Here is a 57,008-nt window from a genome sequence, read left to right on the forward strand (position 1 = left end):
GGAGCAGGGAGACCATGGGCGCATGCTGCTCGGGGGTGACGTGATCGGCCTTGCTCGCCACAAACAGCAGCTTGTCGATACGGGGCGAGAAGAGTCGCCGCCACCAGTTGCTCTTGCCGTAGGCAAAGCTCTCCATGATGCGAGCGATAGCCTGCTGCATATCGCCAAAGCTGGCCGCGCCGGCGTTGAGGGGCTGCAGGCAATCCACCAGCACGATCTGACGATCAAAACCGGCAAAGTGCTGCTGATAAAAACCCTGCACCAGATGCTGTTTGTACTGCTCGAAGCGCTGCTTGAGGGTGGCGTAGAGGGTGCCATCGGCGGGTTCGCTGGCAGGCATCTCCCACACCCAGGGGACAAATTGCAGCATGGGGGCACCGGCATACTCCCCCGGCAAGACGAAGCGGCCGGGCTGAATGAGGTGCAATCCCAGCTCCTGTTTGCAGGCATGAAGATAGGCGGTGTAACGCTCGGCCAGCTCAGCCACCGGCCGCTCTTCGAAGCGCTGATCGGCCTGCCACCCGGGTGTCAGCCAGCTAGCGGCGAGTGCTTGCAGCTCTGGGCGACGCAGCTGCTCACGCACCTGTTCACTCCACTGCTCGTAGTTCATCTCAAGGAGCGGCAAGTCGAGCAGCCACTCCCCGGGGTAGTCCACCAGATCCACATAGAGGGTGGAGATCTCCCCCAAATGTTTGCGCAGGGGGTGGCGAGTGCGATAGCGGATTTCGAGGCGCACCTCGGCCACGCCGCGGGTGGGCTCGGGCCAGGCCGGTGGATCGCCAAACAGGGAGTCGAGGCCACGCTCGTAGGCAAAGGTGGGAATATGGGCATTGAGCTGCGGCACCCGGCGGGCACCGAGGATGCGCCCCTGACGCAGGGCATCCCACAACGGCAAACGGCCATCGATGGCCGCGTGTTCCAGCTGGTTGACCAGCGCCGTGATAAAGGCGGTCTTGCCGCTGCGAGAGAGGCCGGTCACCGCCAGCCGGATATGGCGATCCCGCACCCGGTTCACCACGTCGTTCGCCTTGTGTTGCAGGCGAGTCAACTTCTGTTCCAGTTTATTGAGTATCAAGGCTTGATCCGTTCTCCCTTGGTGGTTGCATCTGGCGTGATCGGTCTTGCGAGAGGTCGACCCTTATCCACGTCTGGATAGTTGGCGTCGATGGTGGCGCATCACAGAAGACTCCACCATCGACATTGAGTGCTTGAGCAAGAACTACAGCTTGCGAAATTCCCGCTGCAGGGTGAACTCCCTGGAGGTCACCAGCTTCTCGATCCGCTGAACTCTCGGCTCCAGCGCGTCAAGTTCCTGCGCGATACGGCCCAGCGCCTGATGAGGGGTGACACCTGCCTGCCAGCTGCGCGCCTTCATCCGCACCTCGGCAAAGTCGGCATCCTCTTGCGAATAGAGGGTGACCGGCTTTTTATCGAGCAAGAACCAGGCGGCGATATAGGCGGTGAAGGTGATGAAACCGGCGAAGATAAGGCCACTGATGGCGAGCAGCCGCACGATCCAGGTCTCTACCCCGAAGTACTCTGCCAAACCGGCACAGATCCCGGCTATCTTGCCGCGCTGGGGATCGCGATAGAGGTTACGCCCTTCACGACTGACACTGCTCATACCTTGTTCCTCCAACCGGGTACTTCCGCATCCAGAATCGACTCCAGCGCCCCTACTCGCTCCTGCATCTTCTCGGCACGACCGAGTAACCCTTGCAGTTGTTCGCGCTCGCTATCGGCGAGACCGGCGCCAATCCGCCCCTTGGCACGATAGTGCAGCACCAGCCAGATGGGAGCCACCACCACCATGAAGACCACCATGGGAACCATCAATACGCCCAGCAGATCTTCCATCTGTTACTCCCCCTGTTTGCCTTCGCTCTTGCTGTCGCCCTGGCCCAGCTTCTGGCGCATTGCTTCCAGCTCTTTGCTTATCTGATCGTCCACTTCCAGCTCGGCAAACTGCTGCGCCAGCGCCTTGTCGGACTGTCCCAGATCGGCGCGTGCTTCCATTTCGTCGATACGACGCTCCATCCGCTCGAACTTGCTCACCACCGCCTGACTGTCACCACGGGCTACCTGGCTCTGCACGTTGAGACGGCTGCTGGCCGCTTCGGTGCGAATGGCCATCGCCTTTTGACGGGCGCGGGCATCTTCCAGTTTGGCTTCGAGCTGGCGGATCTCCTCACCCAGCTTCTCGATGCCGCTGTCGACCGCCTGCTGCTCGCGGTAGAGGGTCTCTGACAACTCGGTCTGCTTTTTCTTCTCGATAAGCGCAGCGCGGGCCAAGTCTTCACGTCCCTTGGTCAGGGCCAGCTCGGCCTTGGCTTGCCACTCGTCGACCCGCTCCTGATGACGGGCGACCTGACGGCCAATCTCTTTCTGGCTGGCGAGGAAGCGGGCCAGATTGGAGCGCTCCTTGACCAACTCATCTTCCATCTCCTGGATGATCAGGCGCACCATCTTCTGGGGATCTTCTGCCTTGTCGAGCAGGGCCGTCAGGTTGGAATTGATGATGTCGGCCAGACGGGAAAAAATACTCATGATTGCACTCCTGTTATTGGCATGGCGTTGTTTCTCCATTGACAATGGCAACTTGTGTGCCAATCTGGAACAAAATTTAACTTGTTGATTTATATGGGGCAGAATAACCGGATTGCAAGATGTCTCGCGCAAGTGATGATTAAATTCACCAACTTTTGGTAAGATTGACCAGCTTTTACAACTGACAGGGATCACTATGACCACGGCCACGGAAAGCCTGCTGGGGGAATCCAACGCATTTCTCGAGATCATTGAGCAGGCCTCACGGCTCGCCCCGCTGCGCAAACCCGTGCTGATCATCGGTGAGCGGGGGACGGGCAAGGAGCTGATCGCCCACCGCCTACATTATCTCTCGGCGCGCTGGGATCAAAGCTTTGTCACCATCAACTGCGCCACCTTAAGCGAGAGCCTGCTGGAGACCGAGCTGTTCGGTCACGAAGCGGGCTCCTTTACCGGCGCTGCCAAGCGCCATCAGGGCCGCTTCGAGCGGGCCGATGGCGGCACCCTGTTCCTTGACGAGCTGGCCACCACCAGCGCCCGGGTGCAGGAGAAGCTGCTGCGAGTCATCGAGTATGGCGAGTTCGAGCGGGTGGGTGGGGCCAAGCCCCTCAAGGTGGATGTGCGGCTGGTCTGCGCCACCAACGAGGATCTCCCTGCGCTGGCTGACAAGGGGCAGTTTCGCCACGATCTGCTCGATCGGCTCGCATTTGATGTGATCACCCTCCCCCCCTTGCGGGAGCGGCGGGAAGATATCCTGATGCTGGCGGAGCACTTCGCCCACAGCATGACCCGGGAGCTGGGCTATCCGCTGTTTGCCGGTTTCTCGCGCAAGGCGACCCAGTTGCTGCTGGATTACCACTGGCCGGGCAACGTGCGGGAGCTGAAGAACGTGGTGGAGCGCAGTATCTATCGTCAGGGCAATCCCCAGTTGCCGCTCTCGACGCTGGTGCTCAACCCGTTTGATTCCCCCTGGCGACCACTGGCTACGCAACCTGCGCAAGAGGCCCGAAGCGAGGTACAATCCGCATCCCCCCTCACCCTGCCGCTCGATCTCAAGCAGGCGGTGGCGGAATACGAGATTAATTTACTCAAGCAAGCGATGCAGCAATCCCAGTATAATCAGCGCAAAGCCGCTCAACTGCTGGCCTTAAGCTATCACCAGTTCCGTGGCATGCTACGCAAGTATCAGCTGCTGGATGGCGATAACGATGCAGAACAAGAGTGAAGGAGCGCGGTTGATGCCGACTCCAGCAACACGCCAGCCTTCGCGCTGGCACATTTGTATCAAAACGTGCGTACAAAATCCCTATAAGAACATGGTTCAACAATGAGAATGCTCACACCCTTGCTACTGGGTCTGCTGGTGCTGGTCACCGGCTGCCAGAAGCAACCCGAGGCCTCCAAAACCGGACTCATCTATTGTGCTGAGGGCTCCCCCCTCTCCTTCAATCCCCATGTTTCCAACTCCGGGGTTACGCTGGATGCCAGTGCCCGTCCGCTCTACGACCGCCTGCTGGAGGTGAACCCCAACACCCTGGCGCTGGAGCCGGCGCTCGCCACCCACTGGCAGATCAGCGAAGATGGCCTCACCTATACCCTGACCCTGCGCAAGGGGGTGACGTTTCACCATACCCCCTGGTTCAAGCCCACCCGCACCTTCAATGCCGATGACGTGGTCTTCACCTATGCCCGCCAGCTTGACGAGCAGCACCCCTATCACAATGTCTCCGGCGGGGATTACCCCTACTTCTACAGCCTGGGACAAGACCTGCTGATCAAGCGGGTGAGCAAGAAGGGGCCGCAAACGGTGGTATTCGAGCTGAACCAGCCGAACGCCTCCTTCCTCGCCACCCTGGCCAGCGACTATGCGGTGATCCTCTCCGCTGAATACGCCGAGCAGATGTTGCAGGCGGGCACGCCAGCCCTGCTGGATAGCCGCCCCATCGGCACCGGCCCGTTCAGCTTCAAGGAGTATCGCCACAACGAGTTCATCCGCTATCTGCGCCACCCCGGCTACTGGGGCGGCGATGCCAAGATTGAACAGCTGGTCTACGACATCACCCCCAAATCCGCCAAACGGCTGGCCAAGCTGCTGACCGGCGAGTGCGACGTGATGAGCACCCCTTCCGCCAGCCAGCTCTCGGTGATCAAGCAAAATCCGGAGCTGAGCCTCTCGGTCCAGTCGGGGATGAACGTCGCCTTTTTGGCCCTCAATACCCGCAAGCCGCCGTTCAACAACGTCAAGGTGCGGCAGGCCATTGCCAGCGCCATCAATATCGACAACCTGCTGCAGGCGGTCTATTTCGATACCGGTCTGCCCGCCAACAGCCTGCTGCCGCCCCTCTCATGGGGTTACAACCCCAGCCTGCCCGAGCGCAAACCCGATCTGAAACGGGCACGCCAGCTGCTCAAGGAGGCGGGACTGGAGAAAGGGTTCGAGATGCAGGTGCTGGTACAACCGGACGCCCGCCCCTACAACCCGGATGCGGTCAAGACTGCCCAGCTGATCCGCAGCGATCTGGCCAAGGTCGGGATCAAGCTCAAGATCGTGCAACGGGAGTGGCCGGTGATCGAAGGCCGTCTCACCAAGGGGCAGTACGACAGCCTGCTCTCCGGCTGGATTGCCGACAACGCCGACCCGGACAACTTCTTCCGCCAGCTGCTGAGCTGCTCGGCGGTGGAGCGGGGCAACAACTACAGCCGCTGGTGCAGCCCGGCCTTCGACCAGCTGCTGGATGATGCGGTCACCACGCCCCAGCTCTCATTCCGGCTGCGCAACTACTACTATGCCCAGACCCTGCTCAACGAACAGCTGCCGCTGATCCCTCTAGCGCACGCCTTGCGTACCCAGGTCAGCCGCAGTGACATCGAGGGGCTGACGCTGATGCCCTTTGGCGGCACCTCCTTCAACCAGGCTCACAGGGAGTAAGCATGCTTCTATACACCTTGCGCCGCATCAACCTGCTGCTCATCACCCTGCTGGCGCTGACCTTCGTCGCCTATCTGCTGGACTATCGGCTGATCGGCCATCAGATCAGCTTCTGGAGCGGTTATCCCGACTTCCTGCGCCGCATTTTCGCAGGTGATCTGGGGCTCTCCAGCGTCTCCGGGCTGCCGGTGCTGGACGAGATCCGCCACTACTTCCCGGCGACCCTGATCCTCTGTCTGGCGGCGTTTGCCATCTCGCTGCTGGTGGGTATTCCCCTCGGCACCTTGGCGGCCCTGTCACAGGGCAAGACGCTGGATCTCTCCATCATGACCGCCGGTCTGATCGGCTATGCGGTGCCAGTGTTCTGGCTGGCGCTGCTGGTGGTTATGCTCTTTTCGCTAGACCTTGGCTGGCTACCCGCATCGGGTCAGATCAGCCTGCTCTATGACGTGCCGCCCATCACGGGGATCGCGGTGATCGATGTGCTGCTCAGCCACGAGCCCTGGCGGCAAGCGGCGCTGCACGATGCCCTGCGCCACCTGATCCTCCCGTCACTGGTGCTGGCGGTGGTGCCCACCACCGAGGTGATCCGCCATGTGCGCAGCTCCCTCATCGACGTGATGAAGCAAAACTACATCAAGGCGGCGGCGAGCCGGGGTCTTTCCAAGGCGCAGATCGTCTGGCGCCATGGTCTCAAGAACGCCCTGCCGCCGGTACTGCCGCTGCTGGGTCTGCAACTGGGCAGCGTGCTCACCTCCGCCATGATCACCGAGGTGGTGTTCGAGTGGCACGGGATCGGCCGCTGGCTCATCAGCAGCATCGCCCTGCAGGATTACGCCGCCATTCGCGGCGCGACCCTGGTGGTCGCCAGTTTTGTGATCCTGACCAGCGTCAGCACCGAGTTGCTGACCACCCTTATCTATCCGGCACGGCGCAAAGAGTTGTATGCCAAACAAGATTGAACGCGCTCATGGCGTGACCAGGAGCCAGGTATCCTATGCAAGATAAATCGAACATCTATCCCGAGCTCAAGATCCTCTCGCCCCTTGAGCAGACGTGGGCCTCCTACAGTCGCAATCCGCTGGCCATGGCGGGGCTCTGGTGCTTTTTGCTGTTACTGCTCATCACCCTGGTAGGGCCGCTGGTCGTCCCCTACGGCATCGATGAACAGCATGCCGACAAGCTGCTGCTGGCCCCCTCCTGGGCGGCGACCGGCAATATCGACTACTTCCTCGGCACCGATGATCTGGGGCGCGACATGCTCTCCCGGCTGGTGGTGGGGGCGCGGCTCACCTTCGGTTACGCACTGGTGGTGGTGGTGATCGCCATGGTGGTGGGCTCCGCCATCGGCATCCTCGGCGGCATGAGCAAGGGGCTGAAATCGAGCGTGCTGCACCACCTGCTCGATACCCTGCTCTCCATCCCCTCCCTGCTGATGGCCATCATCATGGTCGCCATCATGGGGCCTGGTTTTGGCAATACCCTGATTGCCATTACACTCGCGTTGATCCCGCCCTTTATCCGGGCCACCTACAACGCGGTGCATGCCGAGATGCAAAAGGAGTACATCACCGCCAGCCGCCTCGATGGCTCGCCACCCTTCCGGATCATGCGTCTGGCTATTTTGCCCAACATCGTCGAAACCCTGGTGGCCCAGACCACCCGCACCTTGTCGGCAGCCATTCTCGATATCTCGGCAGTCGGGTTTCTTGGCCTCGGCGCCCAGTCTCCCCAACCGGAGTGGGGCACCATGCTGGCCGATTCGAGCGACCTTATCTATCTCGCCCCCTGGACCGTCACCCTGCCCGGCATCGCCATCCTGTTCAGCGTGCTGGTGACCAATTTAGTTGGTGAAGGCATTCGCGAAGCACTCAAAGAGGGGAACGACTGATGCCTCTGCTCGACATACGCAATCTCACCATCGAGATCGACACCCCGCAAGGCAAGGTCAAGGCGGTGGACAAGGTGAGCCTGACCCTGACCGAGGGGGAGATCCGCGGTCTGGTGGGTGAATCCGGCTCCGGCAAGAGTCTGGTGGCCAAGGTGATCGTCGGCATCGAGAAGGACAACTGGACGGTACGTGCCGACCGGATGCGCTTCAACGACATGGATCTGCTGACCATGGCCCCCAAGGAGCGCCGCCGCATCATGGGCCGCGAGATCGCCATGATCTTCCAGGACCCTATCAGCTGTCTCGACCCCTCCGAGGAGATCGGCACCCAGCTGGAAGAGGCGATCCCGACCGATTCGTTCGAGGGGCAATTCTGGCAGCGCTTCCAGTGGCGTAAGAAAAAAGCCATCGCTCTGCTGCACCGGGTCGGCGTCAAGGATCACCGCAAGGTGATGCGCGCCTATCCCCATGAGCTGTCGGATGGCATGTGCCAGAAGGTGATGATCGCCATGGCCATTGCCAACAAGCCGCGCCTGCTGGTGGCCGACGAGCCCACCAGCGCCATGGAATCCACCACCCACTCCCAGATCCTGCGGCTGCTGGACAAGATGAACAAGCTGGGCAACACCACCATCCTGATCATCAGTAACGACATCGCAGCCATCGCCAACCTGACTGACACCATCAACGTGATGTACTGCGGCCAGATGGTGGAGGTGGGCACCCGGGAGCAGATCCTCGAGACCCCGCATCACCCCTATACCGATGCACTGCTCAAATCGATCCCCGACTTTGACAAGCTGGTACGCCACAAGTCGCGCCTCGAAACCCTGCCCGGCGTCATCCCGCCGCTGCAACACCTGCCCATCGGCTGCCGTCTGGGGCCACGCTGCCCCTACGCCCAGAAGCAGTGCGTGCAGACCCCGCTGATGAACAAGATCAAGGGCCATCAGTTCAGCTGTCACTTCCCGCTGAACATGGAGGAGCCGAAAAAATGATGACCGTTAATGCCCCCATGAAGGAGCCCCGCTTGTGATCGAGCCATCCCTGTTGCAGGTCAGAGGCCTTAGCAAAACCTACCAGAACCGCACCGGTCTGTTCCGTCGTCAGGCGGTGGAGGCGATCAAGCCCCTCTCGTTCGACCTCGACGTGGGCCAGACCCTCGCCATCGTCGGCGAAGCGGGCTCCGGCAAGAGTACCCTCGCTCGCATTCTGGCCGGCATGATCGAGCCCACCAGCGGCGACATCGCCATCGACGGCCAGCTGATGGTGCATGGCGATTACCAGACTCGCTGCAAACTGCTGCGGATGATTTTTCAGGATCCCAACACTTCGCTGAACCGCAAGATCCGGGTCGGCCAGATCCTGGAAACCCCGCTGCGCCTCAACACCGAAATGAGTGAAGAGGAGCGCCGCGAGAAGGTGGTACAGACCCTGCGCATGGTGGGGATGCTGCCGGATCACGCCCTGTTCTATCCGCAGATGCTCTCCTCCGGACAGCAGCAGCGGGTGGCACTGGCGCGGGCGCTGATCCTCAACCCCAAGATCGTGGTAGCCGATGAGGCGCTCTCCACCCTGGATATCTCGGTGCGCTCCCAGATCATCAACCTGCTGCTGGAGATGCAGGAGACCATGGGGCTCAGCTATGTGCTGGTGGCCAACGATCTGGGCATCGTCAGCCATATCAGCGACGAGGTGCTGGTGATGCATGAAGGGCGGGTGGTGGAGCGCGGCAAGACCCTCAAGGTGTTTGCCGACCCCCAGCACGAGGTGACTCGGCGTCTCATCCAGAACTACAACAACGAATACCGCAAATAGAGAGGCGCTGGCCGCTTCCCTTGCCATTGTTCCCCACCGCTCTGACACGGCGGGATCAAAAAAGCCCACTGCATGCAGTGGGCTTTTTGTTATCGGAGTCGCCGCTTAGGCTTGCAGCAACAGACGGTTGATGCGGGAGACGAAGCTCGCCGGATCGTTCAGCCCGCCCTGCTCGGCCAGCTGGGCCTGTTCATGCAGCAGGGTGACCCACTCGCCGAACAGCGCCTCGTCTTCGATGGTGTCGAGTTTCTTCACCAGCGCGTGGTCAGGGTTCAGCTCCAGAATGTACTTCTGCTCCGGCACCGGCTGACCGGCGGCGCGCATCAGCTTGATCATCTGGGTGCTCATACCGTAAGCGTCGGTGACGATGCAAGAGGGTGAATCGGTCAGACGGTGGGTGACGCGCACCTCTTTTACCGCTTCACCGAGGCTCTTCTTGACCCGCACAACCAGACCGGCGTTGGCTTTTTCGGCCTCTTCTTGCGCCTGCTTGGAGGCTTCATCTTCCAGATCGCCGAGATCCAGTTCGCCACGGGTGACGGAGATGAGCTGCTTGCCGTCGAACTCGGTCAGGTGGCTCATCAGCCACTCATCGACACGCTCCCACATCAGCAGCACTTCGACGCCCTTCTTGCGGAAGATCTCGAGGTGCGGGCTGTTCTTGGCAGCGGCATAGGAGTCAGCAGTGATGTAGTAGATCTTCTGCTGACCTTCCTTCATGCGGCCAACGTAATCCTCGAGAGAGACGGTCTGGGCTTCGCCCTCGCCAGCGGTGCTGGCAAAGCGCAGCAGCTTGGCGATCTCTTCGCGGTTGGCGTAATCCTCGGCCGGGCCCTCTTTGAGCACATTGCCGAACTCGCTCCAGAACTTGGCGTACTTCTCGGCATCGTCTTTCGCCAGCTTGGAGAGCATGGTCAAGACGCGCTTGGAGCAAGCCTTGCGCAGGGAGGCTGTCACCTTGTTATCCTGCAGAATTTCACGGCTAACGTTGAGCGGCAGATCGTTGGAGTCCAGCACCCCTTTGACGAAGCGCAGGTAGGTCGGCATAAACTGCTCGGCGTCATCCATGATGAAGACGCGCTGCACGTAGAGCTTCAAACCGTGCTTCTGCTCGCGGTTGTAGAGGTCGAACGGTGCACGGGCCGGTACGTAGAGCAGGCTGGTATACTCCTGCGCCCCTTCCACCCGGTTGTGACCCCACAGCAGCGGATCTTCGAAGTCGTGAGCAACGTGCTTGTAGAACTCCTGATACTCCTCGTCCTTGATATCTTTCGGGTTACGGGTCCACAGTGCAGTCGCACGGTTGACCTGCTCCCACTCGCCCGGGGTGCCGACGATGGTTTCGCCATCCTCTTCCCGATCCGGCGTGCCCTCTTTGAACATCTCGACCGGCACGCTGATGTGATCGGAATATTTGCTCACCACGGAGCGCAGACGCCAGTCGTCGAGGAACTCTTCTTCCTCGGCACGCAGGTGCAGGATAACGTCGGTACCGCGACCCTCTTTGGTCACGTCAGCCACGGTGAAGGAGCCTTCCCCTTCCGATTCCCACTGCACGCCTTGGCCCGGCTCGGTACCGGCGGCGCGGGAGACCACTGTCACCTTGTCGGCAACGATAAAGGCGGAGTAGAAACCGACCCCGAACTGACCGATCAGCTGGGAATCACGCCCCTGATCACCGGAGAGGTTCTTGAAAAATTCGGCGGTGCCGGACTTGGCGATGGTACCTAGGTGCTCGATCACCTGATCACGGGTCATACCGATCCCGTTATCGGAGATGGTCAGGGTACGCTTCTCTTTGTCCACCACCAGACGCACACGCAACTGGCCGTCGTTTTCGAACAAAGAGGCATCGGAAAGCGCCTTGAAGCGCAGCTTGTCCGCCGCATCGGATGCGTTGGAGATCAGCTCGCGCAGGAATACTTCTTTGTTGGAGTAGAGGCTGTGAGCCATCAGGCTCAGCAGTTGTTTGACTTCAGTCTGAAAGCCGTGGGTTTCGGCATGAACACTTTGGGTCATGGACCAATCCTCAGAAACATCGGGTTGAACATATGCCCAACCTAGATGGGGACGGCCAGTCAAATATCAAGGGGCGAGTGTGCAATCCTGCTCACTCGCCCCTCTAAATCCGATCAAACGGCTATTTATTGCCCAGCTCATCCCCTGTTTATGCGGGGTAGCAGGCAGGCTCGCCTTGCTATTTCAAGCGCTGCCGCCCCATCAGGGAGTGGGAGAGCGTGGTGCCATCCACCAGCTCCAGCTCTCCCCCTACCGGCACGCCGTGGGCGATGCGGCTCACCTCCACCCCGGCATGACGGGCCATGTCGGCGATATACCAGGCGGTGGCATCCCCCTCGATAGTGGGATTGGTGGCGAGGATCAGCTCGCTGATGTGCTCATCCTTCAACCGGCGCTCGAGAATATCGAGCCCCAGCTCCTCCGGGCCGATGCCGTCGAGCGGCGACAGATGGCCCATCAGCACGAAGTAGCGGCCGGAGAACTGGCCGGTCTGCTCGATGGCAGCCACATCCGCCGGACTCTCCACCACACAAAGCAGGCCGTTCTCTTCCCGCTTGGGATTGGCGCAGATATCGCAGCGATCGTTCTCGGTAAAGGTGCGGCAGTGGCTGCAGTGACCAATCTCGGTCAGGGCCCGGGAGAGCAGCTGGGCCAATCGCAAGCCGCCGCTGCGCTCACGCTCGAGCAGGGTAAAGGCCATCCGCTGGGCAGACTTGGGCCCCACCCCCGGCAACACCTGCAGGGCTTTCATCATCTCATCGAGCAGGGGACTGAACTTCATAACACTCCTTACACAGGCCAGCCCCTCGCCACCACCAGGGCAACGACGGGTCAGCAAAACAGGATAACGCCATTGGCGCAGGACTATACCCGAGCCAGCCCCCCATCGCCATCGGCTTGCCCACCGCGCCCGCAAAAACGCGGATAGCAAAAAGCCCTGATGGAAACATCAGGGCTTTCAATCTGGCAGTGCATTGTGGTGCGGAACGTCAGATCCGCAGCGACAAACAACAGACTGTTCGCCATTGCCGCTTTTTAAGACGAGCCGCAACTTCGGACAAACCAAGCGAAGTTTTTCGCGCCGCACTGCCAGCTCCACGTCTGGATGGCGCCTAAAAACAAAAAACCGACCATCAGGTCGGTTTTTGCAATTTGGCGGTGAGGGAGGGATTCGAACCCTCGATACGTTGCCGTATACACACTTTCCAGGCGTGCTCCTTCAGCCACTCGGACACCTCACCAAATTTTTGCTCACTACTTTACTTTATGTGCTTGAGCTGCACATTCGCTGGCGGGCCATGCCGCGGCGACGGGGCGTAATGTAAGGGATACGATGGCTTTTGGTCAATGCAATTTTTTACTTTTTGCNCTCACTACTTTACTTTATGTGCTTGAGCTGCACATTCGCTGGCGGGCCATGCCGCGGCGACGGGGCGTAATGTAAGGGATACGATGGCTTTTGGTCAATGCAATTTTTTACTTTTTGCGTTCGTTTGCTCAATATCCGAACCAAGTGACCAAAAATATGCCGTTTCGTATCCCTTTCAATCAATTTACTGCCGCTTCGTGCAAATGTTCACCTTTGAGTGCCTCTTCCAGCGAGCCGTAAAACTCCAGCTTGCCGGGCTGTGGTCGCACCTTGGCGCGGGCCAGGGTCTTGAGCGGCTGGAACTGCAGTTCGGCCACTCGCAACTCGACACCGGCTTTGGCCATCAGCTTGCCAAACTGAAGGAAGGCTGACAGGCCGCCCGCATCGAGGATGGAGACCGCCTCCATCTGCAACACCAGCACCTTGTGTCCTTTCACTTGCGCTTCCAGCTCGGCAAAGACCCGTTCGGCCGCAGCAAAGAAGAGCGGGCCATTGATCTTGTAAAGCAGACCGTTGTCCGGCACCTCATGGGCATAGCGCTTGTGCTCGGCCAAATCGTGCAGCTTGGTCATCTTGGCGATTTCGCGCATAAAGAGCAGGGACGCCAGGATCACCCCGAAGGTGATGGCGATGACCATGTCGAAGATAACGGTGAGTGACAGGCAGACCAGCAGTACCAGCACATCGGATTTGGGGGCGCGGCGGATCAGCTCCACCACCTTGTGCGCTTCACTCATGTTCCAGGCCACGATCAGCAACAAGGCAGCCATGGCCGAGAGCGGCAACCAGGAGAGCCAAGGGGCCAGCACCAGAATGGCGGCTAGCACCACCAGCGCATGGACGACCCCCGAGATGGGTGACGTCGCCCCGGCGCGGACGTTGGCGGCAGAACGAGCGATGGCGGCGGTGGCAGTAATGCCGCCAAAGAACGGGGCGAAGATGTTGCCAAGCCCCTGCCCCACCAGCTCGGCGTTGGAGCTGTGTTTGCGACCGGTCATGCCATCGAGCACCACGGCGCAGAGCAGCGATTCGATCGCCCCCAGCATCGCCATGGAGAAAGCGGCAGGCAGCAACCGCTCAAGGGCGGCCAGCTCCCACGCCACAGGGGCGCCATCCGGCCCGGGCAAGGCCCAGGGCATCACCAGGGTCGGCGCGATGGGAGGGATCCCCATCCCCACGGTGCCATCGGCCAATGTGTAGCTGAACTTGCTGCCGATGGTGGCCACATCCACCCCGAAGTAATGGAGGCCAAAACCCAGCCCCACCCCGACCAGCACGGCGGGCAGGTGGCCGGGCACTGGCAGGCGCAGCCGCGGCCAGAGCAGCAGCACGGCCAGCGTTGCGACCCCCACCAGGGTATCGCCCCACTGCCAGCTTGGCAGGGCGGCGGCCAGCGCCTCAACCTTGCCCAGATAGGTTTCTGGCATCTCGGGCACGCTCAGACCAAAGAAGTCCTTGATCTGCAAGGTGGCGATCACGATGGCAATACCACCGGTAAAGCCCAGCGTCACTGACGGCGGAATGTACTCGATGAGGCGGCCAAGACGGGCCATCCCCATCGCCACCAGAAAGAGGCCGGAGATGAGCGTCGCCATCAACAGACCGCCAACCCCGAACTGCTGGGCGACCGGATAGAGGATCACCACAAAGGCGGCGGTCGGGCCGGAGATAGAGTAACGGGAGCCACCGGTCACGGCGATCACGATACCGGCGATGATGGCGGTATAGAGACCGTGTTGCGGCGGTACACCGCTGGCGATGGCCAGCGCCATGGCGAGCGGGATGGCGATGATGCCCACCGTCACACCGGCGATAAGATCACGGCCGAAGCGGGCCATGCTGTAAGGTTCATCAATACAGGACTGGCGTAAGGCGATGGCGAGCTTCACGCTATTTAAAGAGGCTTGCTTGTGCATGTATATCGTAATACCAGAAGAGGGAGATAAAGGCCGGAGAGATCCGGCGCCCGATCATCATCAAGGGCCGGCAGGGCTGTCGACGCGGCGATGGTATCCTGCGTAACCTTACTCCAGACGGGCCATTTTTTCGATGGGCAGGATCAATGAAAAGCATTCTGACCCATTATTTGGCCTATTTGCCGCCAAATCGCCGATCTTGACTCCTGCTCTCCCTCTTTTAGCCACAAAGATTACCATTTGAGCCTCCATTGATTGCCAGCACGTTCGCGACATCATGCTGGCATCATCAGGTTGATGCGAACCGAACAAATCCACTCTTCACCGATCGACCAAGGTAATGGCAAGGGACTGATTGTGCTGAAAATAAACCGCAAAGCGCAACTTTTGGGCAAACAGTCCGAAAATCCGGTTTTCGGGGAGTTCGCGGGTTGACACCCGCCTCCCTGGTCATTAATATTCGCCCCGTCTTAACGAGACAGGCAATTCCTCCTTAGTTCAGTCGGTAGAACGGCGGACTGTTAATCCGTATGTCACTGGTTCAAGTCCAGTAGGAGGAGCCAATTCCCTCGTAGTTCAGTCGGTAGAACGGCGGACTGTTAATCCGTATGTCACTGGTTCAAGTCCAGTAGGAGGAGCCAATTCCCTCGTAGTTCAGTCGGTAGAACGGCGGACTGTTAATCCGTATGTCACAGGTTCAAGTCCTGTCGAGGGAGCCACATTATAAAGCCCAGCCTTTTGGCTGGGCTTTTTCGTATCTGCTGTTCGCCCCCTTCCCTGCCACGCGCGCCCCTCAAATGTCCTCTGCCATAACGTCTCTTGTCGGCATGTGATGACCAACCAGCACACTGTTTGACATGCCAATTGCACGCCATCCCATCAACAAGTGGCTGGATTGACCAGCCCCTGTGTGTGCCCTCATCTCACTGCCGGATGCCGGGATCAGAAGCGGTAGAGCAGCCCCGTGGTCATGCTGGTGGAGCGAATGTCGTAAAAGTCGATCCCGGAGTTTGCCGTGGCGTAGCTGGCGCTCAGGAGTGCAGAGAGCGGCGCGATGCCAAACAGCTGGTGCCAGAAGAGGGTGGCATCGATGGCCATGTCGCGGCTGTCGGCACGCTGGCCAAACAGCGGGTCGGCCTCGTCATAGTAGCGTTTGCCCAGATAGAGGTTGCTGACAAACGACCAGCGGGGCGAGGTTTTGGCGTAGGTGAGCTGCAACCCCTTGCTCACATAAGACTCGGCACTGCCCGCCAGATCCGCCTTCTGGTAGCGCAATGCTGGCTCGAGGAACTGATCGTCTGCCAGCCGGAACTGGTAGGAGAGTTCGGCGGTGTTGACCCGGCCATTGCGATCCAGCATCCCCATCACCGCACGGCCATATTGCTCGCCACTGGACTCCTCATCCACCTTGACGTCGCGGCTGGTGACGCTGCCACTGAGCGCACTGTCCCAGATGTTGTCCCACGCCAGACGGGCACCGTGGGAGCGCACCTCGCTCTCCTGACGTACCACCCCCACCGCAAAGGGATCGCGCCACACCTTGACCGGGGTGGCGTTGAACACCAGCGAACCGGCCACGATCCCCTTGTCCCCCAGCTGCTGGCGCAGCCCGAACTGCTGGGTGCCGTCGCCGCGAATGGCATCCTGAATGAGGTTGCCCAGGAACAACTGACTGCCGGTGGAGGCAAAGGTGTAGCGCAGATCCCCGTTGATCGCCGGTGCAACATTGTGTTGCTTTACCGCAGCCCCCAGAGCGTCTATCCGCTCGCTACCTGCACTCCCCGTGGCAAAATTGGACTGGGTCTCGACAACGCTGGCCCCTGCCAGCACACTGCCGGAAAAGCCAGATTCCCCGGGAATGGCTCCCAGATCTTCAGCCTGAACCCCGCTTGCAACCAGTACACCCATACCCAACAGCAGACCAATACGCATCGCAACACTCCTGGCAAGCGGCCACAAGCGTGGACCGAGCCTGATAAATAGGAGGGAGGCTATCGCCCCCCGGAATCGAGAAGCGGCATGTTACGGCAGGGAAAAATCACAAATAAGACGGCGGGATGCGGTTTTATTTTTTATGATGGCTTTTTATTTTTTTATAGGCGCAAGCAGGGGACGACCCGGCATAATGAGCCCCCACAGTGGTACAACGCTGCGGGCGGCTCGCGTCATACTCACTCTATTTACCCCTGTTCCCAACATCGGAGTTTTCATGCGTCGATTCAATTTCATGCTCAATGGCAGCCGATTGATGATGTTCCCCTTCTACGTCTGCATTCTGGTGTGCGTGGCTCTGCTGATGGTGAAGTTTGCCATGCAGCTCTATCTGCTCTGCATCAACATCATCGAGATCCCCTACATGGACCTCATCACCGGCGTGCTGACCCTGGTGGACTTCGTGCTGGTGGCCCAGATGCTGATCCTGGTGGCGGTCTGCGGCTATGTGCAATTTATCCAGACCCAGGAGCAGCGCGAGGCTATCGGCGACAACTGGCTCAGCAAGATCAACTTTGCCTCCCTCAAGCTCATCGTCATCAACTCGCTGGTGACCATCGCCGGGGTGGAGGTGCTCAAGGCATTTCTCGAAGATGGCATCACCAATGAGGTGGAGATGAAGTGGTCCGTGGTGGTGTTTCTCGCCTTCTCGCTGGCCGCGCTCATCTATGCGGTGACCGAGCGGATGGCGGATCATAAATAGTCGGGCCTGATCACTGTGCTTGTTCAGCCTTGATTCACCAGCAATACAATTGATAACACTTTTCATTATTCTTACAGCGTTATAAACTTGCTCCCCCCGGGCTGCCCCGCCCGGGTGCTGGAGCCGTTATGACAAGCCTTTCTCTCTCCCCCCGACAATTCTGGCAGTGGCTGGCCTATCACCATCAGGCCGCCGAGGGCTCCCTCTACCTGATGTTCTTCTCCGGCCTGCTACTGTGGGAACCGCTGACCCCGATCTGGTCGCTGGCGCGCTGGAATCTGTTTCTCCACGTGATGCTCTCGCTCACCCTGTTTCCGCTGCTGTTTGGCGCCTTCTGGCTCTCCCATCGCAACCTGTTAAGCCGCAGCAACAAATCCTTTTTGCGCACCACGGGGCGGATTATCGAAGCCCTGCTGCTGGTCTGTCTGGCCAGCGGCCTGCTGCTGGTGCTGCACGGCACTCCGGGCGATGCCATGGGCAGCCTCGCCAGCTGGGCCCACTGGCTGAGCGCGTTGGCGTTAACTCCTCTGGTGCTGCGCCACGCCTGGCGCTGGACCATCTTGAAATGGCGCTCCTGATCCCATGTTGAAGTCATCTCTCTGTGCATGTTTGTCACCCCTGCTGGCCCTCGTCCTGCTGCTGGCTAGCCCCTTCGCGTTTGCCCAGCAGATGGGCGCCGGGATGCTCGCCTATGAGGAGGGGCAAAGCCCGCGCCTCGTCACCGCCAACCTGAGCGCAGGCTCGGTCACCCAGCTTGAGCGCGATAGCGGAAAGCGGCTCAAGGAGGTGCAGCTGGGCGGCGATCTGCGCCAGCTTGCCCGCGCCGATGACGGCACCCTGCTGGTCACCGACTACAGCGGCGATCGCCTGCTGCTGCTGGATGATGATCTCGATCTGGAAAAGGCGATTCCCACCGGCCATCGCCCCTACGGGGTCATCTTCGATGCCAAGCGGCAGTGGTTCTGGGTCACGCTGTTCGAATCAGCTCGCCTGCAGGCCTACGACACCGCGGGCAACCTCCAGCTGGATGCAGAAACCGCCGAGACTCCGCGTGGGCTGGCCCTGACCGACGATGATCGCCTGCTGCTCACCCACGCCATGACGGGCCAGCTCGCCATCTATGATCTCGCCAAGCTTGGCCACAGCGCCAAGGGCACTCCCCTGCCCAAGCCCAAGCTCATTACCCTGGCCGAGACCCACAGCAACACGCCGAGCGACTCTCAGGGATTGCCGCGTCTGCTCGATGGCATCGCCCTCTCCCCCGATGGCAGCGAAGCCTGGCTGCCCCACGTGCTGTGGAGCTTTGATCACCCCTTCCAGTTTCAAAGCACTGTCTTTCCGGCCGTCTCCATCATCGATCTCGATGAGGAGAAAGAGCGGGTCGATGAAAGAAAACAGCTCTTTTTGCAGATCAATCTGCCCAGCGTCGGCAACCGCAGCCAGATCGTCTCCAACCCGTTCGCCGCGCGCTTCGCCGCCGACGGCAAGCGGGTCTATCTGACGCTGGCGGGCTCGGAAGATCTGCTGGTGTTTGACCTGTCGCGCAGCGGCAAATCCAACAACAACCGTCACCGCCGCAAGAAGTTTCAGGGGGGCGCCAAGGCGACCCAGCTGTTGCGTCACCTGCCGGGCCAGAATCCGCGGGATCTGCTGATCGATGGCGACCATATTCTGGTGCACAACGCCATGGGGCAGGATCTCACCCGCCTCAATAGCGGCGGCAGCGGCCCGTTTGCTCGGGTCACCGTCGATGTGCCCCACTTCTCCAAACTGGTAGAGACGGATCCGCGCCCCGAACCGCTTCAGCGCGGCGAGCGGCTATTCAACCTTGGCAACACCGCCGCAAACTCACGCTTCCCCATGGCGGGGGACAACTGGATGAGCTGCAACTCCTGCCATCTGGACGGATTCAATTTCACCAACCGCTATCTGATGGCGGCCCATCGCCAGAAGAGCGGCGACAACGCCATCAACGGCCACGCCAACCTCACCAACATGGTGGCGGGGGATTTTGTCGGCGAATACCTGCGCATGACCCAGCAGACCCAGGGCGGCATGGGCCATGACACCCGCGATGGCGCCGAGCCGGTTGACCCCACGAGGCCCCAACCGGAAGTGAAAGCGATGATGGAGGATCTGCACGCCTTCGTCACCGCCGATGGCAACCTCCCCTATCTCGCCAACTGGCTGCGACTCGATGCCCCGCGCACGGATCCCGCCAAGGCGCCGACCACTCACCCGAAAGAGTGGCTCAACTCTGCCTCCTGCCAGAACTGCCACAGCCAAGCGTTCAAGGATTGGAGCGAGAGCAACCACCGGTTGATGGGCAACTCCCATCCCTACTACAAGGTGGTGCAGGCGTTGGCCCGCGAAACCGAAGGGGAAGCGTTCGGCCAGTGGTGCCAAGGCTGCCATATGCCCCAGCAGGTGATGACAGGCCAGCTGGATCTGCCCAAGGGCTCCCACATGTTCGAGCAGGGCGGCGCCTCGCTGATTGCTGCCCACAAGGCGGGCGAACCTGTGGTGGAGGAAGGGACCGGCTGCGTGCTCTGCCATCGCATCACCAAGGTAGAAGATGCGGGCGGCAACAGCGCCTTTACCGTGAATTTGAAAGACCGCGAGAGCTATGTGTTCGAGGATGCCGCGGGCGGCAGCCTTAAGCACTGGCTGGCCGAGCGGCAGATCAACGCCCGTCCGGCGGCCCACAAAGCCTCCTATCAAAAGGATTTCTACCGCGACGCAGCCCTTTGCAAGTCGTGCCACAACGAGTTTGCCCCGGGCACCGGCGCCAATATCGTCAACACCTGGGACGAGTGGGAAAAATCCAGCTTCGCGAACGCGGAGGATCCCGCCAAGCGGCGCACCTGTATCGACTGCCATATGAACCCGGAGCCGGGCAATGGCGGCGCGCCGGTGGCGGGCCAGTCCACCGAAAACGGCACCATGAAAGACCGGCTCTATCGCCACAACTTTACCGGCGCCCAGCACCAGCTGGTGGGGCTGCGCAATCCCGACCTTGAGCAGGAGAGTCTGGCCCTGCTGCGCTCCAGCGCTACCCTCTCCGCCCGTATCGAACAGGCTGCCGATAGTCAGCGGCTGGTGGTGCGGGTCGCCAATACCGGCGCAGGCCATGCCCTGCCCACCGGGGTGGCCGATTTTCGTGAACTCTGGCTGGAGCTGACCGTCACCGACGCCAGCGGCAAGCTGGTGCTTGCCAGCGGCCAGCCAGTGGATGGCGCCGTCCCAGAAGATGCGCGACTGTTCAGAAAAGTGTTCGGCGATGCCGAGGGCAAGCCGGTGGGGCTCAAGTTCTGGCGCTACGCCAAACTGCTGGAAGATACCCGCATTCCGGCCGATGGCTGGCGCGATGAAGTCTGGCCGCTGCCCGCAGAAGCCCAAGGGCCCTTCAAGGCCGATATCAAACTCAATTTCCGCACCTACCCCAAGTGGGTCAATGATGCGGTGCGCGCCGCCGAGCCGAGCTTGCCGGAGCCACCCATAGTGCAACTCAATCGGCTGCAACTGACCCTGCAGCCTCTCTCCATCACGCCCGCTACGGAGCCTCAATCCTGATGTTTGCAAGTTTTCTCATTACCCTGCGCGAGGGGCTGGAAGCCTTCCTGCTGGTCGGCATCTGCCTCTCCTACCTCGCCAAGCTGGGGGCGAGCCGCTACAACAAGTTCATCTATCTGGGGGTGGGGCTTGGCCTTATCGCCTCACTTGTCGTCGCCTTCCTGTTCCAGGTGGTGGTGAGCCAGTTCGAGAGCGAGCGTTACAACCACCTGTTGATGGCGGGGATCCTGATGTTTGCCACTCTGGTGCTCACCTATATGGCGATCTGGATGCAAAAGCAGGCCAAATCCCAGGTGGGAGCCATGACGGCGCGCATCGATGCGGCCATCGATGGCGGCAACCTGTTTGGTCTGGTGCTGCTCGCCTTCCTCGCTGTGATGCGTGAAGGGTTTGAAACCGTGCTCTTCTTCTCCGCCCTGCTCTACTCGGGCCAAGGGGTGGATCTGCAATCCGGCCTGATAGGCGCGCTGGCGGGGCTGCTGGTCTCCGTTGCGCTGGTGTGGGGGCTGCTGCGCTCCACCCGCAAGGTGGCGCTGGCCCCCTTCTTCCGCTGGACCGGCCTGCTTATCATCATCATCGCCGCAGGCCTGTTGTCGTCCGCCGTCAACATGTTGCAGGCAGCGGACGTCATCACCTTCTGGACGACGCCGGTGTTCGATATCAGCCACATTCTCGACGATCAGGGGGTATTTGGTACCTTCCTGCGCGCCCTGTTTGGCTACAATGCCTCACCCGCTGGCTTGCAGCTGCTGACCTGGGCCATCTATCTGGCGATCTTCGTTACCCTCTGGCAGCGCAGCTATCGTCCGCAGGTGAACGCCGCGTCCAACAAGGGCTGAGCCCGCCTTGTGGTAGCAAGGACAAGTGATAACAACACCATTCTGGAGCCGCGCCCTGGCACGGTTCCCTTATCTATCAAGCAGTTTCGGAATAGGTCATGAGCGATAACAACAAGAAAAGCATTGCGGTGCTGGGCGCTGGCCCCGCTGGTTTGATGGCGGCCTGGCGCCTGCGCCGCGCCGGTTTTGCGGTCACCCTGTTCGAGCAGGAGCCGGTGGTGGGCGGCATGTGTGCCACCCAGACCTTCAAGGGGCGCGATGGGGAGTATCGCTTTGACTACGGCGGTCACCGCTTTATCACCAAGAACCCCGAGCTGCTCGCCTTTATCGACGAGCTGATGGGGGATGACCTGCTCCACGCGATGCGCAAGAGCGTCATCCGCTTTGGCGGGCGCACCTATGACTACCCCTTGAACCTGCCCAACCTGCTCAAGACGGCGCCGCTGGCCCTGATGGCCGGTGCGGTGAAAGACTTGCTGCTGTTGCCCTTTAGCAAGAAGCCGGATGATTTCGCCAAGGCGAGCTTTGCCGAGTGGATCCAGAGTCACTTCGGTCGCACCCTCTACCGCCAGTTCTTCGAGGGTTACACCGGCAAACTATGGGGCATCAACCCGGACAAGCTCTCCGCCGACTGGGCCGGTCAGCGCATCAGCCTCATCGATTTGAAAGACGTGGCGCGTCGCCTGCTGCCAAGACGCAACGGGAGTATCTCGGTGCGCACCTATGCCCGCAAGTACCGCTACCCCAAATATGGCTTCGGCCAGATCTTCACCACCCTGGGGGAACGGCTGGTGGCAGAAAGGGTTGAGCTGAAAACCGGCGCCACCATCACCCGCCTTGAGCAGGCTGATGGCCGCATTGAACGGGTGTATTGGAAACAAGATGACGTTGAGCAGAGCGAGCGATTTGATCAGGTGATCTCCACCCTGCCGCTGCCGCTCACCTGCCAGCATCTGGGCTTGCCGTGCGATCTGCACTACCGATCCTTGCGCTTCGTCAATATGCCCCTCAAACAGGAGAACCTGTCGGACAACACCTGGCAGTACCTGTCCGATCCCCATATTCTGGCCACCCGCCTGCAGGAGCCGCGCCGCCGCAGCCCCTTTATGGCGCCCCAGGGTCAGACCTCGGTGATGCTGGAGATCCCCTGCAATCCGGGGGATGCCACCTGGCAGGCACCGCTGGCCGATCTGCGCGGTCGGGTTACCGCTGATCTGGCGAGCCTTGGCGTCGATACCACCAAGCTTGGTGATGAGACCTTCGAAGCCCGCAGCGAATACGCCTATCCGCTGATGGACCTTGGCTATCAGGCGCGCCGCAACGAAGCTATCAAGGCGCTGATGCCGATCACCAACCTCATCATGACCGGCCGTCAGGGGACATTCCGCTACATCTTCACCGACACCGCCATGGAGATGGGGATGATGGCCGCCGACATGGTGATCGACGGGGTGGACAGACGCCACGCCATCTTCAATCATCGCAACGAAAATACCGTGATTGAAACCCAGAGCGTGGCATGAGAAGCATTGTCGGTGTCCAACAGGTAGGCAGACGCCGCAACACCTTCAACCAGCGCAACGAAAATACCGTGATCGAGACCCAGAGCGTGGCCTGAGGGCCGCGCCATTGGCATAACCTCTTGGCATAAGTAAGGAGAACAGGATGACCATCCGCCCGGGTTTACTCGCCCTCACCCTGCTGCTGACCCTGAGCGGTCAGGCGCAGGCATACTCCTACGCCGCCGCCGGCAAGGAACCGCTGATCGACGCCCGCGAGGCACTGCTGACCGCCGCCACTGACGGCAAGGATGCCAGCGCCACCTTGAGCGAGATTGCCGACGAGCTGATCTATCTGGAACAGCACCACAAGGTAGAACTGCAAGCGCCGCTGGCCGCGGCCATCAAGACCAAAGATGCCGCCGCCACCGCCGCCCTGCTCAATCGGGCCTACAAGGCGGAGATCGAGCGCCGCCTCGAAGGGGCCAGCCAGAACCTTGGCGACTACCAGACCGCCAAGGTTCTGGTGGTCAAGAGCAAGCGCTTCCTCGATCTGATCCTCCCATCACTCAGTGAAGGGGATCGCAAGGCAGCCGAACAGGCGCTGGCCAAGGTGCTGGATGCCATCGGTAACCCGGGGGTATTCGGGGTGGGCGCCAAGCCCGCCGATGCCGCCGCCTTTAGCGATGCAGAAAAAGCGCTGATGGCCGTGCTGGCGCCGCTTTGATGGCCTCTCAATGATGACGACAGCCCCCCTCATCCCCGGCCCTTCTCCCGCAAGGGGAGAAGGGGGGCGTCACCACGGCCGATTACGCTTCGCTAATCGACCCTACTTGCTGATCCTGCTGCAACTGGCCTGGCTCGGCTGGCTGCTGGCCTTCCCGGTGGCGCTCGATTCCGACGATGCCCTCAATTTCGCCCACGGGGTGACGCGCTTTAGCGTGCTGGAGTTCTCCCCTCACTTTCCGGGCTACCCCGCCTTTATCTGGCTGGCGCGGCTGATCAATCTGGTGGTGGACGATCCGGCCCGCGCGGTGCAGTGGGCAAGCCTCTTGGGCAGCAGTTTGCTGGCGCCGCTCGCCGCCTGGCTGGCGGTGAAATTATGGCAACGGCCAAGCCTGCTGGCGCCGGTCTGGCTGCTGGTGCTGGCCCTGCCGCTCACCCCGACGCTGGCGCTCTCCGGCCTCTCGGACGGGCCCGCGCTCGCCGCCTGGCTGGGCGCGCTCTTGGCCTTGCAGCAGCGCAGAATTGCGCTGGCAGGTCTGTTACTCGGTCTGTTGCTGGCCCTGCGCCCCTCCTACTTCGTGCTGGCCCTGCTGCCTCTGTGGCTCGGGATGGCGCAAAAGGGAACGCGCGTCAGGTTTGTGCTCCCCATCGCGCTGGTTGGGCTAGCCTGCCTGCTGTTTGTCTGGCAAGCCGATGGCTGGGCCTATTTCAGCGAGGGACGGCGCTTTACCGACGGCCACTTTACCCTCTGGGGCAACACGGCGGCGGCCCACGGCGATCGGCTGCTGAGCTGGGCAAACACCTTCAACGATCAGCTCACCCCGCTCTGGCCCTTGGCTGTCGGAGCCTTGCTGGTGCTGCCGCTTTGGCAAAACTCAAAAGGCCAAGCCACTACCCTCTCGCCGCTCTGGTCGCTCTACTGGCTCGCCCTGCTGCTCTGGACCCTGTTTGGCCAGAATCCCGACAATCCCCGCCATCTGGCCCCCATCACCCTGCTCGGTATCGTGCTGCTGGCAGGCTGGCTGCCACGTCGTGGCGAGAAGCTGGCTGCAGTGGCCGGATTGCTGCTGCTCGGCACGACCTTCACCCTGCCCCGTCCGCCCGCCATGGTACAGGCGGCAAAATTGGCAGAAAAAGCGTGTCCGGCGCTGGTGACCCAGTGGGGCGTAAGATTGCTGCGGGAAACCACAGCCTTGGCCGTCACCGATGGTTGGTATAAGGGGGATGTAAGCCTCGCGCTGACCCAAGGGGCCTGCCGCCTCAGTCGCCGCCCCATCGGCGCGAGCGAGATGCCCACTGCGGTGCATCAGCACTGGTTTGCCTCACGCTTTGCCGCCGAGCCCGGACTCTGGCTCGCCATACCGGATCCATCGGCGCGACAAAACTGATAGACTGCTTTTTTCGCGCTTTTCAACCCGACGTTTCGCATCACTGGACACCCTATGCCCCAATCGCCCACTGCTCAGGCTGCCGCCCTCTCCCCCCGTTTTCTGTTTATCCTGCTGGGTGCCCTGGCGGGCCTGACCCCGCTAGCGGTGGATATGTATCTACCCGCCATTCCTGCCATTGCCCGGGATCTGGCCACCAGCATCGACGGCGCCCAGCTCACCATCAGCGCCTTTCTGGGCGGCTTTGCCATCGGTCAGCTCTTCTACGGCCCGCTGGCCGACAGCTATGGCCGCAAGCCGGTGATCCTGGCGGGGCTCACCATGTTTGCCATCGCCTCGGTCGGCTGCGCCATGGCGGACTCCCTGCCCGAATTGCTGGCCTATCGGATGTTGCAAGCCGCGGGCGGCGCGGCAGGCTCGGTGGTGGTCAATGCCCTGCTGCGCGACCTGTTCGAGAAGGATGCGTTTTCTCGCGCCATGTCGTTCGTCATTCTGGTGATGACCCTGGCGCCGCTGGTGGCCCCCGTGGTGGGCGGCTATATCAGTGCCCACACCAGCTGGCGGGTGATCTTCTGGCTGTTGGTGGGGATCAGCCTGCTGGTCTGTCTGGTGATGCAATGGAAAATTCAGGAGACCCTGAAACCCGAGCACCGCCAGCCTCTCAATCTCGGCCAGATCCTCAAGAACTACTGGGGCGTGCTCTCCCATCACGGCGCCATGGGCTATGTGCTGTGCGGCTCCCTCTCCAGCTCCGGCATGTTCGCCTTCTTAAGCGGCTCCCCTTACGTCTATATCGAGTACTTCAAGGTGCCGACCGAGCACTACGGCTGGCTGTTTGGCCTCAATATCCTGCTGATGATGGTGGTCACCTTCGTTAACAGCCGACTGGTGAAAGGGGTGGGCGCCGAGCGGATGCTGCAATACGGCCTGCTAGTGCTGCCCTGCGCGGGCGCCCTGCTGATCTACAACGCCTGGAGCCAGACCGGCGGCCTGTGGGGCATCGTCATTCCGGTGGTGCTCTTTATCGGCCATATCAGTCTGGTGGGCGCCAACGCCATGACCGGCCTGATGGGCCACTTCCCGCAATCTGCCGGCACCGCCTCGGCACTGGCGGGCACCCTGCGCTTTGGTATCGGCGCCGTGGTCGGCATTCTGGTCAACCTCAATCCGCCTCAATCGCCGCTGCCCATGGCCATCGCCATCGCCTGCTGCGGCGTGGGTTCCACCCTGAGTTACTGGCTGCTGACGGGCAAGCGAGGAGAGTAGCCCCCCTTCTCCTGCACCGACCACGATCCTTGCGTCTGGATCAACGAGGCCCCGCATCTACGGGGCCTCGCTGGTTATGACGTAATACCGGTTCAGAACATGGCGCGATTGAGCAATAGATGCGCCCCTATGCTCACCAGATAACCGAGCACGATGGCAGGCAGCCACTTCAGGTGGCCAAAAAAGGTATACATGCCGTGGGCCTGCCCCATCAGGGCCACCCCGGCCGCAGATCCGATGGAGAGCAGGCTGCCCCCCACCCCGGCGGTCAGGGTCACCAGCAGCCACTGCCCCAGCGCCATATCCGGGTTCATCGACAGCACGGCAAACATCACCGGAATGTTATCCACGATGGCCGACAACACCCCGATGAAGATGTTGGCCATGGTGGGATCCCCACCGGCATACAGCCAGTGTGACACCAGCTCCAGATACCCCATAAAACCCAGACCACCGACACACATCACCACCCCGTAGAAGAAGAGCAGGGTATCCCACTCCGCCTTGGCCACCTTGTTGAACACGTCAAATGGCACGACAGACCCCAGACTACGCAACCGCACATCATCGCCATTGCGTTCATATAGCGCCCGCTTGCGGGCAAGAGAGCGCGGCAGCGACTTGCGCAAATAGAAGCCGAAGAACTGCAGATAGCCCAACCCCAGCATCATGCCCAGTACGGGCGGCAGATGGAGGAAACTGTGGCATAGCACCGCCGTGATGATGGTCAGCAAGAACAGCACGACGATGCGGCGGGCACCACGCTTGAGATCGACCACCTCGTTATCAGCCTCCGGCACATGACGCGGCACCATCAGACTCATCAGGATGGCGGGCACCAGAAAGTTGAGCAGAGAGGGAATAAGCAGGGCAAAGAACTGGCCAAATTGCACCTTGCCCGCCTGCCACACCATCAGGGTGGTGATATCGCCAAAGGGACTGAACGCCCCACCGGCGTTGGCGGCGATCACGATATTGATGCAGGCAAGATTGACAAAACGCCGATCACCGTTGGCTACCTTCAACACCACGGCGCACATCAGCAGCGCAGTGGTCAGGTTGTCTGCCACTGGCGAAATACAAAAGGCAAGCCCCCCGGTCAACCAGAACATGGTGCGCAAGTGAAACCCCGAGCGTACCAGCCAGGCACGCAGGGCATCGAACAGCCGCCGATCCTCCATGGCATTGATGTAGGTCATCGCCACCAGCAGGAACAACATCAGCTCGGCATATTCCAGCAGGGTATGGCGAAATGCCTGCTCGGCGACAGGGCTCATCCCCTGCTGTGCATAGGCGATACCGATCAGGATCCAGATCACCCCGGCGGCCACCAGCACGGGTTTGGACTTGCGCAGTTGCAGATACTCTTCAGCCATCACCAGGGCATAGGCCAACACAAACAATCCGACACAAAAAAGTCCGATGGCGGAGGATGTCAACACAACAGGGCCACTACTGGCATGTGCGGGAGGGATAAACAGGGAAAGCAGCAAAATAATAGGGGTGAGCGCAGACATGGTCTCTTCCTTTTAGAACCATCTGGCAACGATGCTAGCACCTGGATGAAAAGAAAAATTCATCCAGGTCAATTAACGCTTAATTAGTGTGCTGTCGAGACGCCGGGTTATTTCTTGCCGAAACCCGACTGCTTGAGGGTATAGCCAGCGCTGTTTTGCCAGGCATCCAGACCGCTGCGGTTATTGCCCGCTACCAGACTGGCGGCCAGGCTCGGGCTGTTGAACAGCTGATCGGCGGTAAAGACAAAGCCGCCCTGACTGCGGGGCACAATGATCCCCTTTTGCAGCAACTCCAGCCGCAGTTCGATCACCGCTTCGCGCAAAGAGGCGGCATCCTCGCCATTGGCGGTGGAACCGGCCAGCACCATAAAGCCCGGATTTTGCCGCTTGCCCACCGGATAACCGTGGGCCTCGGCCCCTTTGCCGTTGAAGTGGTAGAGCTCGCGCTCCCCCGGCCGGTTGTCAGAGAGCGCCTTTTGCAGGGTCATCAGCTCGTTGTAGATCTCGATGGGGACGACGGCAGCCTGCTTGTTGCCCTTGCTATCGATGATAAAACTGACTTGCTTGTGTAACATCCTTGCTCATCCTGTGACCCATGGAAGCCCCTATTCTAACCACCTCGGGCAAGCGGGATCCAGCGAGGATCCACTGCTCTTTTGCCGCCTTGATCACTAACTGGCACTCTTGATCAACCGTAAGGGGTGTTGATCATTACCGGCCGTGCTAGCGTACCACGCATGATGAAAGCCATTGACCATCAAACGGTTACCCCATGCTGACCCTGCGCAACCTTTGCAAGAGCTTCGATAACGGCAGTGAACGACTGCCGTTGTTCCACCATCTCGATCTCGCCCTCCCCGCTGGCGAGATCACCCTGCTGCTGGGCCAAAGCGGCTGCGGCAAGTCGACCCTGCTCAATCTGATCGCCGGGCTGATTGCGCCGGACGAGGGGGAGATCTGGCTGGGGGAGACCCGAATCGACACCCGCTCACCCGACGAACGGGCGCGCCTGCGGGGCCGCCATTTCGGTATCGTCTATCAAGATTTCAACCTGCTGCCGACCCTGAACGTGGCCGAGAATCTGGCCCTGCCGCTGGCCATCAACGGCTTGCCCCCGGATGAAGCCAGGATTGACCAGTTGCTGCAACGGCTCGATATGAGCCACAAGCGCCATGCCTGGCCGGAGCAGCTCTCCGGCGGTCAGCGTCAGCGGGTGGCGCTGGCCCGCGCCCTCATCCATCAGCCCCAGTGGCTGCTCGCCGACGAACCCACCGGCAGCCTAGATGAACACAATGCCGAACAGGTGATGGAGTTAATGATCGCGGCGGTGCGGGGCACCGGCGCAGGCTTGCTGCTGGTGAGCCACAACCCCGCCTATGCCGCGCTGGCCGACAGGGTGCTGCGCCTCGAAGGGGGTCAACTTATCGAACTCAAGGGGCCCCGTCATGACTAAGCGGCGACTGCGTCTGTCGGAGGCTCGCTGATGCTGCCACTCAAAGCGCTGCTGCGCCTCTATCGCAGCCACCCCTGGTTGCTGCTGATGAGTCTGGCCGGGCTGGTATTGGGGGTGTCGCTGATGGTGGCCATCGAGCTGCTCAATCACAGTGCCCGCACCAACTTCGTCGCCGCCCGCAGCCAGCTGGCAGGGGAAGCCAACTACCGGCTGGCCCCCGCTGGCGGGCTGGATGAACAGCTTTACGTGCAACTGGTGACCAGCCAGCCCGCCCTCGATGCCATGCCCCAGCTCCATGGCTGGCTCAAGGATGAAGAGGGGCGCAGCTTTCAACTGCTGGGGATGGATCTCTTCAACCCCGGCCCCCTGCGCCAGCTGTTTGGCGCCCAACTCGCGAGCGAACCCGCCTTCTCCTTAAACCGTGCCGACAGCATCTGGCTGGCGGCCCCTGAGGCAGATCGCCTTGGCTGGCAAGCGGGCCAGAGCCGCCGCTTTGTATTGGGCGGCAGCGATGGCGCAAGCGCCCGCCCCCTGACCCTGACGCTGGCGGGCACCTTCGAACCCGGCGCCGTGCCCATGGAGCGGCTGCTGGTCACCGATATTGGCCTCGCCCAACCGCTGCTGGGCAAAGCGGGTCGGCTCGATCGCATCGTCTTCAAGCTAAGTGACGCCGAGGCTCGCACCCTGCAGGCAGCCCTGCAAACCCGTTACCCTAACCAGCCCCTGTGGCTTGAGCCCATCAGCCCGGCGCTCGATGCCAGCCAGCTTGGCGATGCGCTGGCCCTTAACCTGACGGCGCTGTCATTGCTCGCCATGGCGGTGGGATTGTTTCTGGTGTTCAACGCCCAGCGTTTCGTGCAGAGCGTGCGCCGCCCCCAACTGGCCCAGCTGATCATTCTGGGGATGGGGCCGAGCCGGGTGCTCCGCTGGCTCATCCTGGAGCTACTTATTCTCGCCACTATCGGCACCCTGCTCGGGGTGCTGCTCGGCAGCCTGTTGGCGCTGGCACTAATGGGGCAACTGACCCAGGCGCTGGCCGATCTCTATGGGCCCAACCCCATCGATCTGTTGCGCCTCTCCCCTGTGAGCCTGTTCAAGGCGCTGTTGATCGGGCTGCTCGGCACGCTGGCTGCCAACCTGCCCGGCTGGTGGCAACTGCTGCGCCAATCCCCCCTAGAACTGCGTGCCGGCAGCAGCCGCCCCCCCGCGCACCCGTGGCGACGGCGCGTGCTGGCCATCGCCATCTTGCTGCTGTGCGCCCTCTGCCTGTGGCTGCCGCAAACCGGTCTGACCGGCGCCCTCTTTATCGCCGGAGGCTGGCTGCTGGCCATGGCGCTCTGGCTGCCCGATGCCCTGCGCGGCCTGCTTGGCTGGCTGCGACGGCGCGCGGGCGGCCCCCTCACCGCCCGCCTCGGGGTGGCCGAGACCCTCTATCACCTCGATCGCACCGCCATCGCGGTGATGGCATTGCAGCTGGCCATCGCCGCTGCCATCGGCATCGGAGTCATGGTGTCGAGTTTTCGCTCAAGCGTGGAGATCTGGCTCGGCCAGCGTCTCGCCGCCGATCTCTATGTCACCGCCCCCAAGGGGGTGGCGGGCAACAAGGGCACCTTGAGCGACACGACCCTCGAGTCCCTGCTCGCCAATCCACTGGTGAGCGCCGCCTCGCGCCGCTCGGTTCACCCTGCCCGCTGGCAGGGGCAGCCCATCGAGTGGGCGCAGATGGACTTTATCCCCCAGCTTAAAGCGGCCTATCCGCTGCTGGCCGGACGCTGGCCGACCCGCCCTGACGAGGTGCTGGCGAGCGAACCGCTGACGGTGCGCCTCGGGGTCAAGGTGGGCCAGCAGCTGGCGATCAGCGGCGAGCAGGGGCCAAGGCAGTTCACCGTCACCGGCGTCTATCAGGACTACGGCAGCGACAAGGGGCAACTCCTGCACGCCTTCGAGGCGGGGGCGGTGCAATCCCTCGCCCTGTTTAGCGACGACCCCGAGCAGTTGGCCGACCGCCTGCGCGAGCGCTTTGGCGAGCGGCTCAATCTGCTCTCCGCCCCCGCCATTCACAGCGCGGCGCTCAAGGTGTTTGACCAGACCTTTGTGGTGACCGAGCTATTGAAACTGCTGATCCTCGGCATCGCCTTTGTCGGGATCGGCTCGGCTTTTATGGTGCTGGGGCTGGCGCGCCGTGGCGAGCTGCAAACCTTGCAGAGTCTGGGCTTGAGCCCCCGCCACTGCCGCCAGCTGCTGGTGTGGCAAGGGGCGGGATTGGGGCTACTCACCGCCCTGCTGGCTCTGCCGGTGGGGTATGGCCTCGCCTGGGTGCTGATCGAGGTGGTCAATCCCCGCGCCTTTGGTTGGCGCCTCGCCTTCGAAGCCGCCCCCCTGCATGCGGGCACGGCCCTGTTGCTAGCGCCGGTATGTGGCGCATTGGCCTCCTGGTATGCAGCAAGAAGAGTGGTATGAGCCAACAACCGCGAGATACGCCAGCATGCTGGCTCTCACACCTGATTCGTGGCGCACTGGCCTCCTGGTATGCGGCAAGGAGAGTGGTATGAAATATCGGTTAGCGCACTGGCTCAGCCATGGCTTGACGATCCCATTGACTACTTCCCTATCACCGCCCTTTTTTCAGTGCAGAGAAGAGTACAGTGCGACATTGAACCATCCCCTCTCCCTTCGGGAGAGGGCCAGGGTGAGGGGAAGCTTGTCCTCCTTACGGCTCCTGTGGCTCGCAGCCCTCTTGATCCCGCTTACTGTCATGATTGGCAGCGCGCAGGCCAGTGATCTGGGCGCCCTGCTCGGCGGCGGCAGCGACAGCTTTAAAAAGGTGCTGCCGGGGCAAACCATCCAATTGCCGGAGGATCACGCCGCCCACCCCGATTACCGCTCCGAGTGGTGGTATCTCACCGGCAACCTCAAGGATGAGCAGGGGCGCGAATATGGCATGCAGTGGACCCTGTTTCGCCAAGGGATCGAGCAAGAACTCCGCACCAGCAACCCCTGGCTCACTCCCCAGCTCTGGCTGGCCCAATTTGCCATCACGGATCTCGACCGTGGCAGCCACCAGCAAGATGAACGGGCCAGTCGGCAGGGACCGGGACTGGCGGGAGCCAACGGCGGCCAATATTGGCTCAGGGAGTGGCGACTTGCCTCGCAAGGGGCCGCGCTGTTCCCCGCCACCCTCAAGGTGCAGAGCAAGATTGGCGAGCTGAACCTCACCGTAAATGCCGCCAAGCCGCTGGTGCTGCAAGGCAAAGCCGGTTACAGCGAGAAGAGCCCGGGCAACGCCTCCTTTTACTACTCCTACCCGCGCCTCACTCTTCGCGGCACCCTGACTCGCGATGGCGAGACCCGCACCGTGACCGGACAAGGCTGGTTTGATCACGAATGGAGCAGCTCGGTATTGGCCGAGTGGCAATCAGGCTGGGACTGGTTTTCGCTGCAACTGGCCGATGGCCGCGAGCTGATGCTGTTTCGCCTGCGCACCAAGGCGGGCAGCACCGAGCCAGAAAACCGTTACGGCATTTTGATTGAGCGGAATGGCAGCAGCCGGGTGCTCGCCCCCGACACGATTCGCCTTACGCCGGGCAACACCTGGCGCGGCCCCAAGGGGCAGGATTACCCCATCGAGTGGCAGCTAAACGCCGCCGGGATGACCCTCACCATCAAGGCCCGTCAGCCCAATCAGGCCATGACAGGTCGCTTTGACTACTGGGAGGGGGCGGTAACGGTGGAGGGAGATGCCAAGGGGGTCGGCTATCTGGAGATGACCGGCTACTAAGGTATGGACCCGTATGTCTGCCTAGGTGGTCCACCAGCCCCTTGACACCCCTATTATCCGGTAGCGACCTGTGGTTGACACGATCGCAACAGAGCACTGGCCATTTTTCGCCAAACGGCGGTCAGGTAACACTCTGCTCTTGCACCATACGGTTGAGCAGTTCCATCACCTGCTTGCTCGCGTTCTCGGCACTTTCCATCTCGATCAGAATGGTATGAAGCAACTGGTCATCATGGAGCCAATCACCCCGCGCAGCCACCAGCGCCTTGTTGACTGCGCCATGGACCTGTTGATGTGGTATTTCGAGCTGTTTGAAGCTTGCCAGGGTGCCAAACAGGGCGGCGCCATCCCCCTCGTAATACCAACGGCCAAGGCGGCAATCGGTGTGGCTCACAGCTGAGCCATCAGCACCACGAGCCTCCAGCCCCCGATAGCCGCGCTGCATAAAGATGATGTGATCTAGCTTGAGCAACGAGGCAAAGGCCAAGCCTCTGGCATAGTGCAGATGGCCAATATTGGATTTAGCCCCCTCGGCTACGGCCTCGAAGCTATGCCGAAATCCATCCACGTTGTCACTGATCCGCTGGCTGCGATCCCCCAGCGAGAGCACACTGGAGACGATCTCCTCAATACTGGCTGTCAGCCCCTTGACCACCTCACGGATCTCGTTAGTTGACTGGCGGGTACGTTCAGCCAGCGCCCGCACCTCGTCGGCAACGACGGCAAAGCCACGGCCAACCTCGCCAGCGCGCGCAGCCTCGATAGCCGCATTGAGGGCCAGCAAGTTGGTCTGCGCGGTTATCTCGTTAATCAAATTGACCGTCTCGGTAATCCGGGCACTATCCCCCGCCAGGGTAGTGGCTACCCGTCCGGTATCCTGCATCTCGCGGTTGATGCCTATCAGCTCCTGACTAAGCTCCTCGACCACAGTCATGCTGTGTAACGAAGCATCCAGCCCCTGCTGGGCAGTACCTAGCACTTCTTCAACCTTGTTGCTGAGGGTCAGCAGATCTTCCTGATTGCCCGCCAGATTGTGCCGCAGGTTATGGTTGTTGGTCTGATGCAACTTGTTGAGCAGATCCCCCTGACGGGATAGCTCGGTCGCCTCCTGCATTGCACGCAGAGAGAGGTTGATATTGTCTGCCGTTTTGGAGAACTCCCCCGGCAATCCCTGCTTGAAAGCGTGGCGATAGTAACGTCCCTGACCCGCATGCTCGAAGCAAGAGACCATGTCCTTGATATTGGCCTCGACGATGTCGAGAAAGCCGTTGAGGTTCCAGGCTATCTTGCCGAGCTCGCCAAGCCCCTTGGTTCGCGTGACCCGTACATGGGTCTCACCAGCAGCGGCCTTCACCAGCACGTCATTGATCTGATCCATAACGGCCACCAGTCGCCGCTGTTCACGCAATGCCAGCACGATAAACAGCAAGGCCAGCGCCGGAATGCCCAGGTTAAACCAGGTCATCCCTACCGTACTGATTGAGAAGATGGCCAGCGCAATAACAGAGAGACCGAATACCGTACAGATGAGCAAAAACTTCTGGCTGATAAAGAGGTGCTTTTTGCTGGCACTACTGGTTTTGGAGAGAACAGTAGACATGGGATGACTCCTTAATCCTGTTGCACCAGATTGAGCACAAACTGCTCGTAATCAGTCCCCTGAGTGGCCAGATGTTGCTCCAGCCAGTCCCAGGATTGCTTGGGCACATCACCGACCATGCCCCGCTCTAACTCGCGCATCTTCTGGTAAACAGGCTCTATCGCGGCAATGGACTGACGTGACGGACAACGACGCACCGAGAAGTAACCGATCGCCTTGCCATCACGAAAATCTGGCCTGACATTCGCCAACACCCAGTAATAATCGCCATTGGCAGTCATGTTTTTGACGAGGCCAAAAAATTCCCGATTCTCCTTGAGAAAATGCCAGAGGCCCCAGAAGACACCACGGGGCATATCAGGATGGCGCACGATATTGTGCGGAGCACCCAGCAAGGTCTCTTCTGAAAAATCGCACAGCCGCATGAAGATCTTATTGGAGTAGGTGATCCGCCCTGCCAGATCGGTCTTGGAGACAATCAACTCATCCTGATGGAAAGTGACTTCTCGTTGGGTAGGGGTAATAGTCTGGCGCATCGTTGATATCCCATCCTTAGGTCATTGATAAACAATCTATATCTCAACAAGGTAGCAATACAATATGAAGGAAATGGTTAATTGCTTCACACTCTGCCGGAAAAAATGGCACAACAAATCGATGTCCTGCTATCTCCATATGGCTATCGGCAACCGGGCAAACAAGATGAGCTACGTTATCGGGAATATGACCGATTACGGGGTGTAAAAAGGATGGCAAAAGAGCACCACAGGACAGAGCTGTCCGGTAGCGTGAGGAGAGAACAGACTTGATACACGAACCGATCAAACAGCTCGTGGTGAAGATCAGCCGTGACGGCGGGACAGGGAGTGAATAAACGCCAGCGTACGGCGATTAAACTGCTCCGGCTGCTCCACATTGCAGACATGGCCGCACTGTTCGATCACCGCTAGCGAGGAGCTGGCATCGCGGGCCACCTGTTCGCGCACCGGTGCCAGAAACATATGATCCTCCTCCCCCATCACATAGAGGGTGGGAATGGGCAGGGAGCGTTCGCGGAAATAGCGCATCAGCGGGTTGACCTCGGTGGCGAGGCGGAACCAGCGTTTGAACTCTTTCTGGCAGAGTTTGCGGGCCTCGCGCACAAAAAGGTTGCGCGACTCCTGATGGTGCTGGCGTGGCATGATGATGAAGGCAAACAGCCGGTAAAGCCACATATAGGGCAGGATATGCTGGCCGAGTCGGCCCAGTTGCACCAGCACCCGCGAGCGGATATCGAGCCGCAGGATGGCGCCCCCCAGTACCATGCTTTTCACCCGCTCCGGGCAGAGCTCGGCCAGATGACGAATAAGGATGGTGCCAAGGGAGATGCCGACAAAGTGGGCGCGGCGGATATTGAGATGATCGAGCAGCCGAACGATATCTTCGGTCACTTCCCGAAAGCTGTAGTGGCCCTTGACCACCTGTTGCAACTGGTGGGACTGGCCGTGGCCGCGCAAGTCCAGCAGCAGCACATTGAAGTGTTCACGATAGGCACGCAGCTGCTTGAACCAGATGGAGGAGCTGCCACCAGCACCGTGGACAAACACCACCCAATCCCGCTCAGGACCCAGCTCAAAGGTCTTGTGATACAACATCCAATAGGCTCCCTTGGTGATGGGGGGTATACTCGGCTGCGCGCATATTAACAGAACAGACCCGCCGATAGATATGCGCCTGACATGACCCGGATCACCCCTTGCGCGAGAACCCACCATGGATTTGACCCGTTTGCGCCACTTTCTGCTATCCCTGCCGGGCGCCACCGAAGATACCCCGTTTGGCCCGGAGATCCTGGTCTACCGCATCGCGGGCAAGATGTTCGCGCTGGTAAATTGGCAGGCCGAGCCGCTTACCATCAACCTCAAATGCGAGCCCGAGCTGGCGTTGCTGCTGCGCGAGATCCACCCCGAGGTCAAACCGGGCTGGCATATGAACAAGCAGCACTGGAACACGGTGACGTTAACCGATGCGCTGCCGGACGATCTGTGGCAAGGCTGGGGGCACCACTCCTATGAACGGGTTGTCGCGGGTCTGCCCAAAGCCAAACGGCCACAGGCGCCACACCCCCTCCAACCCACTGACGACCAGACCTTATGACGCCAGCACTTAGTCCAGCACTTTGCATTGTCCCGCTCAGCGAGGCACATATCCCCGCCCTCGTAACCCTGTTTGAGCAGGCGGTGCGACACAGCGGCCCCGAGCACTACAGCGCCGAGCAGGTGGAGCAGTGGGCCCTCGGTTCACAACATCCCGGCTTTGTCAGCCAGTTGCGCGAACACCACGGCTGGGTGGCGGAGCTTGGAAATGTGCCCCTCGGTTTTGTCACTCTGAGCCCCGATGGCCACCTCAGTCTGCTCTATGTGAGCGCCGACCATCAGCGCCAGGGACTGGGCAATCTGCTGCTCACCACGGCGCTGGCGGGGGCCCGAGGGCTCGGTCTGACCCTCATCACCACCGAGGCCAGCGCCTTCAGTTATGAGCTATTTTTACGACATGGCTTTACGTTGACCGGGCTGGAGTGCGTAGAGCGGGGCGGAGTCAGTTTTACGCGCCATCGCCTGCACTGCTGCTTGCCAAGCTAGGGCAAGCCACTAAAATACGCTTAATTTTCGTATTGTTACTGTATTGAGGCAGCAACCATGGTGGTAGAAAGTGAAGGCTATATCTCGCTGATCGAGTATCTGGTGGAGAGTTTGGGATTGTTTGAATCCCAACAGCAGAGCAACGGTGAAGAGACCATCGAAGATCTGGTCAGTGGCCGTGTTGCCAGCAATCTGATGGCTATTTGCGAGCAAAACCCTCAGCTCGATGCCAAGGTACGTTTCGCCATTATGCAGGAGGCCGATGCCGTGGTCGCCGATCTGGAAGAGGTGCTCTCCGCCGTCTGGCTGCGCGCCCCGACCCCGGAACAAAAAGCCTTCCTCATCGAGTTTATTGACCTTATCAAGAACCTGTTCGACAGCGCCATCGGCTGATCTGCCGCTTGGTTCTCCCGCCCAACGCAAGGTTTTCAAAACACGCAGACAGGAAAAGGGCCGCCTTGGTGGGCAGCCCTGCTTGCTATCATTTTCAATCCACCCATGCGTTCATTCATTGGGTGGTTTTCAAGGCAAGAAATGTGTCTGGACTTTGCATCCGATCCCTGGACGCTACCTAGTTAGTCCTGTCAGGTAGCAATAAGTTCCCGCCAGACCTCATTTATTTTCACTTTTTTTAAGAAAACCCCTACAAACCTGTTCAGCGGTTCAGACTCGGCGGCAAACAGACTCCAATGCCACCCAATCCGCAGTAGCCATCCGGATTTTTCTCCAAATATTGCTGATGGTAATCCTCGGCGTAATAGAAGGGGGCCAGCGGCAGAATACGGGTGGTGATGGCACGGCTGTCGCCGCTCGCCGCCATCGCCTGCTGATAGGCCGCCATGCTCTGCTGGGCAATGATCTGCTGGCTCTCGTCACCATAGAAGATCACCGAGCGGTACTGGGTGCCCACATCGCCCCCTTGCCGCATTCCCTGCGCCGGATCGTGCTGCTCCCAGAACAGTCTGAGCAGATCTCCGTAGCTGATCACAGCCGGATCAAACACCACCTGCACCGTCTCGGCATGGCCGGTCAGCCCGCTACACACCTCTTTGTAGGTGGGATTCTGGGTCACGCCGCCCTGATAACCGGCCGCGGTGGAGTAGATTCCCGGCTGCTGCCAGAACAGGCGCTCAACGCCCCAGAAACAGCCCATGCCAAACCAGGCCACCGCCATCCCTTCAGGCCAGGGGCCCTGGGTCGGGTTGCCGTTCACCGCATGCTGCTGACCAATCACCATCGCTTCGCGTCGTCCCGGCAGGGCATCTGCCGGTGAAATAATCTGTTCCATGAATTCTGTCCTTGTATAAAACCCTGTGAAATCACACAGCTGACGAAAAGGAGCATCGAAGATAGCAGTTTATCGCGCCGGATCAACCGGCGGGCCCCTTCCCGCTCGCCCCGTCAGCCATCTGCGCCGCCCTTCACCCGTTCCCGATCCGCTCGACCAAGCCGCCTTTGATAGACCAGCAACAGCCAAAACCAATATTTAGTCTTGATTTGTGAATTAATTTTCATATATTGAGCCAATCGCTGTTTTTTTATGGAAGAAATATCAAGTGCGTGAACGCGAACCCAGTCTGGTCAATGCCTTTCGGCAATCCACCCCCTATGTCAATGTGCATCGGGGTGCCACCTTTGTGCTGATGATGGGGGGAGAAGCCATCTGCCACCCCAACTTCGCCAATATCGTCAGCGATATCGCCCTGCTGCAGACACTGGGCATACGCCTGGTGCTGGTGTTTGGTTCACGTCCGCAAAACGATGAGGCGCTGGCCCGCGCCGGTATCGAGGCCCAGTATCACAAACGGATCCGGGTCACCGATGACGAGAGTTTCACCATCATCAAACAGGTGTGTGGCGGCCTGCAATACGACATCACCGCCCAGCTCTCCATGGGGCTCGCGAACACACCCATGCAGGGGGCGCGGATCAGCGTGGTGAGCGGCAACTTCGTCACCGCCCAGCCGCTCGGTGTGGATGATGGCATCGACTTTTGCCACAGCGGCCGGGTGCGCCGCATCGACGTGGAGGGGATCACCCGCCAGCTCGATCAGAAGAGTCTGGTGCTCATCTCCCCCATCGGCTGTTCGGTCACCGGCGAGAGCTTTAACCTCAGCTCGGAAGAGGTGGCCCGCCGGGTGGCTGTCGATCTCAAGGCAGACAAGCTCATCTGCTTTAGTAGCACCCAGGGGGTCATGGACAGACGCGGCGAAGCCATCTCCGAGCTCTTCCCCGAGCAGGCCGAAGAGCTGCTGGTGGAGCTGGAGCTGGCGGGTGAAGAGATGTCCGGCACCGCCCGCTACCTGCGCGCGGCGATTGCCTCCTGCCGCGGCGGCGTGCCCCGCTCCCATCTGGTGAGCTATCAGGATGATGGCGCCATGCTGCAGGAGCTGTTCAGTCGTGACGGCCTCGGCACCCAGATAGTGCGGGAAAGCGCCGAGCAGGCCCGCGCCGCCACCATCGAGGATATCGGCGGCATTCTCGATCTCATTCGCCCGCTTGAGGAGGAAGGCATTCTGGTGCGCCGCTCCCGCGAGCAGCTGGAGATGGAGATCGACAAGTTCACCATCATCGATCGCGATGGCCTGATCATCGGCTGCGCGGCCCTCTACTGCTTTATGGAAGAGGCGATGGCAGAGATGGCCTGCGTCGCCATCCACCCCGACTACCGCAACTCCAACCGGGGAGATCAGCTGGTGGCCAAGGTGGCCGAGCGGGCCAAGCGGCTCGGCATCCGTCGCCTGTTCGTGCTCACCACCCGCTCCATCCACTGGTTCCGGGAGCGGGGCTTCGATCCGCTGGAAGTGGAAGATCTGCCGGTGGCGCGCCAGCGTCTCTACAACTGGCAGCGCCGTTCCAAGGTTTTGTCAAAGACCATTGCCTAAGCCATTGATTCTGCGTTGATTTAGCCGACAATTTGAACTTTTTCACAAACTCGATTGACAGTGCAATCCAACGCAGGGTATTTCTAAATGCACTCCACCGCCCTGGTGGAGCCAGAAGAGGAGCGCTGCCCAGGCAGCCCAAGGGAGGACGCCAGCGTCCGGTGAACTTGGGTCAGGGGGAGCAGCGCCGAGACGAGTGAGGATACTGGTGACCTCAACGTCGGCTGCGGGGGCTGAATCCCCCGGGTTGTCATCGGTAGTGATCATCCCCCACCGCGCCCTGTCAGGGGCGGTACGGGATGGGCTCTGCAGGTGGAGTGCTTCTGGCCGGGATAGCTTCGTTCATTCCTGCCATTTTCAGCCTCCTCCTCTCTTTTTTGCCCGATGGAACCGGAATTTTAAATTAAGACAGGAGTAAGCAATGAGCCCGATCAATGTCGCCAAGTTTGGCGGAACCAGTGTCGCCAACGCCGCGGCCATGAATCACTGCGCCGATATTGTGCTGGCCAATCCCGCCACCCGGGTGGTGGTACTGAGCGCCAGCGCCGGCGTCACCAACCTGCTGGTCGCCCTGGCACAAGGGGAGCTGGACGAAGCGGGCCGCGACGAGCAGCTGGCCAAACTGGCCGGGATCCAGCAGGCCATTCTGGCCGATCTCGGCAACCCCGTTGATGTGAGCACCCTCATTCATGGCCAGCTGGACGAAATCCGCCTCATGGCCCAGCAAGCACACCAGCATACCGATGCGGAGCTGGCCGATCGCCTCATCGCCTGCGGCGAGCTGATGTCTACCCGTCTCTTTACCGAGCTGCTGCGCCAGCGCGGCGTCAAGGCCCACTGGCAGGATGTGCGCCAACTGATGCGCACCGACAGCCGCTTTGGCAAGGCCACCGTCGATCTGGCTACCACCCGCACTCTCTGCCAGCAGACGCTGGGCCCGCAGCTGGGCGACAGCCTCATCATCACCCAGGGCTTTATCGGTGCCGATGGCGATGGCCGCACCACCACTCTGGGCCGGGGCGGCTCCGATTACAGCGCGGCCCTGTTGGCCGAAGCGCTCGATGCCGGCTCCATCGAGATCTGGACCGACGTGCCCGGCATCTACACCACGGATCCGCGCCTCGTCACCCGGGCCCGCCCCATCCCCGAGATCAGCTTTGTCGAAGCGGCCGAGATGGCCACCTTCGGCGCCAAGGTGCTGCACCCCGCGACCCTGCAACCGGCGGTGCGCCAGAATATTCCGGTGTTTGTCGGCTCTGCCAGGGATCCCGCCGCCGGTGGTACCTGGATCCGCGCCAGCACAGATTCAAGCCCGCTGTTTCGCGCCGTCGCCCTGCGCCGCCAGCAAGTACTGGTGACCCTGCACAGCCTCAACATGTTCCACGCCTACGGCTTTCTGGCCGAAGTGTTCGGCATTCTGGCCCGTCACCGCATCTCGGTCGACCTCATCACCACCTCGGAAGTGAGCGTGTCGCTGACGCTGGATCACACCGGCAGCCAGAGCAACGGCGAGCCGATCCTGAGCGACAAGGTGCTGGCCGAGCTGGGGCAACTCTGCAAGGTAGAGGTGGAAACCGGTCTGGCACTGGTGGCGCTCATCGGCAACCGGATGAGCGAAGTGAACGGCGTAGGCAGTCAGGTCTTTGACGCCCTGCGCGAGCACAACATCCGGATGATCTGCTACGGCGCCAGCGCCCATAACCTCTGCTTCCTGGTCAAGGAGAGCGAAGCGGGCAATATCGTCAATCGCCTCCATCAGGAGTTGCTGGACTGACCCTCACCGCGATGCGGATCCGACCATGCAACAGGGCGCCGACAAGGCGCCCTGTTTATTTGTGTATCACTGACGTATTGGCTCAGGCAAAGCTGGTGGCGGGCAACTGGCAGGCCACGGCTTCGCGGCGCAGTTGCTGCAAGCGGGCCAGCAGCCCAGTCTGGCCAAGCTCCGTCTCTTGAGGTGAGAGATTGTCCACCAGCAGCGGATAGTGATCCGTCACCGCCTGCATCAGCCAGTCGAGACGGCGCAGGGTCAGCGGGCCGCAGCTCTGGCCGCTCAGATCATCGGCCACATCGAGCCGATGGCTGCGATACATGTCCCGCCACCAGTTGGCGATCAGCGCCTCGTCGCTTGCCAGTGCGGCGCTCCACTCCCCCTGCAGGGCGTGCAGGCGGGCCAGCACCGGGGCACTGGCCCCTTCACGGATCAGGTGATGGATCTCCCGTTTCACCCATTTCAGACAAAGCTCGCGCCAGTAGCGAAATTGCGGCAAGGGATCGGCCTCATCGAGCCAAAGCCCTGACAGGGTACGGGTCTCCAGCCGCTCCGGCACATGGAACTGCGGGTCGACCAGACCGTTGGAGTTGTATTCAAAGCGGGGATCGAAGGTCCACATATAGCCAAAATCGAACACGCTGATCTGCTCGCCGTCATCGAGCAGGTTGCCCGGGCTCGGGTCCCAGTCAAACCAGCCCCAGCGGGCCAGCTCCCCCTGCACCTCCAGCATCTGGGCCAGATTGCGTTCGTTGAGCTGATGCACCGGCACGCCCCGCAACCAGGGGGAGACCAGCACTCCGGCCCGCGCCGAGCCAAAGCTGGTGCAGACCACATGGGAGAGGATGGTGGGATGCAGCTCGCGCAGCGCCTCGATTTCACGGCGCCGCTCCAGCTCGGTCAGAAAGGCGGTCTTGCCATCGAGGTTGGCCACCAGCGAATCCTGACGCCGCCGCTTGAGGCACCAGTGATGCCCTTCCACCTTGAGGTGAAACACCTCGGCGGTGAGACCGTGACGATAGACCTTGATCACCGCCGGATGGGTATCCTTCAGTTTGACCAGCTGGGCCAGCGGCAACGGGCAGTCACGCTCGCGTCCGATCCGGATCTCTTCCTTGCTCTCCAGCATGCGCAGCAATCTGGCCTGGCGCGCCATCACCTTAGGATTCATACATGTACCTCCTGTCGCTATTGAGAGACTAAACAGCGCCTTTCTCCCAGGCCAGCGGCAAAACCCCATGATGACGCTTTCATCACATATTCCGTGCAACCCCTCGATCGGGATCACAATTTGCAAGGTTGAACTGTAACCAAATATTCATTGAGTGGTCATTAAATTGACAACCCGGAACAAGGCCCGCACCATCGGGTCAAACTCTATGCGGATGAACGATCTCTCCCTCACTCGCTCAAAGGATGAGCTTATATGAATCGCCCCTCCTCAGGCCGCCACCGCGTCCTGAGTCTGCCCTCTCTGCTGTTGGCCCTGCTGGGCGGATTGCTGCTGCTGACGCTGTTATTGCCGCTGATCAATCCCGGCAGCTGGCTGGGCCGTGCCCAGCCGCTGGTGCTGGGCCCCGCCGACAATCCGCTGGCCACCCTCACCCGCCACGCCCTGCTCTATAAAAGCGACAACCGCGGCCTCTATCTGGTGGTGCGCAGCCAGTGGCAGTTGCGGGGGCCGCTGCAAGCGGGGGACAAGGTACGGGTGGAGCTGCTCAACGACAAGGGGGAGCGGATCGACCAGCTGAGTCAAGCAGTGGATAAACGTCAGGTGTGCCGCAATAACCGCTGCTCGCTGGATCTCAACAGCACCTTGCGCGCCCCGGATGACGCGCTGGCCAGCCGCTATCAGCTGCGCATCGGCCTGCTACTCAAGGATCGCCCCGAGAGCGGCGATTTCAGCCAGATCCTGCAAACCCTGCCGGAGCAGGGCTTCAACCTCACCTATCTGGTGGTGAGCCTGACTCTGGTGCTGGCTCTGAGCGCCGCCGTGCTCAAAACGGTGTTGCCAAAGCTGCGCCGCAGCCTGCGCTGGCGGATCATCGGCAGCCTGCTGCTCGGCAACCTCACCTTCGTGCTGCTGCACGGCTTCGTGGTGTTCAAACTGGGGGAGTTTCTGCTCTGGTCAGGCTTTCGGCCGGAGCACTACTACCTCGCCTGGGGCAGCATGGTGCTGGGCTGGAGCCTCTGCGCGCTGGCGGGCTTCAACCTCTATATGGGGCTGGTCTTTACCGCGCTTTCGGGTATCGGGCTGCTGGCCAACTTTATGAAGATCGCCATCTACGGCATGCCGCTCGGCGGGGATGATTTTGGCAACCTGCTGGCGCTGCTGCGGATCCTGCTCGATCAACATCCCATCCTGCCCATCTTCACCCTCTTGCTGGCACTGTTTCTCTGCTGGCGCTTCGCCCTGTCACGCTGGGTGCTGCGCACTGCCGCCGCCACCGTCGCCTTCTTTGCCCTGTGCGTGTTTGCCACCCAGACCGGCAACAAGCTGCTGGGGGCCAACATTCGTTACGTGGACCGCGCGGTCAACTACCACAGGGACATCATCCGCTCCGGCCCCGGCCTCTATCTGTTCAATCTGGTGGACGAGATGCTGCAAAGCGGCAGCGTGTTTCGCTACCCCTTGCAGATCAACGAGCTGACTCCGCAGTTGAGCCATCCGCCCCAGGGCATTGCGCCGCGCTGGGATCTGGTGATCGTGCTGCAATATGAGTCGCTGATGCTCGACTGGAAGGGGCGGATCTGCGCCCCGGCCCCCACCCTCTCCCTGCCCGCCAGCGTGCAGCAGTGGCACAAGACCATCCACTCCCCCACCACCGGCGGCATGACCGTGCTGGCGGAGTTCGAGATGAACACCGGCCTGCCGGTGGGCTTGCTCAAGCAGGGGGTGGTGCCCTACTACTACCTCTCTGAGCAGGTGCCGGGGCTGGCCCAGAGCGCCAGACAGAGCGGCTATAAGACCCTGTTCGCCCACCCCTATGTAGAGAAATTCTGGGGCCGCGCCAAGGCGATCCCGGCGCTCGGCTACGAGGAGCGCTGGTTCGATACGCGCTTCACCACCCTTGAGCACAAGGGGCTCTATATTTCCGACGATGCGCTGATCGACCATATGCTCAAGCGCAGCGAGCAGGATAACCAGCCGCTGTTTGCCTACGCGGTCACCATGCAGGGGCACGGCCCCTTCGATGGCCCCCGCTATCAGGGGCAGGAGCGCAGCGGCGCCTGCCCGAACCAGAGCGAGAGTGACACCCAGCTGCTCAACACCTACTACACCGGGGTGGTGGATGCCATGGCCTCGCTGGAGCGGCTGCTCAAGACCCTCGACCAGTCGGGCAAGCGCTATCTGGTGGTGGCCTTTGGCGATCACCAGCCGTTTTTGATGTCCGCCGGCAAGGGCATTCACGGTGACAAACCGGCGCGCGATGCCACCTACCAGATCCCCATGATGGCCTTCGCCCGCGCCGATGATCCCCTCAATCTGGCGACCCAGTTTGCGCCGGTGCGCCAGCTCTACCAGATGGGTCAGGCTACCCGCCAACTGCTGGCGGGGGATATCACCCCCATCGAGGACAAACCTCTGCTCCATCCGGTGCTGGGCGAGGAGAAGGGATTCGATCCCTCGAGCTTGGTGCCGCAGATCCGCGCCAGCTTCCGGCCCGATGCCCTGCCCTGATCCCCCCTCGCCAACACCAACAAGGCCGCATCAGCGGCCTTGTTTTTGACATTCATTTCGCACTCATTCTGCTCGCCACCAGGGCTGCAGCAAGGTGATCTGCTGGCGGTCGAGATCGAGCGCCACCTCGATACCCAACGGCAACGTCAGCATGGGGTGGGTATGGGCGCAATCAAACTCCGCCAGAATGGGGAAAGTCGGTTCCCCCACCACCTCCAGCAGGATATCGAGGGGGCGCTTGCCACTGCCCTGATCGTTGAACTGCTCGTGCTTGCCGAGAATAAGGCCGCCGATCCGATCAAACACCCCGCACAGCTTAAGGTGGGCAAAGGAGCGCTCCAGCGTCTCGGCTGATTTCAGGCTGTCCTCGAGCAGCAAAATGTCGCCGTGCTCGATGGCCGGCATATAGGGGGAGCCCCAGCTCCCCGCCATGGTGTTGAGGTTGCCGCCGATCAGCCGTCCCTCAACCCGACCTGAGCCCACCGAGATCAGCCGATTGGGCTGGCACTGCTTGGCCCGGGTCTGGTTCTCCCAGTCCAGCCGTTCATCGCTCCACTGCGCGGGGGTGGGCAACGTGCAGGGGACGCCAGCTTCATCGGCCAATGCAATCTGTAAAAAACTGGCCAGCGTCTCGTCCACCAGCGGCGGCAACTCGCCAAAGGAGGCCACCAGCGCCGGGCCATAAAAAGTAACCAGGCCAGTTTGGGCATGGATGCCGAGCAGCAGCGCCGTCACGTCTGAGTAGCCGACGATGATCTTGGGATCGCGCTTGAGCGCCTCGAAATCGAGGTAGGGCAGCAGGGAGTTGGAGTTGCTGCCGCCAATCACCGACATGATGCAGCGCACTTGCGGGTCGCGAATAAGGGCGTTGAGCTCTTCGGCCCGCGCGGCGATGGAGCCGGATCGCCAGTGATCCTGCTGGCCGGTCAGGCTGCCCGCCTTGAGCCGGAAGCCCTTCCCCTCAAGAAACGCCCTGGCGCGGGCAAAACGGTTGGGGGCCCAGGCGGTCGCCGCGCTGGAGGGGGAGAAAAAAGCGATGGTATCGCCACGTTTGAGCAGCGGGGGAACCAATAACGTCATGACACGCGCATCCTTGCCAACATCCAGCCATTACAGAATCTTTGAGACTCTTACATAACCCCTTTGATCACAACGGGTTTTATCGTTAGCGTTTAGAAATACCAAACACTTGATTCATTATTAACAGATATTCTAAACGCCATCCCCTTCCTAGAATGACCTCATTGCGATGGCCAACACCGGTTGGCTATCAAAGCGGTCGGTCTGACAGCCCGGACGTTTCTCCCCCACTTATCTTTTATCTCTCACTTATCAATGAGGTGCTTGTCATGAATAGAACCGCATCCCCCAGCGCATTGGTTGTAGAAGGCGGTGCCATGCGTGGCATCTTTGCCAGCGGTGTGCTGGATGCGTTTATCGAGCATGACTATCGCCCCTTTGACTTCGCCATCGGCGTCTCGGCAGGGGCCACCAACCTCTTGGCCTACCTCGCCAGCCAGCATGGCCGCAGCCACGACATCCTGACCGAGCTGGCGTGCAGCCAGCAGTTTATGGATCCCCTGCGCTTTGCCAAGGGGGGCAATCTGGTGGATATCCACTGGCTGTGGAACACCAGCTGCCGCAAATACCCCCTCGATATCCATCGCTATCGCGAGACCGGCATCCCCTTTTATGCGGTGGTGACCAATACCCTGACCGGCAAGGCGGAGTACATCCGGGTCAAGCCGGAGAACATGAACGAGGTGCTGCCCGCCAGCTGCGCCATTCCCCTCGCCTCCCACGAATACCCGGAGGTCCATGGGGTACCGATGACAGATGGCGGCGTCGCCGACTCCATCCCGGTGATCGAGGCCTACCGCCGCGGTGCCCGTCATATGACGGTGATCCTCTCCGAGCCCCTTGGCTATCGGCTCAAGCCGATGCCCTTTCCCTGGATGATCCGCACTCTGCTCAAGACCCGCCCCGCGCTGGCACAGGCGCTGGAGCAGCGGGATCACAGCTACAACGAGGCGCTCGATTTTATCGCCAATCCGCCGGAGGACTGCCAGATCGAGGTGATCGCCCCGGCCAACTACTTCCCCGTCTCCCGTTTTACCCGCGATATCAACAAGCTGGAGATGGGATACGTGATGGGCAAGTGCGCAGGCTATCAGGCCGCCCTGCTCAATTGATAAGGGTTTTACAGGCATGACCCGACCTGCCGCGACGCACGCGCCGCCAACACAATAACCATCGGGTCAGTTGAGCAACATGAGTCATAAAAACAGACCGTGGCGAGGCAAGCGCGGCCAGAACCGATGCCAGACATCCTGACCGGCCCGCTCCTCATCCCTATGCCAGGGCATCTCACCCTCATACAAGGTGTTTATTTATGTCGTTTCTTCTCACCCATCCCGCGCTGGCGCAGCTGTTCGAGCGGCTGCTGCCCGATTACCGGATCATGGCGCCCGCGGCCGAATATCGGGGCGGCCGCTTCTCCGACACCGACAACGTCACCTACCACAGCATCCGCCATCCGGCCGATCTGGTGTGGCAGGAGAAGTCCCACTTCTCCCCGAAAGAGGTGGTGCTCCCCATCACCCAGACCTTGTTCCACTTCGACAATCTGGAGCTGCGCGAATCAAAGGTGGAGGCCAAGCCCACCCTGCTGTTCTTGCGCAGCTGTGATATCCACGCTCTGCGCAGGCTGGATCAGGTCTACCTGAAAAATGGCCAGAACAGCGACGTCTACTACGCCCGGCTGCGCAGCAAGCTCAAGCTGGTGCTGCTGGAGTGCCGTGAGAGCTTCGAGAACTGCTTCTGCGTCTCCATGGGCAGCAACGAGACCCAGGACTACGCCGCCGCCATTCGTCTGAGCGATGAGGGGGCCCGCATCGAGGTGAAGGATCCCGAGCTGCTCGGCTACTTTGCCGAACTCGGTGAATCCGACGACTTCACCCCGGAATTTGTCCAGAGCAACCCGGTCAAGGTACGCACTCCGGACAGCATCTGTGACGACCCCCAGCGGATCCGCCAGATCCTCACCGCTCATCCGGTCTGGGCCGAGTATGACAGCCGCTGCATCGGCTGCGGTCGCTGCACCACCTCCTGCCCGACCTGCAGCTGCTACAGCGTGCACGACCTCACCTATGCAGAAAACCCCAAGCAGGGTGAGCGCCGTCGCCAGTGGGCCAGCTGCATGGTGGATGGCTTCAGCGACATGGCCGGTGGCCACGGTTTTCGCGCCAAACATGGCGAGCGCCTGCGTTATCGCGCCCTGCACAAGGTCAACGACTACAAGGCACGTCAGGGGGAGGAGCACATGTGCGTCGGCTGTGGCCGCTGCGACGATCGCTGCCCTCACTACATCTCCTTTAGCAACATCATCAACAAGATGACCGATGTGGTCGAACAGACCATCGCAGCCGACAACGCGCAGGGGGCGAACTGATATGTGCCAGTGCCAGCAAACCGCAACAGCAGAACCGCAGCAGGACGTGGTCGAAAACCGCCTGCTGCCCAAGGCCTACACCATTCTGGCCATCGAGCGTCACACCGAGCTTGAGTGGAACTTTCGGGTCTCCCGCGACTTTGATGTCCACTACGGCCAGTTTGTGGAGATCTCCCTGCCCACCGTCGGCGAAGCGCCTATCTCGGTCTCCGACTATGGCGATGGCTATGTGGACCTGTTGATCCGCAAGGTCGGCAAGGTGACCGATGCGCTGTTTGCCCTCGATGTGGGCGACAAGGTGTGGATGCGCGGCGTCCACGGCAACGGCTATCCGCTGGAGACCTACCGCAACCAGCACCTCATCGTGGTGGCGGGCGGCACCGGCGTCGCCCCGGTCAAGGGGCTGCTGCGCCGCTTCAGCAAACATCCGGAAGAGGTGAAATCCCTCGACATGATCCTCGGCTTCAAGAACGAGCAGGCGGTGCTCTATCGCCACGAGATGCCGCTCTGGGCCGAGCAGCAGAACCTCATCGTCACCCTGGACGAGGGCAAGGAGAGCGAGCAGTTTCACATCGGCCGGGTCACCGACTACATCGACCAGCTGGATCTCGCTGACAAGGAGGATATCCAGGTGATCGTGGTCGGCCCCCCCATCATGATCCGCTTCGTGGTGCTCGCCTTCCTCGAGCGGGGCATCCCCAAGGATCGCATCTGGGTCGACTACGAACGCCGCATGGCCTGCGCCGTGGGCAAATGCGGCCACTGCCGGATGGGCGACACCTATATCTGCGTGGATGGACCGGTCTTTCGTTTTGACCAGGCCCAGCATCTGATCGACTGAGGGAGAACACCATGAGTCTCGATATCGACATCATCAAGGCCCGCGCCAAGAACGAATACCGCCTCTCCAAGGTGCGCGGCGAAGCGATGATCAGCGTACGCATTCCCGGCGGGATCATGCCCGCCCACCTGCTGGCAGTGGCCCAGCAGATCGCCGAACAGTATGGCAACGGCCTGATCCACCTCACCACCCGCCAGAAGCTGGCGATGCCCGGCATCAAGTATCAGGACATGGACAAGGTCAACGCCGCCCTCGAACCCTTTATCAAGGAGATCGAGGTGGAGACCTGCGGCATCGAGGTAGAGGACACCACAGCCGGTTACCAGACCATCGGCGGGCGCAATATCGTCGCCTGTCAGGGCAACACCATCTGCCAGAAGGGCAATATCGACTGTACCGGGCTGGCCCAGCGGATGGAGAAACACCTCTACCCCAACCCCTACCACCTCAAGATGGTGATCGCTGGCTGCCCCAACGACTGCGCCAAGGCCAACATGGCCGACTTCGGCATCCTCGGCATCGCCAAAATCCACTTCAATGCCGAGCGCTGTATCGGCTGCGGCGCCTGCGTCAAGGCGTGCAGCCACCACGCGGTAGATTGCCTCGCCATCAAGCATGGCAAGGCGGTCAAGGAGGAGAGCAAGTGCATCGGCTGTGGCGAGTGCGTGCTGGCCTGCCCGACCCTGGCCTGGCAGCGGGATCCCAAGCAGCTCTATATGGTCAAGCTGGGGGGACGCACCAGCAAGAAGACCCCTCGTACCGGCAAGCTGTTCCTCAACTGGGTCACCGAAGAGGTGCTGCACGCGGTGATCAAGAACCTGTTCGAGTTCGAGGCCGAGATGCTGGATGGCAAGCCCATCTACCTGCACATGGGTCACCTTATCGACCGGGCCGGTTATCACAAGTTCAAGGAGCGGGTGCTGCGCGGCGTCACCCTCAATCCGGAAGCCATGGTCGCTGACCGCATCTTCTGGGCCGAAGATCAGTACGTCGCCAACATGCACGTCAAAGCGGTGCAATAGAAAAACCTCGTTTGGGGAAGCGTGATCAAGTGGCCGACACCGGTGGGGATCTGTCGTTGGCCCGGGCGTCGATCACCCTTCCCCTTTTTTATTCCCGTCGGGGGACCGTTCCCCCGACCATCCGGGGTGCGTCACGGCGCGCCCTGCTATCTCGCCCGGCGCGGCATTGCGAGCGGGCCAGCATCCGGAGCCTGTTATGGACTTTCTCCCTCTCTTCTGTCAGCTGCAAAACAAGCCGGTACTGATCGTCGGCGGCGGTGAGGTGGCGGTGCGCAAGGCGCGCCTGCTGCTCGATGCCAAGGCGAAGATCACCATCAATGCCCCGCACCTGGAACCCCAGCTGATGAGCTGGGCCGAGCAGGGGCGCCTGACCATCTGCGCCGCCGGTTTTCATCCCGAACTGCTCGATGGCAAGTGGCTGGTGATCGCCGCCACCAACCAGCCAGAGGTCAACCATCAGGTCTTTCACGAGGCAAGCCTGCGCCAGATCTTCTGCAACGTGGTGGACTCTCCGGCCCACTGCAGCGCCATCATGCCCGCCATCATCGACCGATCGCCGCTGATGGTGGCCATCTCCAGCGCAGGCGCGGCGCCGGTACTGAGCCGCCAGCTGCGGGAAAAACTCGAAGCCATGCTGCCGCAACACCTCGGCCAGTTGGCAACGCTGGCCGGAAAGCTGCGCGAGCGAGTAAAGGCCATACCGGACAAGCTGGCCCGCCGCCGCTTCTGGGAACGGCTCTTTAGCCACGATCGCCTCGCCCTCCAGCTGGCGCGCGGCCAACAGCAGGCTGCCGAACAGAGCGTCGCCGAGCTGCTCAATGAGCCGCTGCAGAGCAAAGGGAGCGTCACCCTGGTGGGAGCCGGCCCCGGCGATGCGGGGCTGCTTACCCTAAGCGGTCTGCAGCAGCTGCAACAGGCAGATGTGGTGGTCTATGACCGGCTGGTCTCGCAGGAGGTGCTGGCACTTGTTCGCCGGGATGCCGAGCGGATTTTTGTCGGCAAGGAGGCGGGCCGCCACTGTGTGCCCCAGCAGGCGATCAACCAGCTGTTGCTGGAGCAGGCTCGCCTAGGCAAACAGGTGGTACGGCTCAAGGGGGGCGATCCCTTTATCTTTGGCCGGGGCGGCGAGGAGCTGGAGACTTTGGCCGAGGCAGGCATCCCCTTCTCGGTAGTGCCGGGCATCACCGCGGCCTCGGGTTGCGCCGCCTACAGCGGCATTCCCCTCACCCACCGCGATCACGCCCAGCGGGTACAGTTCATCACCGGCCACGACAAGGAGGGCAATATCGCCCAGGAGTGGTCGGCGCTGGCCGCGCCTCACCAGACCCTGGTGTTCTACATGGGGTTGGCCCACGCCGCCCGCATTCAGGATGAGCTGCAAACCCACGGCATGCCCGGCCACACCCCGGTGGCGCTGGTGGAGCAAGGCACCCAGCTCAGTCAGCGGGTGGTGCGCGGCGAGCTGCAACAGCTGGCCGCACTGGCTCGTCAGGTGAAGAGCCCGAGCCTGATCATCATCGGCTCTGTGGTGACCCTCGCCGACAAGTTGGACTGGTATGGGGAGGCCAACACCCTCACCGGGGTCTGATCCGGCAGACGTGTCCAAGGGGCAGGCTAATACCCTCCAGAGACAAAAAGCAGACACCGGGCAACCGGTGTCTGCTTTTTTCATCAACAGGATAAGCGCTAAACCACGCGCCCGTTACTCCAGCGTGATGGGGCCGGTGTTCTGGGCATCGCTGTCATTCCAGTCACTCTCATAACGAATGCGCGGATCCCCCTGCAAGGTATAGAGAATGGTACCCTGACGAAACTGCAGCGCACCATCGGCCCGCTTGGCCTTCACCTTGACCCCGTTGACCCACACCTGCTCCTTGCCATCCACCTGAATGTTGGCCACGATGGCACCGGTCTCGCTATTTTTGGCGGTCCATTTGCCCTGATAAGGGGAATCCCCTTTGGCCATCGGCAGCGCAGCCGCCTTGCCAGCAGACCAGGCGCTGACCGTACAGATGCCGTTGGCGCGTTTGTCATGCTTGATGGCGTAATCGACGCTGGGTTCGCTGGTCGCGGAGTCAGAGGTGATGCCGATCATGATTTTGCCGCTCTGGGCGGTATAGGCGGTCGGCGCATCGGTTTTCAGCGTGGCCTTCTTGCCATTGATAAAGACATTGCCCCCTTGCGCCTTGACCTGAATATTCATCGGGCAGCTGGCGGTAAAGTTGGGAACGGCCGCGACGGCACTACCGGCATAAGCGGCGATGGCCAGCGTGATAACAGTCAACAGAGCAGATTTTTTGTGCATCTTGATACGCCTTCAAGAAAGAGTGATTCATGCAAAATGGGGGTCATCCGTGATGAGGTGTCGTCCTGATGGCTGTCACTCTAGTCCGGCGATTCAGGGGGGCCCAGTTAAAAAAAATAAAACCCGAGCCATCGGGTTATGAAAAAATATAAAAGTTTGAAATCATCAATTTAGAGTCATTTATGGCATGGGTTCAACACCCCGTTCACGCCTCGTTGCCCGCCGTCGGGCATAAAAAAGCCGATAACCCGGTTATCGGCTTTGGCCCGAACAGCTGGCGGCAGGATATCAGAACACCACGGCGGTGCCGCTGATACTGACCATCAGCATGCTGCCGTTTTGCCCCACCACCTCGTAGTCGATATCGATGCCGACCACCGCGTTGGCACCAAGGGCGGCGGCGCGCTCTTTCAGCTCCTCGAAAGCGATCTCGCGGGCACGGGCCAGCTCTTTTTCATAAGCGCCGGAGCGGCCACCGATGATGTCGCGGATCCCGGCAAAGAGATCCTTGAAAATGTTGGCGCCGAGGATGGCTTCGCCCACCACGATGCCGCGGTATTCACGAATGGTTTTGCCTTCCAGCGTGGGGGTCGTCGAGAGGATCATCTTGAACTCCTGTGAGTAGCAGAAGGGCTCAGACTACCCCAACTGCCCGAAAATCCCAACCGGGTGGAGGCCTGTGCGACGCCGACCTTAAAAATCACGACGGCCAGATAAAAAAACACCGCGCACGGAGCGCGGTGTTGCTATCGGAACGTCATGGCCAGCGGCCAGACCGTTACGGATTGTATGAGACCACCGAGCCACTGAGGCCCGTCATCTGGGAGATCCGCCCCTGCATCCCCTGAAGCTTGGCCTTGGAGACATCCGGCCCGATAAAGACCCGGTTGAGCTGACCCTGCACCGGTGTGCGCGGCGAAGTGTGGGCAGAGTAGCCCGCCGCCCGCAGCTTGCTCACCAGCGCGTTGACGCTGTCGACGTTCTTGAAGGCGCCAAGCTGGAGGATCCAGCTACCCTGCGCCGGCGCGGCAGCGGGCGCAGGTGTGGTCGGCTGGGTCATCTTGCTTTCAATCAGATCGTCGAGGGACTTGATCTGACCCGCCTGCGGCTTGGCTGGTGCAGGTGCCTTGGCGACCTCAACCGGTTTGGCTGGCGTCGGCTTGGGTGCTGGCTTTGGCGGTTCGACCGGTTTTTTGGCCACCACTTCCGGTTTGGTTTGCGGCTTGGGCTGTGGCTTGGGTTGGGCATTCGGTTGCGACATCCCCTGCGCCGGTGCGGCAGGGGATGTCGCCGGCTGCGCGCCGTTGCCCTGACCGGCGAGGGTCATGGGATCAGCCACCTCTTCCACTTGCCACTGCTGGGCTGCAGAGGCCTGTTGCTGGCTGGCCAGATGCTCAGCAGGCAAGGTGCTGGCCGCCGAGACTTGCAGCGCAGGCTTGGCTGGCTCCAGATCAGGACGCAGCGGGATCTTGGCAAAGGCCTCCTCCTTTTGCGCCAGCTTGTGACCATCCAGCAAGTCCGGCAGGAAAATAACAACCAGGGCCACCAGGATGACGGTGCCCACCAGACGGTTTTGAAACTTCGAGGCCAAGTTGAATCCTACCTTTACGTAACTCAATATGCGATTTGGCTCACCGCCCGAGGGCCGGGGAGCCGGGGTGTGGCCTAGACGGCGACACCCGCCAGAATGTCGGCGACAGTGTAAAACGAACCAAACACAATGACCATATCGTCTGGACTCGATGCGGCCAACGCAGCCTGATAAGCGGCGCTGACATCATCAAACTCCGTGGCAGGCCCCTTGCCCTCCCCCAGCGCCGCAGCCAGTTGCGCAGCGGTGGCGGCGCGCGGGCCGGTGAGGCTGGCCAGATACCACTCGCCAATCAGGCCATCGAGTTCGGCAAGCGAGCCCGCCATGTCCTTGTCTTTGAGCATGCCGACCACGGCGCGGCGCACGCCTGCGCAGGGCATTTTACGCAGCTGTGCTGCCAGATAGGCCGCCGAATGGGGATTGTGGGCCACATCGACGATGACCAGCGGCGCGCTTTGCAGCTGCTGCATCCGGCCAGCCAGTCGGGCATTAGCCAACCCGTCGCGAATGGCAGACTCCGGCAGCGGCAAGCCGAGGGACTCCAGCGCCGCCAGCACGGTCACCGCGTTCATCAGCGGCAAGGCCGGTTTTGGCAGATCCCGCCACTGGCTGAGGCCCTGATAATCCCAGCTGCTCTCGTGCTCATCGCCACGAAAATCGATACCCACCTGACGCAGGTTGGCGCCAAGACGCGCCGCTTCGCTAGCGATAGTCGCGGGCGGATTGGGCTCACCACTGATGGCGGGTTTACCGGCGCGATACACGCCAGCCTTCTCCACCGCCACCGCGTCACGGGTATCACCCAGCCAGTCGCAGTGATCCAGCGCGATGGAGGTGATCATGGCCACATCAGACTCCACCACATTGGTGGCGTCGAGCCGACCGCCCAGCCCCACTTCCAGCAGCAGCACATCAGGCGCGGCGCGGCAGAAGAGCCACAAACCGGCCAGGGTGGCGAACTCGAAGAAGGTAAGGGCAATCTCGCCGCGGGCCGCTTCCACCTCGGCAAAGGCGGCGCAGTGGTCGCTGTCGGGCAGCTCTTGCCCGTTGACCCGCACCCGCTCGGTAAAGCGCAGCAAATGGGGAGAGGAGTAGACGCCAACCTGGTAGCCTGCGGCCATCAGAATGCTGGCTGCCATGGCACAGCTGGAGCCCTTGCCGTTGGTGCCCGCCACCGTGATCACCTTGAACGGCAGTTGGGTCAGCCCCATACGCCGGGCAACGGCACCGACCCGATCCAGCCCCATGTCGATATTGACCGGGTGGATCTGCTCCAAATAAGAAAGCCAGTCGACAAGCGACCGGCTTTGGGATTGTTGCATGTTTGAACTCATCTTCACTCTTCGATGACGTGAGTATTCAGCATTTTGGCGAGCAGGCTGGCCAGACGGTTACGCATTTCGCGGCGATCGATGATGATATCGATGGCACCCTTTTCCAGCAGAAACTCGGAGCGCTGGAAGCCTTCCGGCAGCTTCTCGCGCACGGTCTGCTCGATAACACGCGGGCCGGCAAAGCCGATCAGCGCCTTGGGCTCGCCCACGTTGATGTCACCCAGCATCGCCAGACTGGCGGAGACGCCGCCAAGGGTCGGGTCGGTCAGCACGGAGACATAGGGCAGGCCCGCCTTGGTGAGCTGATCGAGCGCCGCACTGGTCTTGGCCATTTGCATCAGGGAGAAGAGTGACTCCTGCATGCGCGCACCACCTGAGGTGGAGAAGCAGACCAGACCACGGCCTTCCTTGATGCACTCCTCAACGGCGCGCACGAAGCGGGCACCGACCACGGACCCCATGGAACCACCGATAAAGGAGAATTCGAACGAACAGGCGACAACCGGTACCCCTTTGAGGGTCCCTTTCATCACCACCAGCGCATCTTTCTCAGCCGTCGCTTTCTGAGCGGCGGACAAACGATCCTTGTAGCGCTTGGCATCCTTGAATTTCAGTACATCCTGCGGCTCCAGCTCGGCACCGATCTCGGTACGACCCTGCTCATCGAGGAAGCTCTCGAGAC

General features: G+C 61.0%; 48 protein-coding genes, 4 tRNA genes, 1 pseudogene and 1 riboswitch (2 of these 54 cut by a window edge). Of the genes and pseudogenes, 31 read left to right on the forward strand and 22 right to left on the reverse strand.

Annotated elements, in window-relative coordinates:
• The 4 genes from BSP75_RS09745 to pspA all read right to left on the reverse strand — a co-directional run.
• Positions 1–1,075: the 5' portion of a YcjX family protein gene (locus BSP75_RS09745; protein WP_075113017.1), read on the reverse strand. The gene continues 332 nt to the left of window position 1, outside the view; 1,075 of the gene's 1,407 nt are visible here — the first part of the coding sequence; its start codon is at positions 1,073–1,075; the stop codon falls past the left edge of the window.
• A 144-nt stretch (positions 1,076–1,219) separates the two neighbouring features.
• Entirely contained in the window at positions 1,220–1,624 is a 405-nt protein-coding gene (pspC, locus tag BSP75_RS09750) for an envelope stress response membrane protein PspC (RefSeq protein WP_021231384.1), read from the reverse strand.
• Positions 1,621–1,857, reverse strand: a complete 237-nt coding sequence (pspB, locus tag BSP75_RS09755) for an envelope stress response membrane protein PspB (RefSeq protein ID WP_042022412.1) — start codon at positions 1,855–1,857, stop codon at positions 1,621–1,623. Before pspB ends, pspC begins: the two co-directional genes overlap by 4 nt.
• Before the next feature lie 3 nt (positions 1,858–1,860).
• Positions 1,861–2,547, reverse strand: a complete 687-nt coding sequence (gene pspA / locus BSP75_RS09760) for a phage shock protein PspA (protein WP_075113018.1) — start codon at positions 2,545–2,547, stop codon at positions 1,861–1,863.
• Positions 2,548–2,743: 196 nt separating this feature from the next.
• Between pspA and pspF the strand changes: the two genes are divergently transcribed.
• From pspF to BSP75_RS09790, 6 genes are all read left to right on the forward strand, one after another.
• Positions 2,744–3,772, forward strand: a complete 1,029-nt coding sequence (gene pspF / locus BSP75_RS09765; protein WP_075113019.1) for a phage shock protein operon transcriptional activator — start codon at positions 2,744–2,746, stop codon at positions 3,770–3,772.
• A 108-nt stretch (positions 3,773–3,880) separates the two neighbouring features.
• Positions 3,881–5,476 (forward strand): ABC transporter substrate-binding protein SapA, encoded by a 1,596-nt coding sequence (sapA, locus tag BSP75_RS09770; protein ID WP_058051640.1) that lies wholly within the window; start codon positions 3,881–3,883, stop codon positions 5,474–5,476.
• Positions 5,477–5,478: 2 nt separating this feature from the next.
• Positions 5,479–6,438, forward strand: a complete 960-nt coding sequence (locus BSP75_RS09775; protein WP_042657605.1) for an ABC transporter permease subunit — start codon at positions 5,479–5,481, stop codon at positions 6,436–6,438.
• 35 nt (positions 6,439–6,473) lie between these two features.
• The gene (locus BSP75_RS09780) at positions 6,474–7,367 is read left to right on the forward strand and encodes an ABC transporter permease subunit (protein WP_042657606.1); all 894 of its coding nucleotides are present in this window, start codon (positions 6,474–6,476) and stop codon (positions 7,365–7,367) included.
• Positions 7,367–8,365: an oligopeptide/dipeptide ABC transporter ATP-binding protein gene (locus BSP75_RS09785; protein WP_042657607.1), complete on the forward strand. Its 999-nt coding sequence runs from the start codon at positions 7,367–7,369 to the stop codon at positions 8,363–8,365. The genes BSP75_RS09780 and BSP75_RS09785 overlap by 1 nt, the downstream gene beginning before the upstream one ends.
• A 34-nt stretch (positions 8,366–8,399) precedes the next feature.
• The gene (locus BSP75_RS09790) at positions 8,400–9,185 is read left to right on the forward strand and encodes an ATP-binding cassette domain-containing protein (RefSeq protein WP_075113020.1); all 786 of its coding nucleotides are present in this window, start codon (positions 8,400–8,402) and stop codon (positions 9,183–9,185) included.
• Positions 9,186–9,290: 105 nt separating this feature from the next.
• On the opposite strand, the gene htpG is transcribed toward BSP75_RS09790, so the two are convergent.
• From htpG to dauA, 4 genes are all read right to left on the reverse strand, one after another.
• Positions 9,291–11,204 (reverse strand): molecular chaperone HtpG, encoded by a 1,914-nt coding sequence (gene htpG / locus BSP75_RS09795; RefSeq protein WP_075113021.1) that lies wholly within the window; start codon positions 11,202–11,204, stop codon positions 9,291–9,293.
• A 178-nt stretch (positions 11,205–11,382) separates the two neighbouring features.
• A complete protein-coding gene (gene recR / locus BSP75_RS09800; protein ID WP_042062229.1) occupies positions 11,383–11,985 on the reverse strand; it encodes a recombination mediator RecR in 603 nt (200 codons plus the stop codon).
• Positions 11,986–12,357: 372 nt separating this feature from the next.
• Positions 12,358–12,445: transfer RNA gene (locus tag BSP75_RS09805), tRNA-Ser, on the reverse strand.
• A gap of 307 nt (positions 12,446–12,752) precedes the next feature.
• Positions 12,753–14,489: a C4-dicarboxylic acid transporter DauA gene (dauA, locus tag BSP75_RS09810; RefSeq protein WP_075113022.1), complete on the reverse strand. Its 1,737-nt coding sequence runs from the start codon at positions 14,487–14,489 to the stop codon at positions 12,753–12,755.
• A gap of 487 nt (positions 14,490–14,976) precedes the next feature.
• On the opposite strand from dauA, the gene BSP75_RS09815 reads away from it, so the two are divergent.
• The 3 genes from BSP75_RS09815 (at position 14,977) to BSP75_RS09825 (ending at position 15,208) form a co-directional block, all read left to right on the forward strand.
• Positions 14,977–15,052, forward strand: a tRNA-Asn gene (locus BSP75_RS09815).
• Positions 15,053–15,055: 3 nt separating this feature from the next.
• A tRNA-Asn gene (locus BSP75_RS09820) sits at positions 15,056–15,130 on the forward strand.
• Between the two features lie 2 nt (positions 15,131–15,132).
• A tRNA-Asn gene (locus BSP75_RS09825) sits at positions 15,133–15,208 on the forward strand.
• Positions 15,209–15,431: 223 nt separating this feature from the next.
• On the opposite strand, the gene BSP75_RS09830 is transcribed toward BSP75_RS09825, so the two are convergent.
• Entirely contained in the window at positions 15,432–16,421 is a 990-nt protein-coding gene (locus BSP75_RS09830) for a DUF2860 family protein (RefSeq protein WP_075113023.1), read from the reverse strand.
• A gap of 277 nt (positions 16,422–16,698) precedes the next feature.
• Between BSP75_RS09830 and BSP75_RS09835 the strand changes: the two genes are divergently transcribed.
• The 8 genes from BSP75_RS09835 to BSP75_RS09870 all read left to right on the forward strand — a co-directional run bounded on the left by BSP75_RS09835 (position 16,699) and on the right by BSP75_RS09870 (position 26,475).
• Positions 16,699–17,184: a YqhA family protein gene (locus BSP75_RS09835; protein WP_042657617.1), complete on the forward strand. Its 486-nt coding sequence runs from the start codon at positions 16,699–16,701 to the stop codon at positions 17,182–17,184.
• Positions 17,185–17,312: 128 nt separating this feature from the next.
• Positions 17,313–17,762 carry a hypothetical protein gene (locus tag BSP75_RS09840; protein ID WP_075113024.1) on the forward strand — a complete coding sequence of 150 codons (450 nt, stop codon included), beginning with the start codon at positions 17,313–17,315 and terminating at the stop codon, positions 17,760–17,762.
• Between the two features lie 4 nt (positions 17,763–17,766).
• Entirely contained in the window at positions 17,767–20,757 is a 2,991-nt protein-coding gene (locus tag BSP75_RS09845; RefSeq protein ID WP_075113025.1) for a hypothetical protein, read from the forward strand.
• Positions 20,757–21,596, forward strand: a complete 840-nt coding sequence (locus tag BSP75_RS09850) for an FTR1 family protein (protein ID WP_075113026.1) — start codon at positions 20,757–20,759, stop codon at positions 21,594–21,596. Before BSP75_RS09845 ends, BSP75_RS09850 begins: the two co-directional genes overlap by 1 nt.
• A gap of 98 nt (positions 21,597–21,694) precedes the next feature.
• Positions 21,695–23,119, forward strand: coding sequence for an FAD-dependent oxidoreductase (locus BSP75_RS09855; RefSeq protein WP_075113027.1), 1,425 nt, complete (start codon positions 21,695–21,697; stop codon positions 23,117–23,119).
• Positions 23,120–23,261: 142 nt separating this feature from the next.
• Positions 23,262–23,822 carry a hypothetical protein gene (locus tag BSP75_RS09860; RefSeq protein ID WP_075113028.1) on the forward strand — a complete coding sequence of 187 codons (561 nt, stop codon included), beginning with the start codon at positions 23,262–23,264 and terminating at the stop codon, positions 23,820–23,822.
• A gap of 106 nt (positions 23,823–23,928) precedes the next feature.
• Complete coding sequence (locus tag BSP75_RS09865; RefSeq protein ID WP_075113029.1) at positions 23,929–25,209, forward strand: hypothetical protein; 1,281 nt, start codon at positions 23,929–23,931, stop codon at positions 25,207–25,209.
• Positions 25,210–25,263: 54 nt separating this feature from the next.
• Positions 25,264–26,475 carry a Bcr/CflA family multidrug efflux MFS transporter gene (locus BSP75_RS09870; RefSeq protein WP_075113030.1) on the forward strand — a complete coding sequence of 404 codons (1,212 nt, stop codon included), beginning with the start codon at positions 25,264–25,266 and terminating at the stop codon, positions 26,473–26,475.
• Positions 26,476–26,567: 92 nt separating this feature from the next.
• On the opposite strand, the gene nhaD is transcribed toward BSP75_RS09870, so the two are convergent.
• Positions 26,568–27,992, reverse strand: coding sequence for a sodium:proton antiporter NhaD (gene nhaD / locus BSP75_RS09875; protein ID WP_075113031.1), 1,425 nt, complete (start codon positions 27,990–27,992; stop codon positions 26,568–26,570).
• Positions 27,993–28,099: 107 nt separating this feature from the next.
• The gene (locus BSP75_RS09880; protein ID WP_042059795.1) at positions 28,100–28,567 is read right to left on the reverse strand and encodes a DUF4357 domain-containing protein; all 468 of its coding nucleotides are present in this window, start codon (positions 28,565–28,567) and stop codon (positions 28,100–28,102) included.
• Between the two features lie 197 nt (positions 28,568–28,764).
• Between BSP75_RS09880 and BSP75_RS09885 the strand changes: the two genes are divergently transcribed.
• From BSP75_RS09885 to BSP75_RS09895, 3 genes are all read left to right on the forward strand, one after another.
• Positions 28,765–29,445: an ABC transporter ATP-binding protein gene (locus tag BSP75_RS09885; RefSeq protein ID WP_075113032.1), complete on the forward strand. Its 681-nt coding sequence runs from the start codon at positions 28,765–28,767 to the stop codon at positions 29,443–29,445.
• Between the two features lie 30 nt (positions 29,446–29,475).
• Positions 29,476–31,905 (forward strand): FtsX-like permease family protein, encoded by a 2,430-nt coding sequence (locus BSP75_RS09890; protein WP_075113033.1) that lies wholly within the window; start codon positions 29,476–29,478, stop codon positions 31,903–31,905.
• Positions 31,906–32,182: 277 nt separating this feature from the next.
• Complete coding sequence (locus BSP75_RS09895) at positions 32,183–33,223, forward strand: lipocalin-like domain-containing protein (protein WP_171971588.1); 1,041 nt, start codon at positions 32,183–32,185, stop codon at positions 33,221–33,223.
• A 121-nt stretch (positions 33,224–33,344) separates the two neighbouring features.
• Here BSP75_RS09895 and BSP75_RS21990 read toward each other — a convergent pair.
• The 3 genes and pseudogenes from BSP75_RS21990 to BSP75_RS09910 form a co-directional block, all read right to left on the reverse strand.
• Positions 33,345–34,103, reverse strand: a pseudogene (locus BSP75_RS21990) (methyl-accepting chemotaxis protein); the annotation flags it as partial.
• 731 nt (positions 34,104–34,834) lie between these two features.
• Positions 34,835–35,359, reverse strand: a complete 525-nt coding sequence (locus BSP75_RS09905; RefSeq protein ID WP_075113035.1) for a PAS domain-containing protein — start codon at positions 35,357–35,359, stop codon at positions 34,835–34,837.
• Between the two features lie 306 nt (positions 35,360–35,665).
• Positions 35,666–36,457 (reverse strand): alpha/beta fold hydrolase, encoded by a 792-nt coding sequence (locus BSP75_RS09910; protein ID WP_075113036.1) that lies wholly within the window; start codon positions 36,455–36,457, stop codon positions 35,666–35,668.
• A gap of 118 nt (positions 36,458–36,575) precedes the next feature.
• Between BSP75_RS09910 and BSP75_RS09915 the strand changes: the two genes are divergently transcribed.
• From BSP75_RS09915 to BSP75_RS09925, 3 genes are read left to right on the forward strand one after another with little or no spacing between them, the layout of a single operon-like run.
• Positions 36,576–36,959: an MmcQ/YjbR family DNA-binding protein gene (locus BSP75_RS09915; RefSeq protein ID WP_075113037.1), complete on the forward strand. Its 384-nt coding sequence runs from the start codon at positions 36,576–36,578 to the stop codon at positions 36,957–36,959.
• Positions 36,956–37,444 carry a GNAT family N-acetyltransferase gene (locus BSP75_RS09920; RefSeq protein ID WP_075113038.1) on the forward strand — a complete coding sequence of 163 codons (489 nt, stop codon included), beginning with the start codon at positions 36,956–36,958 and terminating at the stop codon, positions 37,442–37,444. The genes BSP75_RS09915 and BSP75_RS09920 overlap by 4 nt, the downstream gene beginning before the upstream one ends.
• A 57-nt stretch (positions 37,445–37,501) precedes the next feature.
• Complete coding sequence (locus BSP75_RS09925) at positions 37,502–37,837, forward strand: DUF3802 family protein (RefSeq protein ID WP_042063403.1); 336 nt, start codon at positions 37,502–37,504, stop codon at positions 37,835–37,837.
• Positions 37,838–38,099: 262 nt separating this feature from the next.
• Here BSP75_RS09925 and msrA read toward each other — a convergent pair whose 3' ends face one another.
• Positions 38,100–38,732, reverse strand: a complete 633-nt coding sequence (gene msrA / locus BSP75_RS09930) for a peptide-methionine (S)-S-oxide reductase MsrA (RefSeq protein ID WP_075113039.1) — start codon at positions 38,730–38,732, stop codon at positions 38,100–38,102.
• A gap of 268 nt (positions 38,733–39,000) precedes the next feature.
• On the opposite strand from msrA, the gene argA reads away from it, so the two are divergent.
• Entirely contained in the window at positions 39,001–40,329 is a 1,329-nt protein-coding gene (argA, locus tag BSP75_RS09935; RefSeq protein WP_075113040.1) for an amino-acid N-acetyltransferase, read from the forward strand.
• Positions 40,330–40,436: 107 nt separating this feature from the next.
• Positions 40,437–40,660, forward strand: a riboswitch (Lysine riboswitch).
• Positions 40,661–40,750: 90 nt separating this feature from the next.
• On the forward strand, positions 40,751–42,103 hold the full coding sequence (lysC, locus tag BSP75_RS09940) for a lysine-sensitive aspartokinase 3 (protein ID WP_075113041.1): 1,353 nt from the start codon (positions 40,751–40,753) through the stop codon (positions 42,101–42,103).
• An 82-nt stretch (positions 42,104–42,185) separates the two neighbouring features.
• On the opposite strand, the gene BSP75_RS09945 is transcribed toward lysC, so the two are convergent.
• A complete protein-coding gene (locus tag BSP75_RS09945; RefSeq protein ID WP_075113042.1) occupies positions 42,186–43,271 on the reverse strand; it encodes a hypothetical protein in 1,086 nt (361 codons plus the stop codon).
• Between the two features lie 255 nt (positions 43,272–43,526).
• Here BSP75_RS09945 and BSP75_RS09950 point away from each other — a divergent pair, with 255 nt between their 5' ends.
• Positions 43,527–45,782, forward strand: a complete 2,256-nt coding sequence (locus BSP75_RS09950) for an alkaline phosphatase family protein (RefSeq protein ID WP_075113043.1) — start codon at positions 43,527–43,529, stop codon at positions 45,780–45,782.
• Between the two features lie 63 nt (positions 45,783–45,845).
• On the opposite strand, the gene BSP75_RS09955 is transcribed toward BSP75_RS09950, so the two are convergent.
• Positions 45,846–46,862 (reverse strand): S66 peptidase family protein, encoded by a 1,017-nt coding sequence (locus tag BSP75_RS09955; RefSeq protein WP_075113044.1) that lies wholly within the window; start codon positions 46,860–46,862, stop codon positions 45,846–45,848.
• 269 nt (positions 46,863–47,131) lie between these two features.
• Between BSP75_RS09955 and BSP75_RS09960 the strand changes: the two genes are divergently transcribed.
• The 5 genes from BSP75_RS09960 (at position 47,132) to cysG (ending at position 52,684) form a co-directional block, all read left to right on the forward strand.
• Entirely contained in the window at positions 47,132–47,974 is an 843-nt protein-coding gene (locus tag BSP75_RS09960; RefSeq protein WP_075113045.1) for a patatin family protein, read from the forward strand.
• A 200-nt stretch (positions 47,975–48,174) separates the two neighbouring features.
• Positions 48,175–49,233, forward strand: a complete 1,059-nt coding sequence (gene asrA / locus BSP75_RS09965; RefSeq protein ID WP_075113046.1) for an anaerobic sulfite reductase subunit AsrA — start codon at positions 48,175–48,177, stop codon at positions 49,231–49,233.
• A 1-nt stretch (position 49,234) separates the two neighbouring features.
• The gene (gene asrB / locus BSP75_RS09970) at positions 49,235–50,074 is read left to right on the forward strand and encodes an anaerobic sulfite reductase subunit AsrB (protein WP_075113047.1); all 840 of its coding nucleotides are present in this window, start codon (positions 49,235–49,237) and stop codon (positions 50,072–50,074) included.
• 11 nt (positions 50,075–50,085) lie between these two features.
• Positions 50,086–51,096, forward strand: coding sequence for a sulfite reductase subunit C (gene asrC, locus BSP75_RS09975; RefSeq protein ID WP_040066440.1), 1,011 nt, complete (start codon positions 50,086–50,088; stop codon positions 51,094–51,096).
• 196 nt (positions 51,097–51,292) lie between these two features.
• Positions 51,293–52,684, forward strand: a complete 1,392-nt coding sequence (cysG, locus tag BSP75_RS09980; RefSeq protein ID WP_075113048.1) for a siroheme synthase CysG — start codon at positions 51,293–51,295, stop codon at positions 52,682–52,684.
• A 114-nt stretch (positions 52,685–52,798) separates the two neighbouring features.
• Here the strand turns inward: cysG and BSP75_RS09985 are convergent, their stop codons facing one another.
• From BSP75_RS09985 to accD, 5 genes are all read right to left on the reverse strand, one after another.
• On the reverse strand, positions 52,799–53,401 hold the full coding sequence (locus tag BSP75_RS09985) for a hypothetical protein (RefSeq protein WP_075113049.1): 603 nt from the start codon (positions 53,399–53,401) through the stop codon (positions 52,799–52,801).
• A gap of 288 nt (positions 53,402–53,689) precedes the next feature.
• A complete protein-coding gene (locus tag BSP75_RS09990; RefSeq protein ID WP_075113050.1) occupies positions 53,690–54,007 on the reverse strand; it encodes a heavy metal-binding domain-containing protein in 318 nt (105 codons plus the stop codon).
• A gap of 172 nt (positions 54,008–54,179) precedes the next feature.
• Positions 54,180–54,992 (reverse strand): cell division protein DedD, encoded by an 813-nt coding sequence (gene dedD, locus BSP75_RS09995; RefSeq protein ID WP_075113051.1) that lies wholly within the window; start codon positions 54,990–54,992, stop codon positions 54,180–54,182.
• Between the two features lie 74 nt (positions 54,993–55,066).
• The gene (gene folC, locus BSP75_RS10000) at positions 55,067–56,326 is read right to left on the reverse strand and encodes a bifunctional tetrahydrofolate synthase/dihydrofolate synthase (RefSeq protein WP_075113052.1); all 1,260 of its coding nucleotides are present in this window, start codon (positions 56,324–56,326) and stop codon (positions 55,067–55,069) included.
• A 2-nt stretch (positions 56,327–56,328) separates the two neighbouring features.
• A protein-coding gene (gene accD, locus BSP75_RS10005) for an acetyl-CoA carboxylase, carboxyltransferase subunit beta (RefSeq protein WP_058051685.1) crosses the window boundary here: on the reverse strand, positions 56,329–57,008 show its 3' portion. It continues 184 nt past the right edge of the window; the window shows 680 of its 864 coding nt (coding positions 185–864); the start codon falls outside the window, past its right edge; it ends in the stop codon at positions 56,329–56,331.

Source organism: Aeromonas sp. YN13HZO-058, assembly GCF_001921245.1.
GTDB classification, from domain to species: domain Bacteria; phylum Pseudomonadota; class Gammaproteobacteria; order Enterobacterales; family Aeromonadaceae; genus Aeromonas; species Aeromonas allosaccharophila.

What these genes read in the sequence shown, in the direction of transcription:
- BSP75_RS09890 (WP_075113033.1), top strand. Translation starts at nt 29,476, where the DNA reads ATGCTGCCACTCAAAGCGCTGCTGCGCCTCTATCGCAGCCACCCCTGG.
- pspA (WP_075113018.1), bottom strand. Translation starts at nt 2,547, where the DNA reads ATGAGTATTTTTTCCCGTCTGGCCGACATCATCAATTCCAACCTGACG.
- dauA (WP_075113022.1), bottom strand. Translation starts at nt 14,489, where the DNA reads ATGCACAAGCAAGCCTCTTTAAATAGCGTGAAGCTCGCCATCGCCTTA.
- BSP75_RS09860 (WP_075113028.1), top strand. Translation starts at nt 23,262, where the DNA reads ATGACCATCCGCCCGGGTTTACTCGCCCTCACCCTGCTGCTGACCCTG.
- pspF (WP_075113019.1), top strand. Translation starts at nt 2,744, where the DNA reads ATGACCACGGCCACGGAAAGCCTGCTGGGGGAATCCAACGCATTTCTC.
- BSP75_RS09870 (WP_075113030.1), top strand. Translation starts at nt 25,264, where the DNA reads ATGCCCCAATCGCCCACTGCTCAGGCTGCCGCCCTCTCCCCCCGTTTT.
- lysC (WP_075113041.1), top strand. Translation starts at nt 40,751, where the DNA reads ATGAGCCCGATCAATGTCGCCAAGTTTGGCGGAACCAGTGTCGCCAAC.
- BSP75_RS09835 (WP_042657617.1), top strand. Translation starts at nt 16,699, where the DNA reads ATGCGTCGATTCAATTTCATGCTCAATGGCAGCCGATTGATGATGTTC.
- BSP75_RS09785 (WP_042657607.1), top strand. Translation starts at nt 7,367, where the DNA reads ATGCCTCTGCTCGACATACGCAATCTCACCATCGAGATCGACACCCCG.
- BSP75_RS09960 (WP_075113045.1), top strand. Translation starts at nt 47,132, where the DNA reads ATGAATAGAACCGCATCCCCCAGCGCATTGGTTGTAGAAGGCGGTGCC.
- BSP75_RS09775 (WP_042657605.1), top strand. Translation starts at nt 5,479, where the DNA reads ATGCTTCTATACACCTTGCGCCGCATCAACCTGCTGCTCATCACCCTG.
- cysG (WP_075113048.1), top strand. Translation starts at nt 51,293, where the DNA reads ATGGACTTTCTCCCTCTCTTCTGTCAGCTGCAAAACAAGCCGGTACTG.
- BSP75_RS09985 (WP_075113049.1), bottom strand. Translation starts at nt 53,401, where the DNA reads ATGCACAAAAAATCTGCTCTGTTGACTGTTATCACGCTGGCCATCGCC.
- folC (WP_075113052.1), bottom strand. Translation starts at nt 56,326, where the DNA reads ATGAGTTCAAACATGCAACAATCCCAAAGCCGGTCGCTTGTCGACTGG.
- BSP75_RS09840 (WP_075113024.1), top strand. Translation starts at nt 17,313, where the DNA reads ATGACAAGCCTTTCTCTCTCCCCCCGACAATTCTGGCAGTGGCTGGCC.
- BSP75_RS09905 (WP_075113035.1), bottom strand. Translation starts at nt 35,359, where the DNA reads ATGCGCCAGACTATTACCCCTACCCAACGAGAAGTCACTTTCCATCAG.
- BSP75_RS09945 (WP_075113042.1), bottom strand. Translation starts at nt 43,271, where the DNA reads ATGAATCCTAAGGTGATGGCGCGCCAGGCCAGATTGCTGCGCATGCTG.
- BSP75_RS09850 (WP_075113026.1), top strand. Translation starts at nt 20,757, where the DNA reads ATGTTTGCAAGTTTTCTCATTACCCTGCGCGAGGGGCTGGAAGCCTTC.
- BSP75_RS09920 (WP_075113038.1), top strand. Translation starts at nt 36,956, where the DNA reads ATGACGCCAGCACTTAGTCCAGCACTTTGCATTGTCCCGCTCAGCGAG.
- sapA (WP_058051640.1), top strand. Translation starts at nt 3,881, where the DNA reads ATGCTCACACCCTTGCTACTGGGTCTGCTGGTGCTGGTCACCGGCTGC.
- recR (WP_042062229.1), bottom strand. Translation starts at nt 11,985, where the DNA reads ATGAAGTTCAGTCCCCTGCTCGATGAGATGATGAAAGCCCTGCAGGTG.
- BSP75_RS09915 (WP_075113037.1), top strand. Translation starts at nt 36,576, where the DNA reads ATGGATTTGACCCGTTTGCGCCACTTTCTGCTATCCCTGCCGGGCGCC.
- BSP75_RS09845 (WP_075113025.1), top strand. Translation starts at nt 17,767, where the DNA reads ATGTTGAAGTCATCTCTCTGTGCATGTTTGTCACCCCTGCTGGCCCTC.
- htpG (WP_075113021.1), bottom strand. Translation starts at nt 11,204, where the DNA reads ATGACCCAAAGTGTTCATGCCGAAACCCACGGCTTTCAGACTGAAGTC.
- BSP75_RS09830 (WP_075113023.1), bottom strand. Translation starts at nt 16,421, where the DNA reads ATGCGTATTGGTCTGCTGTTGGGTATGGGTGTACTGGTTGCAAGCGGG.
- BSP75_RS09990 (WP_075113050.1), bottom strand. Translation starts at nt 54,007, where the DNA reads ATGATCCTCTCGACGACCCCCACGCTGGAAGGCAAAACCATTCGTGAA.
- BSP75_RS09955 (WP_075113044.1), bottom strand. Translation starts at nt 46,862, where the DNA reads ATGACGTTATTGGTTCCCCCGCTGCTCAAACGTGGCGATACCATCGCT.
- BSP75_RS09950 (WP_075113043.1), top strand. Translation starts at nt 43,527, where the DNA reads ATGAATCGCCCCTCCTCAGGCCGCCACCGCGTCCTGAGTCTGCCCTCT.
- nhaD (WP_075113031.1), bottom strand. Translation starts at nt 27,992, where the DNA reads ATGTCTGCGCTCACCCCTATTATTTTGCTGCTTTCCCTGTTTATCCCT.
- asrB (WP_075113047.1), top strand. Translation starts at nt 49,235, where the DNA reads ATGTGCCAGTGCCAGCAAACCGCAACAGCAGAACCGCAGCAGGACGTG.
- asrC (WP_040066440.1), top strand. Translation starts at nt 50,086, where the DNA reads ATGAGTCTCGATATCGACATCATCAAGGCCCGCGCCAAGAACGAATAC.
- pspB (WP_042022412.1), bottom strand. Translation starts at nt 1,857, where the DNA reads ATGGAAGATCTGCTGGGCGTATTGATGGTTCCCATGGTGGTCTTCATG.
- BSP75_RS09885 (WP_075113032.1), top strand. Translation starts at nt 28,765, where the DNA reads ATGCTGACCCTGCGCAACCTTTGCAAGAGCTTCGATAACGGCAGTGAA.
- BSP75_RS09780 (WP_042657606.1), top strand. Translation starts at nt 6,474, where the DNA reads ATGCAAGATAAATCGAACATCTATCCCGAGCTCAAGATCCTCTCGCCC.
- msrA (WP_075113039.1), bottom strand. Translation starts at nt 38,732, where the DNA reads ATGGAACAGATTATTTCACCGGCAGATGCCCTGCCGGGACGACGCGAA.
- pspC (WP_021231384.1), bottom strand. Translation starts at nt 1,624, where the DNA reads ATGAGCAGTGTCAGTCGTGAAGGGCGTAACCTCTATCGCGATCCCCAG.
- BSP75_RS09855 (WP_075113027.1), top strand. Translation starts at nt 21,695, where the DNA reads ATGAGCGATAACAACAAGAAAAGCATTGCGGTGCTGGGCGCTGGCCCC.
- BSP75_RS09910 (WP_075113036.1), bottom strand. Translation starts at nt 36,457, where the DNA reads ATGTTGTATCACAAGACCTTTGAGCTGGGTCCTGAGCGGGATTGGGTG.
- BSP75_RS09880 (WP_042059795.1), bottom strand. Translation starts at nt 28,567, where the DNA reads ATGTTACACAAGCAAGTCAGTTTTATCATCGATAGCAAGGGCAACAAG.
- BSP75_RS09925 (WP_042063403.1), top strand. Translation starts at nt 37,502, where the DNA reads ATGGTGGTAGAAAGTGAAGGCTATATCTCGCTGATCGAGTATCTGGTG.
- asrA (WP_075113046.1), top strand. Translation starts at nt 48,175, where the DNA reads ATGTCGTTTCTTCTCACCCATCCCGCGCTGGCGCAGCTGTTCGAGCGG.